The sequence below is a fragment of the Pedobacter antarcticus genome (assembly GCF_900112985.1).
Lineage (GTDB): Bacteria > Bacteroidota > Bacteroidia > Sphingobacteriales > Sphingobacteriaceae > Pedobacter > Pedobacter antarcticus.
Map to the genome: position 1 here is coordinate 57,672 of NZ_FONS01000010.1, position 57,671 is coordinate 115,342.

Below are 57,671 nucleotides of genomic sequence, written 5' to 3' on the forward strand. Positions count from 1 at the left end.
TCGTTCGCTGCCTGCAGGAACAATACAAGGCAATTAACCCTGGAGCTGAAACACTCCATCAAATAGAATTACTAGCTGATGACCGGACGTTTACTATAACAACAGGTCATCAGCTTAATATATTTACAGGCCCTCTTTATTTTATTTATAAGATCGTCACAGCCATAAATCTGGCTGCTGAACTGCAACAACGTTTTCCGGATTACCGGTTTATACCGGTTTACTGGATGGCTACAGAAGACCACGATTTTGAAGAGATCAACCACCTTAGCCTGGAGGACAAAAAATTAAGCTGGGATACCGCAGCGGCCGGAGCTACTGGCAGGCTTGATACCAGTAGTCTTGCTGAGACTTTACTCGCCTACAAAGGTTACCTGGGTATTAGTGAAAATGGCACTGAATTAGCCGAATTTGCAGAACAGGCATATAGCGGTTCCCAATCACTTTCTGCAGCAACCCGTAAACTCGTTCACGCTTTATTTGGAAAGAAAGGTTTGATCTGTGTAGATGCAGATGACAGCAGGCTAAAGGCTCAGTTTGCACCTGTCATTTACAAAGACATTACTGGTGAGCATAGTTTTAAAAATATCAGTGAGCGTAATAGCGAACTGGAAAACCTAGGGTACAAACCTCAGGTAAATCCAAGGGAGATAAACTTCTTCTATATGGATGATAAATTGCGCGAACGTATTATCCTGGAAAACGGGCAATACCAGGTCATGCACACCGACATCCGTTTTACGGAGGAAAGTCTGCTGGCCGAAATACAGGCACATCCGGAAAAGTTCAGCCCGAATGTGGTGATGCGCCCGCTTTATCAGGAAATAATCCTGCCTAATCTGGCTTATATTGGCGGCGGCGCTGAAGTGACCTACTGGTTACAGCTTAAATCTAATTTTGACTTTTTCCAGGTACCTTTCCCGGTGCTTGTGCTGAGAAACTCAGCATTAGTTATAGATAGCCGCGCCGCAAGAAAAATGCATATTCTGGGAATTGACCAGATTAGCCTGTTCCTGGATAATGAACAACTCAAAAACCAGTGGGTTAAAACCAATGTTGGTGATTCTTTATGTTTGGATGATGAACAACGTGCTATACGCGCAGTCTTCGACCAGATTAAATTGAATGCCTATAAAATAGATAAGACACTTTCTATGTCTGCTGATGGTGCAAAAACCAAAGCACTGAAACTGGTAACCAATCTAGAAAAGAAAATGCTGCGTGCAGAAAAACGCAGACATAATACTTCTCTGCTCCAAATTGACAAATTAAAGAACGATCTGTTTCCTTCCGGGGTATTGCAGGAAAGGGTTTTGAATATCGCACCTATGTATATCAACTATGGTGGTGATTTCATCGATAGTCTTTGTGCAACATTCAAGCCCCTGGATAAACAATTCACGATTCTATACGAATAATTCAAATATGGCTTTCCATACTTTCCCAGAACCGCATCTCCGTAATTTTACAAACCGGGTTTTTATAGCAATGGGTTGTCCGCCTGCTGATGCAGAGCTGGCTACCGATGTATTACTCCGCTCAGATCTGCGTGGTATCGACTCTCATGGTGTCGCGCGTTTAAGCGGTTATATCCGTTTATGGAAGAAGAACAGAATTAATGCTGTACCAAATATCCGGATTGTTCATGAAACACCGACCACGGCTACTGTAAATGGCGATGGAGGTCTCGGCCTTGTGGTAGCCCCTTTTGCGATGAAGATCGCCATAGAGAAAGCTAAAGTTTATGGTTCTGGCTGGGTTTCAGTAACTAATTCCAACCACTTCGGAATTGCAGGTTACCATGCACTACTGGCCGTAGAGCAGGATATGATTGGCATCAGTATGACTAATGCCAGCCCTCTGGTAGCACCTACCTATGCAAATGAACGTCTTTTAGGAACGAATCCAATGTGTTATGCTTTCCCTGCAGGAGATTACCCACCAGTTGTAATTGACATGGCGACAGCGGCAGCGGCCAATGGTAAATTAGAAATTGCACAGCGTGCACAACTACCCATTCCGGAAGGCTGGGCACAGGATAAAAATGGAGTTGGTTCTACGGACCCTAATGAATTAAAAGCTGGAGGGTCACTGTTGCCCCTGGGTAGCGATAAGGATCATGGCAGTCACAAAGGTTACGGACTGAGTGCTGCTGTAGATATTTTGAGTGCCGTTCTTTCGGGTGCGAACTATGGTCCCTGGGTACCGCCTTTTGTATCTTTCCTGGAACCTCCTGCTGACCCTGTCGGTGAAGGAATCGGTCATTTTCTGGGGGCAATGCGCATAGACGGTTTCCGTCCTGCAGCTGATTTTAAACATCATATGGATAACTGGATTACAAGGTTTAAAGCAGCAAAGACTATTGACCCGGATAAAAAAGTAATTATACCAGGCGAACCTGAATTCGCATTTGAACAGGAAAGAGCGGAACAAGGAATTCCTCTAATAGATGTAGTGGTTAATGATCTGAATGAACTGGCAGATCAGTTACAAATTCCACGCCTTTCTTAGAAATTCGTTATCCAGCATTATATATAACTTACAAAAAAGGCTCCTGTAAATTAATTTACAGGAGCCTTTTTTGTAAGTTGATTCCGTTTAGTGGATACTATGGAATAGTCTGTTCCATCTGATTTTGCTGAAGAAAGAACCATCTGTATCATAACTCATCCATACAAACAGTGCTTTTCCTACAATATGATCTTCCGGCACAAATCCCCAGTAACGTGAGTCCAATGAATTATGGCGGTTATCTCCCATCATCCAGTAATAATTCATTTTGAATGTATAACTATCCGCTTTCTGGCCATTGACTAACCATCCGTTTGCAGTTTTCTCAAGTTTATTACCTTCATAAACTGTAATCGCACGTTGATACATCGGAATAGTTGCACTGTCGAGCTTTACGGTCAGGCCTTCTTTTGGTATTAGTATAGGACCCCAGTTATCTGCATTCCAGTTCCTGTTGGGATCATGAGGAAATACGTTTTCTTCTTTAACACCTGGTTCTGCTGTTCTTACTTTCACTGAAGTTACAAAGTCAAGCTTTCCTACTTTCGCCATCATTTCCGGAGTTCCAAGGAAATTATAGGTATCATCTGAAAGCCCCATAATATCGCGTTGTATTTTGAAGCCCATTTCTTCGAAAACCTGGAAGTTAACATCGCTGGTTTTAAATTTAACCAAATAGTCAATCTGACCTGTATTTTCCATTGGTACCGGTTTTCCATTTACAGAAACCAATCCGTCTTTCATAGTGAGAACGTCACCTGCAATACCTATACAACGTTTAATATAGTTCTCCCGTTTATCTACAGGACGGCTGATAATAGTATATGCATTATGTACGGCTTCTCTTCCGTTGGCCCTAACCATATCATAATAATCTCTGTCTTGTGCTTCGACAGCTACAGTATCACCGTCAGGAAAATTAAATACGACTACGTCATTTCTTTTAATATCCTGAAGTCCGGGTAATCTTCTGTATTTCCATTGAATACCGTCATAATAGGCTTTGGTGCCCGTTACAGGCATAGTATGGTGCGCAAAAGGAAAAGCGACAGGCGTCATCGGAATTCTCGCGCCGTAATTCACTTTGCTTACGAAAAGGAAGTCACCGATTAGTAATGACCGCTCCATTGAACCGGTAGGTATGGTATAAGCTTCAATAAAGAATACTCTGATGACAGTAGCAGCGACTACAGCAAATATTACCGCGTCTGCCCACTCCCGGCTTTTAGTCTTTTTCTTCTTGCTTGCTGTTTCTTTATTTTTTTGCCAGAACTTCCAATTCATATCTTATTGTTATTTAAAATTAAATATATCGGCTATATTGAAAAAGCCTTGTTTATGCTGCAGCCACTCCGCAGCAACCACTGCGCCTAATGCAAACCCAGCCCGGTTATGCGCGGTATGTTTGATCTCAATCTCATCAACCTCCGAACTGTAGATAACCGTATGTGTTCCTGGTACATTTTCAATTCGCTCAGAGGCTATCAGTAGCTGATCTGCTTTAAGCACATCGCCACTAACTGAACCATCCAGCTCATTCAACCATTCATTTTTTCTGTCGAGTTGTTCAATAATTCCTTCTGCCAGCGTCATTGCTGTTCCACTTGGAGAATCCAGTTTTTGGGTATGATGAATTTCTTCTACCTGCACATCATATGCAGGATAGTTGTTCATCACTTTTGCAAGAACCTCATTAATATGAAAGAATAAATTAACACCTATACTGAAGTTTGACCCATAAAGTAAACTATTGTTACGGCTAAGGCACTCATTTTTTATTTCCTGTAACTGACCGTACCATCCTGTGGTACCAACTACTAATGGAACGTTCGCGTCGAAGCACATGTAAATGTTATTTATCGCTGCATCGGGCGTACTGAAATCGATCGCAACATCGGCCTTCTTCAGGTTAGCAGCAGTTAGGTCTTCCTGGTTGTCTACACTGATTTTCAGGACAATCTCATGTCCTCTTTCTATCGCAAAACGTTCAATAATCTGACCCATTTTACCATAACCGATTAATGCAATATTCATGTGTTGTTATTTTAAGATTTAGAAGCTTTATAGTCTGATCGCTAATTTAAATGCGGGTGCAAAGCTGTTGTTGTAGCCATACATAGAACCTGAACTGATTACTGTTGGAGAGATTTTCAAGGCCAGATTGTTACCAATATCAAAGTACTTCAGTCTTGCATCTACATAAGCTTCGATAATATTTACTGCGTAAAGCGCTCCAATTGAAAAGATGACCACCTCACGGTTTCGTCGGTAAATATCTTTAGCAGCAACCAGCCCCGTGGTAGTGTACCTTTGCAGCGAACCATCAGGATCCGGGGCATCATTGTTTTCCAGGCGATACTGGAGTTCTTTCAAGTAAACTTTATATTGTCTGTTATTGTCCATATAGGACATTACCAGAACAGCACCACCGGCATAGATTGCAGCGATTTTGATACCGCGGTAGACGTTCAGTCCATTTCCATACTGTCCCCATCCTGGTAACACTGCAGACCTGAAAATCGCTTTCCTTCCAGCCAGCTTACCTGGATTTACATACTTAGCTGTATCTGCCGGGGCCGGGGTACGTTTAAGCGTATCACCTTTAACAGTAAAACCCTCCTGCGCATAGCACGCATTGATTGCCAGCAAAAAGCTTATGGTTAATAATATATTTTTAAGCATTACCAGTCTAATAATTCCAGGATTCTGCTCAGATCGTCATCGGATACAAACGGTATTTCAATGGCACCTTTACCATTCTCCCCTACTTTGAGTTTCACTTTGGATGCGAAGCGCGATGCCAGATCTTTCTGCAGTTTCTGATATTCAAATGAAACTCCCGCAGCCTGTTTACCAGGCTTAGGCTTTATTTGTAAAGTATCGATACTTCGAACCAGTTCTTCAACCTTTCTTACCGACAAGCCCTTATCCAGAATTTCCTGATGAATAAATAATTGTTTTTCAGTATCCTCGACACTGATCAGTGCACGAGCATGTCCCATAGAGATCTTCTGATCACGGATAGAGATCTGAATTGCTGGAGGTAATTTCAAAAGGCGCAGGTAGTTGGTTACTGTAGACCTGTTCTTGCCTACGCGTTCTCCAAGTTGTTCCTGCTTAAGGTTACATTCTTCCAGCATACGCTGAAAACTTAAAGCTACTTCTATCGCATTGAGGTTTTCACGTTGTATATTTTCAATCAGCGCCATTTCCAGCATCTGCTGGTCGTCAGCTTTCCTGATATACGCAGGGATCTCTGTCAGTCCGGCTATTTTAGTAGCCCGCAGACGTCTTTCACCAGCGATAAGCTCATAGCCGCCCTGCTGAGTTTTACGCACTGTGATCGGCTGAATAAGACCTTGTATCCGAATAGAATCGGCAAGTTCATTTAATGCAACTTCGTCAAATGCTGTTCTTGGCTGATATGGATTGGTTGATATCTCCTTCAAAGGAATCATTCCGATAGGACCTGTCTGTGTCTTCTGTTCCGTTTCACTAACCTGATTGATCTCGTTTCTGGGTGGATGCGAAGCATCACTATCATCCAAAAGCGCACTTAATCCTCTTCCTAATCCTGTTTTTCGCTGAAAAGATGTCATTCAATAAAATTTAAATGTTTGCAGAACTCACATCCCGGATCTCTTTAACAAGTCCGTTCTTGCGGACAATTTCGCGGGCAAGGTTCAGATAATTGATCGCTCCCTTACAATTGGCATCATGCATAATTACTGACACGCCATAACTCGGGGCTTCACTTAAGCGGGTGTTTCTTTGTATGATGGTTTCAAATACCAGATCCTGAAAGTGCGTTCTGACTTCTTCCACAACCTGATTGGACAGACGCAGTCTGACGTCATACATCGTTAACAGAATACCTTCGATCTCCAGGGCAGTATTTAACCTGTTCTGTACAATCTTTATTGTATTTAATAATTTACCCAATCCTTCTAATGCAAAATACTCGCATTGAACAGGAATAATTACAGAATCGGCAGCAGTAAGCGCATTTATAGTAATCAGACCGAGTGAAGGGGAACAATCGATAATAATAAAATCGTACTGATCTTTAACTTTTTCCAGTACTGCTTTCATTTTATACTCCCGGTTGGTCAGATTGATCATCTCAATCTCAGCGCCGACTAGGTCGATATGAGCAGGTAACAGATCCAAATTAGGAGTTTCTGTTTTCTGAATAGCTTCAGCAGGTTCTATATCATTGATAATGCATTCATAGATGCTATTTTTAATACTTCTGGGATCGAATCCAATACCAGAGGTGGAGTTGGCCTGAGGATCGGCATCAACTAACAAAGTTCTGTACTCTAAAACGGCGAGGCTGGCAGCTAAATTGATGGATGACGTTGTTTTACCGACACCACCTTTCTGGTTGGCCAATGCAATAATTTTACTCATTTATCTTCTTAATAATTATCAATTATTTTCTGAGAATTTGTCTATTAGATTGTTCCTGTAAAAAACGCTATTATTGCCTATATTTAGGCGCTTTTTAACAATTAGCTAAGATACAAACTAAATAACAATATTAGTGTTAAACCAATAAGTGTTTTGAACATCTTATTAACAATCCATACATGATTACTATCGTTTCCGGCACTAACAGACCTGGTAGCAATACGCTCAAAGTCGCAAAATATTATCAGCAGGCAATGGCAGACAGAGGAATAAGCAGCAATTTACTCAGTCTGGATTTACTCCCCGACAATATCATCCAAACAGACCTTTACGGAAAACGTTCTCCTGCATTTAAATCGACCCTGGAGCTCGTTAATCAAACTGAAAAATTCGTATTTATTATTCCTGAATATAATGGTAGTTTCCCTGGCGTACTTAAGGTTTTTATTGACGCCTGTGAATTTCCTGCCAGCTTTTACGATAAAAAATGCTGTCTCGTTGGCATCTCATCGGGCAAATATGGAAACATACGTGGTATAGATCATTTTGGTGGCGTTTGCAGTTATCTGCACCTGAATGTAATGCCGCTCCGTCTGCATATTCCAGCAATAAAAACGGAACTGAATGAGCACAATACCTTCTTTAGGGAAGATACCCTTAAATTTACAACCGAACAGATCGAGAAATTTATACTGTATTAGCCCTAGATTTTAAACTGCAAATGACATCCAGGTTTTCCCCTCGTTTCCGAAAATGAAATACCCTGGATAAAGGATTTCAGCTATATCTTCAAAAGCATCTACCAAGGACTGAGGATCGCTGAACGCAGCAGTGGCATCTTCCAAAAGATAAACTTTATTATATTCTACTGCCGGCCATTCTTTCTGCAGCAACTGCGGAACCTGGCCCATCATTTCAGGGATACCTGTATTTGGCTGATGATAAATAAGAATCCGGGCCTGCAGGGGATCGTCTTGCACTGAACAACCAGCTGCTTCCAGCAATTGCTTAAGTACAGAATCGGCCTGATTATCCAGATTCAAGCAAATTACCGGCACCGGCTCCATAAATTTAATCTTATGCAAGATGATATCTACCCTTTCCTGTAAATATTCCTGGATACTCTCATCTCCGACACTATTAATCACTGCAGTTAAAAAGGACATAATTTGCGTTTTCTTGCCGCAAAAGTAACGAAAGCGGGCCGAATAAAAAAAGGCTGCCTTTAAAAGGCAGCCTTCGTCAATCTGTATAGAAATATTTTATTGCTGGATACCACCGCCCATACCGCCGCCGGTCTCTCCTTGCTTAAGGTCATCATTATTTATCCCTTTTTTCTTTTTAGTTGATGGGTTGAAATTCATTTTACCGAATTTATAACTGAAGTTCACCCCAAAAGAACGCAGTGGGTAATAGACGTTTGTGCTTTGAAGGAACTGCGGACCGCTGTTTTCAGTACGGATATGTAGATCTCTGGAGAATACATTCAGCACGTTGATACCAACAGTGGCTTTCTTTTTCATAATATCTTTCTTGAATGCACCACCGTAGAATACCATTGCTCCTGTTTCACCCTGGAAAGTTCTTTTTGCGGCATTATAAACCGCGAAGATCTCTGTATTCCAACCTCCTTTAAAGGATATTGCAGAACGACCAAACACTGTATAATTTACGAAAAGATCAGTACTCACTTTAGTTTGAGAATTGGTGAGCTTATAAGTATTCATACTGAAATTACCCATCAGCGTCCATTTTGGCAACGGATTATAAGAGGCAAAGACGTTAGCCCCAAAAGATTCGTTTGTACCGATATTATAGTATGAAGTCAATTTTTGATTCGGATCGAAAAGACTCTCAATTACACCCCTTGTATTCCGGTAAAATACAGAAGCATTAATTACAGATCCTTTGATAAATGTAGAATAACCTAATTCAATCAGATCACTAATCTCAGGCGTCAGGTCGGGATTACCCTGACTTCTGTTTTCCGGATCGGCCTGGTTAAGGAACGGATTCAGGTAAAACAGACTCGGGCGCTGCATCCTTTTGTTATAGCTCAGCTTCAAAGTACTGTTTCCTTTCAGTGTTTTCGAAAGGATCGCACTTGGAAACAGGTTAAAATAGTTATTAGACGAATTAATTGCATTTCCGGATACACTGCTGATATCTGTGTATTCAGCGCGCAGGCCTCCTTTCAGATCGAGAGTTTTAGCTAGTTTAATATTCAGCACACCGTAAGCGGCACCAACATTCTGATTATAATCAAAGTCCTGGTTTGTATCTTCATATTTACTTCTGATGTTTCTGAAAATACCTTTCATTCCTGTCTCCAGTTTCAGATCTTTACTAAATGGATAAATGTAATCTGACTGAATCGTATATTCATTATTTTTACCGGTATTATTATCATCTTGTCTTTCTGAAATAGTTCCATCTGACGCCTCTCTGAAAGTATTATATCTGGCCGTATTCCTACCGAAACTTGCCTGTCCGGAAACAGTGAACTCCTCACCTTCTTTTTTTGATGTTCTTCTGTAATCGGCACTCCAGTCAATGTTACTGGAACCATTTTCATTATCTGTCGGACGACGATAAGTATCGGATGTAGCAGCTAATCTTTCCAGCACATCCATCACACCATTCGTTTTCATTGAAAACTCATTGTATTTAATATTGGTGGATAAACTGTTGTATCCGTTAATATCATAATCCAGTCCGGCGCTGCCGCTAAATCCGTAGCGTTTGGCCTTTGTCGTTCCTATCTGTGAGATCGACCTGTCAGTTGCATAATTATCATTTTGAATGATGACCCTTGTATCTTGCGGAATTGCATACTGGCCCCCGAAATTACTGTTAAATCCTAAACGTCCTTTTTTAGCATTTAAACCAAAATTTGCATTATTCTGTCTGGTGCCTCCTGCTATACTTGCATTTCCATTGATACCCTGAGCCGTCTTTTTCTTGGTGATAATGTTAATAATACCACCCGAGCCTTCTGCATCGTATTTTGCCGAAGGGCTGGTAATGACCTCAACGCTTTTAATTTCTTCGGCAGGAATCATCTTAAGCGCATCTGCTACACTATTAGACATCGTGCCGGAGGGCTTACCATTAATCAGGACTCTAACTGCAGAGCTTCCACGAAGTGATGGGTTTCCTTCTATATCAACGGTTACCATAGGAACTTTACGCATAACGTCCCCCGCATTTCCACCTGCAGTAGTTACGTCCTGCTCCGCGTTATATACAACCTTATCAATTTTATTCTCAATTAACGGCGTTGTCCCTACAATGGCAACTTCTTTTAAATTACTTTGAGTACCAGAAATAGCGATAGTTCCTGCATTAAGGTCTGGTTTACCGGCTGTAGTCTCGACATCAATCGTTTTACTTTTGTAGCCCATAAAGCCAATGCTCAGCTGATATTTATCTGGTGAGATATTTTGCAGAACAACTTTTCCCTTAGCATCCGTGATAGCACCATTCACGGATTTTTTGTCTTTAATACGAATTAGTGATACAGTGGCATAATCTATTGGTGTCTGTGTTAAGGAGTCGACAATAACTGCAGTAATTTTACCGGTGATAGTCGATTTTTGAGCACCTCCGAGGCCAAACTGAGCACTGGCTGTCTGCTGCATAACACCGAACATTAATAATAGGAGTAGAAATTTTTTCATGAATTGTTTTATAGTAGTTTTAGTTCTTATGGGTGATTAGTCTCTGCAAATCTATTTTTGTTACAGCTTCGGCGGAATATTTTCTATATAAATAACATTTATACGCCGGTAAACCGTCGTTTAAGACCGGTGAAAAAAAATGCCCCGGATATTTTCCAGGGCATTTTTTATAAAACGTGTACCGGTCAGGGTCTACTCCCGTCTCAGATAACGATGTTGACGATTCTTCCCTTTACAATAATTACCTTCTTAGGGGTCTTACCTTCAAGGTATTTTTGAACAGTTTCATCTGCCAATACCAGTTCCTCTATTTCAGCGGACTCCAGGGCGAGGCTCAAATTGAGATTTGTCCTGGTCTTTCCGTTAACAGAAACGGGATAACTAAATTCATCTTCCACCAGATACTCAGGTTTAAATTCTGGGTAAACTGCTCCGGAAAGGCTTTCGTTATTTCCTAAAAGAGACCAGAGCTCTTCTGTGATATGCGGCGCATAAGGACTTAACACTAATACTAATTCCTGTAAAATCGCTTTCTTATTACATTTAAGATCTGTCAGTTCATTTACTGCAATCATAAAGCTCGAAACAGAAGTATTGAAAGAAAAACGTTCGATATCTTCCTGTACTTTTTTAATGATTTTATGCAATGCTTTCCATTCTGCTTTTGTCGGTTCGGCATCACTGACACTAAACTCCCACTGATCATTATGGAACAGGCGCCAGAATTTTCTCAGGAATTTAAATACACCTTCTATTCCATTTGTGTTCCATGGTTTACTTTGCTCCAACGGTCCTAGGAACATTTCATACATCCGCAACGTGTCTGCTCCATAGCCGGCGATCAGCACGTCAGGATTAACAACATTGAATTTAGACTTAGACATCTTCTCGACTTCTACACCACAGATGTATTTTCCATTTTCCAGTATAAATTCGGCTTCTGCAAATTCAGGTCTGAATTCTTTAAACTTCGCAATATTCAGCACTTCATTTTCGACAATATTCACATCGACATGCAAAGCTGCTGTCTTATACTGATCTTTCAATCCATGGGAAACCAGCGTCTGCGTACCTCGTCCGTCTTCTGCGACTACACGGTAAACAAAATTACTTCTGCCCTGGATCATGCCCTGGTTAATTAACTTTTTGAAAGGTTCTTCTTCATTCACATGCCCAAGATCTTTCAGGAATTTATTCCAGAACCTGCTATATAATAAGTGTCCGGTTGCATGTTCAGCGCCGCCGATATATAAATCTACATCTTTCCAGTAAGCGATTGCATCTTCGGATGCGAAAGCATTTTCGTTCTGGTTATCCATATACCTGTACCAGTACCAGCTCGAACCTGCCCAGCCTGGCATTGTACTTAATTCATACTGATATTGCTTTTCGTAAGTCCATTCATGTGCACGGCCCAACGGTGGCTCACCACTTTCTGTAGGCAGATATTTATCTACATCAGGAAGCAATAAAGGCAATTCGTCTTCCTTAATTAAATAAGGCAAGCCGTCTTTAAAGTAAACAGGAATAGGCTCACCCCAATATCTCTGTCTGCCAAAAATGGCATCGCGCATTCTATAGTTTATTTTTGCTTTACCAACCTGCATTTTCTCCAGCCATTCATTCAAGGTTGCCGTTGCTTCCTGATAATGCATGCCATTGATAAATCCAGAATTAACATACTTACCTTCTTTGGTTAAATCTGCCTGCAAGGTAATGTCCTGCTGCGCATCCAGAATCTGTATTACTGGCAGGTTAAAGTGCCTGGCGAATAACCAGTCCCGCTGATCACCACTTGGCACACCCATTACGGCTCCTGTTCCATAACCAGCAAGTACATAATCGGCGATCCACAGCTGCACTCTTTCTCCGCTAACAGGATTAATTACGTATGTACCTGTGAAGGCTCCCGAAACCGTTTTGGTATCAGCCATCCTGTCCAGTTCAGATTTTTTCTTGGTCTGCGCAATATATTGCTGTATTGCAGCTTCCTGTTCTGGTGTAGTTAATGCAGAAACGAGTTCGTGTTCGGGCGCAAGAACCAGATAAGAAACGCCAAAGATAGTATCCACTCTTGTCGTAAAAACTTCAATCTGATCAGTAGGAAGTCCTGCTGGTGGGTTTTCTATTTTAAACCTTACACTGGCGCCAACGCTTTTGCCGATCCAGTTCCGCTGCATTTCTTTAATCGGTTCCGGCCAGTCAATCGTATTCAACCCTTGTAACAAACGTTCAGCATAAGCAGAGATACGCATGCTCCACTGCATCATTTTCTTCTGTTCAACCGGATGCCCGCCCCTTTCAGAAAAACCTTCTTTAACTTCGTCATTAGCCAGCACCGTACCCAGTGCCGGACACCAGTTAACTGTAGATTCACGCAAATAAGTTAACCTGTATTTCAGGAGCTCTTTTTCCTGCTCTGTTTCACTTAACTTAGCCCAGTCGCCCGGTGCCAGATCCAAAATATCTTCGTCGGCCACAGCTTTAAGGCCAGCCGACCCTGCAGTACTGATTTTCTCAATCAATAAACTGATCGGCTCAGCTTTATCCGTTTCCAGATTATACCAGGAATTAAACAACTGCATAAAAATCCACTGTGTCCAGCGGTAATAGTCAGGCTCACTGGTTCTCACTTCACGGCTCCAGTCGAAAGAAAAACCGATCTGATCCAGTTGCCTGCGGTAAGTATTAATATTTGTTTCGGTTGTCAGGGCGGGATGTTTACCTGTTTGAATGGCATATTGTTCTGCCGGCAGACCGAATGAGTCATAACCCATTGGGTGCAGGACATTAAAGCCTTTCAGCCTTTTGTATCTTGCAAAGATATCTGAAGCAATATAGCCTAGTGGATGACCAACGTGCAAACCCGCCCCGGATGGGTAAGGAAACATGTCTAGTACATAATATTTAGGCTTAGCAGAATCCTGCTCTGCTTTAAACGTTTGATGCGCAGCCCAGAAGCCTTGCCATTTCTGTTCTATTTCTTTAAATTGGTAATCCATTGCAGCTAATTCCTTTGTATTGGGCGAAAATAACAAATAAAGGCTAGATATACCAATACGGGTATTTTCCCCGTTTAAAAGTATATAATTTATTATTTTGCTTATATTTCCTATTTTCGCAAAACATATCCCTGAAAACCGGGACCAGTCTGCGAATGGCGGCAGGTATTTCAGGTTTAAAAACAGCTGTAAAATCATCAAACAATCGACACATGGAAGAATTTGAAGTTAGCGATGCTTCTAAGAAAACTAAAACCATATACATTTCTACGATCTTTAGTATCACGCTGGTACTGCTGATGTTAGGCGTTTTGGGACTGATCCTGGTTCACGCAAAAAACTTGTCTAATTATGTGAAGGAAAATATAGTACTGAATATAATTGTCGATGAAGGTGCTAAAGAAGCCGATGTCTTACAATTTCAGAAGGAGCTAAATGCAAATCCAGCGGTAAAACAAACGCAGTATGTAAACAAAGAGCTGGCGGCAAGGAACCTGACACAGGATCTGGGAGAAGATTTCGTAAATTTTCTTGGATATAATCCGCTACTTTCGACAGTAGATGTATATCTGAAAGCTGAGTATGCAAATATTCAGGGCATCGACACGCTGAAAGCCCAAATCGGAAAGAACCCGGTGGTAAAGGAAGTAATTTATCAGAGCTCATTAATTGAAATGGTAAATAAGAATATTAACACCATTGGTTTAATTATTCTGGCTTTTGCAGCTATCCTGCTGGTTATTTCTATCGCTTTAATTAACAATACCATCCGCCTGGCTATTTACTCACAGCGTTTTCTGATTAAAAGTATGCAGCTGGTTGGTGCTACTAAAAACTTTATCCGCAAGCCATTTATTTTGCTCGCAATGCTGCACGGCTTAATTGCTTCTATTATTGCAGTGACTTTGCTGATGGGTCTGTTATTCTATGCACAGCGTGAAATTCCGGAAATCGTAATTTTGAGAAATTATACTGAATTTGGTATAGTACTGCTATTCCTGGTCGGAATAGGTATATTTATTACGGCTTTCAGCACTTCTTTTGCTGTCAGCAGATATTTACGATTAAAAACTTACGATCTTTACAGATAATGACAGAAAAAAGAACCGCTCCTGCAAGTCAGGATAGCAAAAACGAAATGGTTTTCACCAAAAAAAATTACCAACTACTGTTAATCAGTATTGCCATCGTTGTTGTGGGTTTCCTGCTGATGATCGGAACTACTGATATCTATGACGTTAGAAAAACGCTGATTGCACCAATGGTCGTTCTTTTCGGGTTCGGTTTTGGTATTTATGCCATCTTGAAAAAATAAGCTTACATGAACTTTCTTCAGACTATCATTCTCGCCGTTATCGAAGGCCTGACTGAGTTTTTACCGGTTTCATCTACCGGCCACATGATCATTGCCTCCTCTTTTATGGGTATCGCATCAGATCCTTTTGTAAAATTATTCACTATCGTGATTCAGCTTGGTGCTATTCTCTCTGTAGTGGTGCTTTATTTTAAGCGTTTCTTCAAAAGTCTTGATTTCTATTTTAAATTACTTGTTGCTTTTATACCAGCTGCCGTTTTCGGACTGCTGCTGAGTGATAAAATTGATGAACTGCTGGAAAGCCCTTTGACAGTAGCTGTTTCACTAGTTGTCGGTGGTGTTATTTTGCTTTTTGTCGACAAATGGTTTAATAACCCTGTGATTGAACGCGAAGAGGACATAAATTACCTCACCGCTTTTAAAATCGGCTTCTTTCAATGCCTGGCTATGATTCCGGGTGTATCCAGGTCCGGTGCAAGTATTGTAGGCGGTATGTCCCTAAAGCTAAGCAGAAAAGCGGCAGCTGAATTCTCATTCTTTCTGGCTGTCCCAACGATGTTCGCAGCCACGGCAAAGAAACTTTTCGATTTTTACAAGGAAGGTCATACAATCACCACTCAGGAAATCCAACTGCTTGCAGTAGGAAATATTGTTGCATTCATAGTTGCCCTGCTAGCTATTAAAAGCTTTATCGGCTACCTGAATAAAAACGGATTCCGCATGTTTGGCTGGTACAGAATTATTGCAGGCCTGATTATTATTGCGCTTATTTACAGCGGACATAACCTGCAAATTATTTAATCCGTAAATTGCGGCTTTAATTACCATACCGTTTTGAGCGTACAAAAATTACAGGAGAGAACCTTCAATTTTGCAGAAGGTGAATTATTACTCATCAACAAGCCCTATAAATGGACTAGTTTTGATGTGGTCGGCAAAATCAGGAATTCTCTGAAACCGCTTAAACTAAAAGTTGGTCATGCGGGTACGCTAGACCCATTGGCTACCGGCCTGCTGATCTTATGCACCGGTAAACTGACTAAACAGATTGATACCTTTCAGTCGGAAGACAAGGAATATACCGGAACCATGGTTCTTGGTGCCACAACTCCTTCATTTGACATGGAAACAGAAGTCGACGCGGAATTTCCATTGGACGCATTGACTGAAGAGGCTATCTACGCTGCTGCTACTCCATTCACAGGTGATATACAACAATACCCCCCCGCCCACTCTGCTGTTAAAATAAACGGAGAAAGGCTATATGTAAAGGCGAGACGTGGTGAGGAACAGGAACTGCGATTGCGCAATGTAACTGTACATGTATTTGAAATTACACGGATTGCACTGCCTGAGGTAGATTTCAGAATTGCCTGCAGTAAGGGAACTTATATCCGTTCTCTTGTTTCGGATTTTGGAAGATTACTGAATAATGGCGCTTATCTATCTAAACTCACACGTACCCGCAGCGGAAGTTTCCTTCTTGAAGATGCCATAGAAGTTACTGATATGGTTTCTTACCTGAAGTTACAACGTGAACTCCATACCTTAAATTCTGCGGTTGCTAATAGCTAGTTTATGCACAACCACCTGAAAAACAAATCACTCCGGCATCTTAAGGACTTTTTTCTTGTTGCATGCGGAATCATTTCTGCTTGTTTCGGATTAAAGAGTTTCCTGATGCCAAATGGTTTTATTGACGGTGGGGTAACTGGAATCTCCCTTTTGATCAGCACACTAACCGGGCTTAAGCTTTCTTACCTGATTATCCTCATCAATATTCCTTTTGTTATCCTTGGCTATCACCAGATTGGTAAAGCATTTGCAGTTAAGACAGCTTTTGCAATCGCCATACTGGCTACAATGCTCTTCCTGGTTCCTTTCCCGTCTATAACTCATGATAAATTGCTCATTGCATTTTTCGGCGGACTTTTTCTGGGTGGCGGTATAGGACTCGCCATGCGTGGTGGCTGTGTAATTGACGGAACAGAGGTTCTAGCGCTTTACATCAGTAAAAATAGCATGCTGACGGTTGGCAATATTATTCTCATCCTGAATATTCTCATTTTCGGTGTAGCCGCACTCTTTCTCGGTATAGAAACCGCGATGTATGCGATCCTTACTTATCTTTCTGCTTCAAAGACAGTAGATTTTGTTGTTAACGGCCTGGAACAATACATCGGCGTTACGATTATCTCAGAGAAAGCAGTAGAGATCAAACAGTTTCTGATCAATGATATGAAACGCGGCGTTACTGTTTACAAAGGTGAAGGTGGCTACGGTGAGCATAAAGAAATAGATATTCTGTATACTGTAATGACCAAACTGGAAATGGGTAAATTATCTTCGGAGATCCGCCAGATGGATCCGGATGCATTCATTGTCCAGCAACAAATTGCAGATATTAAAGGCGGAGTGGTCAAACGCCAGGCTTTGCATTAAATAATAAGATTGTGAAAATATATAATAACCTTGCTGAATTTAAGAGACTGGACCATGCAGTCGTAACTATTGGTACTTATGACGGTGTGCATTTTGGACACCGCAAAATTATCAGCAGGCTCTGTGATCTTGCCAAATCTAATGGTGGAGAAAGCGTAATCCTTACTTTCTTTCCACACCCAAGGCTTATTATCGATCCTGAAAATCAGGATCTCAAAATGATTAATACTATTGAGGAGAAAGCAGAAATGCTGGAAAAACTTGGTGTGGATCATTTGATTATTACCCCTTTCACGCGTGATTTCTCCAATCTCAGCCCAGATGAATATATCAGGGAGATTCTTGTGGATACTATAGGCTTAAAAAATCTGATTGTAGGTTATGACCACCGTTTTGGTAAAAACAGGAGCGGAGGTATGAAGGAATTGCTGGAAAGTGCGTCCAAACTTGGCTTTGAAGTGGAACAGATAGATGAACAGGATATCAACGATGTTGCAGTTAGTTCTACAAAAATCAGAGAGTCTCTGTTAAATGGAAATGTTGCACTTGCTGCGACTTATCTCGGCTATCCGTTTTCGCTGTACGGCCCTGTGATTAAAGGCGATAAAATAGGTCGCACAATTGGATTTCCAACTGCAAATATATTTATTGAACAGGCTTATAAACTAATTCCTTCGGATGGCATTTATGCGGTAACGATTTCTATGGAAAACCAAAATTACCGGGGTATGGCGTATATCGGTCAGCGTCCGACGATCAATGGAATGACGCGTAATATAGAAGTCAATATATTTGATTTCGACAGGGAGATCTATGGTCAGTATATCAAAATGAACTTTATGGAATTCCTGAGGCACGACGTCAAGTTCACTGGTCTTGAAGCACTTAAGATCCAATTACAAAAAGACAAGGAAGACACCATATCTTATTTTGAAAAGATAGATAATTCCATATAACTATCTGTTTCCCGTTCAAAAACCACCTTATTTTTGTATATTTACAACAATGAGATCGATTTTAACGGTTTTTTTTCTGCTGCTCATATTCAATTCCTGCTATGCCAGGGAGCTTGAATCGGATGCTGCTGTTTCGGTCTCTCAACACCATATAACGCCAAAGATAATCTCAAAATTCAGAATGGATTCTAATTCTGAAAGCAAACACCTTTTTCGTCTAAACAACACTGAGCACAGGACTCTTAACCGGATCCAGTTCAGCCAGTTCTCACCTGCCAGCATGCGCCTTTTTGATGCGGGTGCTATTAAGTATCTACGGGCATTTAGCAGCCGTATATATATTGGCGATCCAGCATTAAATTATAAATTCATATTTCATCTGCTCTACCCCAAACACGTCTTTTGGTAGCTTCCGTGATGCTTATCTTAAATTTCACACACAAATATGATCCTTTTATATGCTGCATTTACCTGTTTTAATTACCGATCTGGGCTTGATTCTCGCTGCTGCAGGAATCACAACTTTACTTTTTAAAAAAATCAAACAACCATTAGTTCTTGGCTACATTCTGGCCGGACTGCTGGTAGGACCACATATTAACTTTATCCCTACTGTCACTGACAATGAAAGTATCCATATCTGGGCAGAAATAGGTGTAATCTTCCTATTGTTCAGTCTGGGACTAGAGTTCAGTTTCAAGAAACTGGTTAAAGTCGGAGGCTCCGCTTCCATCACAGCGGTTGTGGAAGTCTTCTTCATGCTGCTGATTGGATTTGTGGCCGGAAAGGCCATGGGATGGACCACAATGGACAGTATTTTCCTCGGCGGTATTCTTTCGGTCTCTTCGACAACAATTATTATCCGGGCTTTTGAAGAGCTGGGGGTAAAACATAAGAAATTTGCAGGTCTGGTATTCGGCGTACTGATTGTAGAAGATCTGGTTGCGATTTTACTGCTGGTTCTGCTATCTACACTAGCTGTGAGTCAGCAATTCGCAGGAACGGAAATGTTCCTGTCGATTCTTAAATTATGTTTCTTTCTAATCCTCTGGTTTATTGGCGGTATTTTTCTGGTGCCTACTTTCCTGAAAGCAACTAAGAAATTGATGAACGATGAGACCATGCTCATTGTGTCTATTGCCCTCTGCCTGATTATGGTTATGCTGGCGGTAAAGGTCGGCTTCTCTCCCGCCCTGGGCGCATTTATTATGGGTTCCATCCTTGCTGAAACTACGCAAGCTGAAAAAATCGAACATCTGACTAAATCTGTTAAGGATCTATTCGCTGCAATTTTCTTCGTGTCTGTAGGGATGATGATAGACCCTGGAATTTTACTGGATTATGCGGTTCCAATTCTGGTTATTACCCTGGCTACTATTCTTGGTAAATTCATGAGCTCCGGACTTGGTGCGCTGGTATCAGGACAGCCGCTGAAAACGTCGGTACAAACGGGTATGAGTCTTGCCCAAATCGGAGAATTCTCGTTTATCATCGCCACATTAGGAGTAACGCTTAAAGTTACCAGTGATTTTCTTTATCCGATCGCTGTTGCAGTATCTGCAATTACCACATTCACAACTCCCTATCTGATTAAGGCATCAGAGCCATTCTATCTTTTTTTGGAAAGAATAATGCCTAAGAAATGGCTTGATGCGCTCAACCGTTACAGTTCAAGTACGGCAGGTATTACTACCATGAGTGACTGGAGAGTCCTTCTCCGTGCTTATACTTTTAACACGATCATTCACCTGGTTATTCTAGTTGCAATTATTTTTATCGGCTCAAGGTATCTGCAGCCATTCATCACTGAAAATATTATTAACGGAAATAACGGCACAATGATCAGCCTGATTTTAACATTTATCCTTACTGCGCCATTTTTATGGGCTCTGGCCTTACGCAGAATTGAGCGTAAAGCACATTCTCATCTCTGGTTGAATAAAAAATACACGAGAGGTCCGCTGGTTGCACTGGAAGTGCTGCGTATTGCATTAGCAATCTTTGCTGTGGGCTTTCTGATCTTCCAGTTCTATAATACCCTGGTTGCCCTGGGAATCGCATTTGGCCTGATTGTTCTGGGCATGTATTTCTTTTCCAGGAAGCTGCAGCAGTTCTACGACAGGCTCGAAAATCGTTTCCTGCACAACCTGAATGCACGTGAGGAACTGCAAAAACAACCTGAAATCCTGCCATGGGACACTCACTTAACAGAATTGAGTATCTCCCCTGATTCTCCGTTAGTAGGAAAATCTCTGATAGAGCTTGCCGTGAGAGAGAAATACGGTGTTAATATCGCCATGATTGAAAGGGGTCACAGAATGATTCCTACTCCTGGCAGGGATGAAAGGCTTTACCCAAATGACAAAGTCATGCTGATTGGTACTGATGATCAGCTAGCGGCGATTACCGAATTGTTCAAAGGTGTCACAGATGAAAATCAGGAAACCAGTTTCCCGAAGAAGGATATGACGCTGCAGAAAGTCGTAATTACGAGTTCTTCGCCGGTTTATAACCAAAGTATCCGTGAATCTGGTATAAGGGAGAAGACACAGGGGCTTGTTGTCGGTATTGAAAGAAATGGTGTACGGATCCTCAACCCGGATTCCAATCTCGTCTTTGAAAATGAGGACATTGTCTGGATTGTAGGTAATACAAAGAAAATACCCGATCTGCTCAAAAAAACATAATGAACTGATCATTGTTTATCCGATGAAACAACTAGCTTCGTTTTGGAAGCCGTCTTTTCGGCTTCCAGTTTTTTTAATATGAAAATCGATCAGGACAAAAGTGATTTTTTAGATGAGATGCTGGACATGTGGCAGCATGAAAATTTATTGTCCGAAGCTGATGCGCAAAAACTGAAAGGTAGCTATGAAGCCAAATCCTTTGACTGGAGACGGCTTGCCCAATACTCTTTCTGGATTGCTATGGCTTGCGGAGTCGTCTCTCTCGGCGCCTTGCTAATCGACAACAAGGTTCTCGATTATCTTTATAAACTATATGATACGCCTGACAGTCTCATCTGTCTTATTTCTGCAGCTGCAGCAGCATACCTGTATTATATCAGCTTTAAAAGAAAAAAATCCAGGGCGATGGAAGTATTCAGTAATGATGCCCTGATCTTCACCGCTGTAATGTTAACAGCAAATGCAATCGCCTATCTTGGTAAAGCGCTGGGAAAAGGCGAGAGTCATTTTTCTCTGCTTATACTTTTTTCAGTACTGATTTATGGTATTCTTGCATTTATATTTAAATCCCGATTAATCTGGATCTTTACTATGATCTCTTTTGGCGCATGGTTTGGAACTGAAACTGGTTATCTTTCCCGTGACAACCTTTATTTTCTGGGAATGAATTTCCCGCTCAGATTCGTATGCTTCGGTCTTCTGCTTACATCAGCGGCTTTAATGCTGCGCAAGATTAAAGCATTCAGTTTCTTCTACGAAACTACCTATATCGGTGGTATGATTTACCTGTTCGTCTCTTTATGGCTGATCTCCGTCTTTGGGAATTTCGGTACGCTGGATCAATGGTATGGGATAAGACAGATAAGTTTGTTTTATTGGGCATTGATTTCGATGAGTGCCTGTGGTATCAGTATTTTCGCAGGTTTGAAATTCAGGGATGATATAGCTAGAGAATTCGGAATCACATTTCTTTTTATAAACCTGTATACCCGCTATTTTGAGTATTTCTGGGATACCTGGCACAAGGCTCTTTTTTTCAGTGTCCTGGCAGCGTCATTCTGGTTTATAGGACGCAGGGCCGAGAAGATATGGAACCTGGAATTTCTCAAAAAATAAAAGCAACATTTTTTAGAAGCGACTAAAAGCTATTTAGCGTTGGAGAACTTCCGCCAATTGTTATTTAATAAAATGAATGTAGATCAGTTTGAAGATATGATAGGCCGAAAGAGCGAAGAACAGACCGGCAATCGCTTTATTTACGACGTAAGTTGTCAGTGTAAATTTTGTCTGTATATATTGGGCAAAACGGGCAAAGCCGTAAAGTGCTAATCCCGCGCCTATTCCCGACCCGATACTAAATACACTAAGCGACACATAACCGATATCAATCCACTCATGTGAGATCAGGTAGGTACCGACAAACAGCCAAAAAGGGATCTGCATAGGATTTAAAACCCCTAGTAGCATGCCATACCGGATGCTGTCTTTATTGGAATAGTCTGTTTTAGGCATTTCTTTCCTCGATCGCCAGGTGGTTATTCCCAATACTAGAAAAAGGGCAATCATCACGCCATCTATATAATTCCCGAACTCAATTTCACTCGATAACCATTGCACAAAACGCATGACACCAAATGTAAAAAGAACCTCAATAACGGAGAATGCAGCTATGAAATATAGTGCTTGCTTAATACCCCTGGTAATAGTAAGCTGAACAACCGTAAGGTTGATATTTCCGGGTGGTATGTATCCCAGAGAGTTCAGAATAACGCCCAGGAAAAAGGTTAGAAAAAGCATCCGCTAATATAAATAAAATTTAGTGAGCGGATGCTGAATAACTTTGAATGCTGTTTTTGAATAAAATTAGCTTAAAATAGCTGACATTTTTCAAGCCTTCAAATGATCTTTTAAATATTTACCTGTATAAGAACCTTTTACTTTCGCCAGATCTTCAGGTGTACCTTCAAAAACTATATTGCCGCCGGCATCTCCTCCCTCTGGACCGATATCTATAACCCAGTCTGCCGATTTGATCATGTCCATGTTGTGTTCAATAACCAGAATCGTATTCCCTTGTTCAATTAACGTATTCAAGGCAATTAACAGTTTTTTAATATCATGGAAATGCAGTCCGGTTGTCGGCTCATCAAAAATAAAAAGTGTTTTGCTAGCATGATTCCCTTTGATCAGGAATGACGCCAGCTTGATCCTTTGCGCCTCACCACCAGACAGTGTATTAGAGGATTGTCCCAGGTGAACATAACCCAGGCCAACATCAACCAACGGCTGCAGCTTATTGAGAATCTTCGGCTCTTTAGCGAAAAACCCAACTGCTTGTTCTATAGTGAGATCTAGTATATCGGATACATTTTTATCTTCATAAGTGATATCCAGTACCTGCTGTTTAAATCTTCTTCCATTACACGCTTCACAGGGTAAATAGATGTCTGCCATAAACTGCATCTCAATCTTCACTTCACCTTCTCCCTGACAAACGTCACAACGTCCACCCTCAACATTAAAAGAAAATGCTGCTGGTTTTAAGCCTGCTGCTTTCGATGCTGGTAAAGCTGCAAACAAAGCCCTGACATCATCCCAGGCTTTAACATAGGTTACAGGATTAGACCGGGACGATCTCCCAATGGGGTTCTGATCGACCATTTCAACCTGACTAACCTGTTCATAATCGCCAAAGATACCGTCGTATAAACCTGTTTGCTCACCTGCATAATTCCCTATTGCTTTTTGTAAAGCAGGGAACAAAATCTTTTTAATCAGACTTGTTTTTCCAGAGCCCGAAACGCCGCTGACTACGGTAAAAACACCGAGAGGAAACTTCACCGCTATGTTTTTTAAGTTATTCTCTCTGGCTCCTTTAATCAGAATATGACTTGCCCACTTTCTCCTCATGGCCGGAATAGCGATCTTTTCCTTTCCTGATAAATAAGCCCCGGTAAGACTTTTTTTATCTTTAATAATCTGATCATAAGTACCGCTAAATACCAGATTACCACCATGTGTGCCTGCCTCAGGACCAATATCAATTATATGGTCTGCGGCACGCATCATTTCTTCTTCATGTTCCACAACGATTACCGTATTCCCAACATTACGCAGAGAAACGAGGACTTCGATTAATTTGTTGGTATCCCTTGGGTGCAACCCAATACTTGGTTCGTCCAATACATAAATTGAACCGACCAGACTGCTGCCTAGCGAAGTTGCTAAATTAATACGCTGTGACTCACCGCCCGAAAGCGTATTCGACAACCGGTTCAGGGTAAGATATCCCAAACCAACATTATTCAGATAAAGCACCCTGCTGGTAACTTCAGCCAATAATCTCTTAGAGATCTTGACATCTGAAGGACTTAGGTCCAGATTATCAAAAAATTCCTGAATACGGGACAGGGGCATTAAAACAACGTCAATAATTGACTTCCCTGCTATTTTTACATAGGATGCATCTTTTCTAAGTCTTGAGCCTTTACAATCCGGGCAGACTGTTTTACCTCTATATCGTGATAACATTACACGATACTGAATCTTAAATGTCTGAGTTTCCAGATCTTTAAAGAATGCATCAAGGCCTTCGAAATATTTGTTTCCGGTCCAGAGTAATCGCTGCTCTTTCTCAGTAAGTTCGCTGTAAGAACGGTGTATAGGAAAATCAAATTTGGAAGCCGTAGCAATCAGTCTGTTCAGCCATTCCCGCATTTTCTCCCCACGCCATGGTGCTATGGCATTGTCATAAACACTTTTGCTCTTGTCTGGAATAACCAGATCTTCGTCAATACCAATGACATTTCCATAACCTTCACATCGTTTACACGCGCCATAAGGATTATTGAAACTAAAAAAGTTCGGTGTAGGCTCTTCAAAGCGCATGCCGTCGAGTTCAAAACGATCACAGAAATGACTGATCTTACCCTCATGTTCGACATAGCAGTCTCCCTTACCTTCAAAAAATGCTGTTTGAATAGAATCTGCAAGCCGGCTAAGCGTCTCCTCGTCATTATGAAAGACAATTCTGTCGATTAATATTTTAACAGTCCCGGAATCTTTTAGCTCTTTGTCTTCGAAGCTTTCGTCTTCAAGTATAGTCTCAATTTTAAATATTTTATCATCCAGATAGATTCGCAAAAAACCTTTCTGAAGCAATACCGCAAGTTCTTCCTTAATTGACCTGTTGTTATGAGGATGAAGGGGACAGAAAATTGTAGATACATTTTCTTCTCCCAAACCACTGATAAAATCGACTACAGTGCTGACCGTATCTTTTTTGACTATTTCTCCGGATTCCGGTGAATAGGTTTTACCTATTCTCGAAAATAATAGTTTCAGATAGTCATAAATCTCTGTTGAGGTACCTACAGTTGATCTTGGATTTGACGTAATTACTTTCTGCTCAATGGCTATAGCGGGCGCGATACCTTTAATATAATCTACGTCCGGCTTGTTCATCCGGCCCATAAATTGTCTTGCATAAGAAGACAGGCTCTCTACGTAGCGCCTCTGCCCTTCTGCATATAAGGTATCGAATGCAAGTGATGATTTACCTGAACCCGACATCCCTGTAATCACAACCAATCTGTTCTTAGGGATGGCTACATCTATGTTTTTCAGATTATGGACCCTCGCCCCTTTAATGATGATATTCTGATGTGGATCTTTCTCCGTTTCCTTGCTCATTTACTTCCTTCTGGGATTTGCTAATATAAACCAAAAAACATTATGTTGGTTTTCAGGCTGACAGCAAAAATACAGCACTTTAGCTAATTAATTTTTTTTTAGTATTTTTATTGTTGAATTCTAACAAAAAAATGCTTCTTTTGGAGTTGTAACAGAAATTTGAAACTCACAATCAAAAACCACATAGGAGAATAGCTATAGAAAAAAACATCTACTCAGTATTTTTTTAGCAAAAAGCAAGGGAATTAAGTACGGATAATCCTATGAAGTTACAAACCTATAGTGACCAGAATCTGGTTAAATTATATCTGACGGGCGATGAATCAGTCCTGGAAGAGTTATTAAGAAGACATAAGTCAAAAATATATACCTCTATTTATCTATTGGTGAAAGACCAGTACCTTGCAGAAGACATCTTTCAGGATGCTTTTATTAAGGTGATTAATACACTGCGCTCTGGCAGGTATAATGAAGAAGGTAAATTTCTGCCATGGGTGATGCGTATCGCGCATAATCTGGTTATTGACTATTTCAGAAAAGAAAAGCGCGCACCTGTTATTACCAGTGCAGATGGTAGCGATGTACTAAATCTTCTTCAAATCCATGAAGAAAATGCAGAAGACAAATTACTACGTGAACAAACACACACTGATTTAAGAATGCTGATTCAGCTTTTGCCTGATGAACAGAAGGAAGTTCTGATTATGCGCCATTATGCAGACCTGAGTTTTAAAGAAATTGCAGACCTCACTGATGTCAGTATTAATACGGCACTTGGACGGATGCGTTATGCACTAAGTAATCTGCGCAAAATGATGAAAGTAAAAGAAGTAACTTGAACTTACCGAAAATTTCAAAATAATTAATCCAAAAATTTTAAAATAAATTTAAAGTTGTGGCGTTTTATTAGCATATTCAATAAACAATAAATATGCGTATGATGATAAGCTCTACTCCTGTTACCAACCAGTGCTTTAACCAGCCAGCTGAGAATTCCAATACTGAGTTTTTCAACGAGTCTGATACAGCATTTTACGAAAACATTAAGCCTCAGCTGGACCAGCTTAAAAAGGATCCGCAAGAGGAAACCATCTCAAGGATTCTGGCCTACTCGAAAAGTCTTTAATTTGGTTTAAAAGAACAAGCTGCCCTCTGAGGCAGCTTTTTTTGTTTTATCTTTGCCCTTATGCTAAAAAAAGAACGGTATCAGCGTTTCGTCGAACATTTTTCGGCAAAACAACCGGATGCAGAAACAGAATTGCATTATAATAATCCTTTTCAGCTTCTGATTGCAGTAATATTGTCTGCACAGTGTACCGATAAACGGATTAATCAAATCACCCCAGCACTTTTTCAACGTTTTCCAACTCCCCGGTCGCTCGCAGAGGTCACACCAGACATTGTATTCGACTATATCAGAAGTGTCAGTTATCCAAATAATAAAGCTAAACATCTGGTGGGTATGGCCAGCATCCTGATGAATGAATTTAATAATGAAGTGCCATCTGATATAGATCAGCTGCAGAAAATGCCAGGTGTAGGTCGTAAGACTGCAAACGTCATTGCATCCGTTATTTACAACGCTCCGGCGATGGCTGTCGACACCCATGTATTTAGGGTATCGAACAGAATAGGATTAACGATAGGCAAAACACCACTGGCTGTTGAGAAAGACCTGGTCAAAAATCTTCCAAAAGAAACCATTCATATCGCTCACCATTGGTTGATTCTCCATGGGAGGTACGTATGTGTAGCAAGGTCACCTAAGTGCAAAATTTGTGAGATCACATCTTTCTGCAAATATTTTGAAAAACAAAATAAACAGACAAAAAGTCTCGGAGAACTTTCAAACAAATAGTAATATTTTTAGAAAAAACACATTAGATTGAAATATATTACTTATTTTTGCTAAAATAATTAGCAGATAAACTACCATCATAAATAATTAATACTTTATATTTACGAGTACAAAGAACAACGATGAATCCAAACGCAGATAAACTAAAAGCTCTTCAACTTACTTTAGATAAGTTAGAAAAATCTTACGGTAAAGGTGCCGTGATGAAACTAGGTGATACACCTACTGAATCTATTGAGTCAATTTCAACGGGCTCTATCAGTTTGGATATTGCTTTAGGCATTGGCGGTGTACCAAAAGGCCGTGTCATTGAAATATATGGCCCTGAGTCTTCAGGTAAAACAACTTTAGCGACTCATATTATTGCTGAAGCACAGAAAAAAGGCGGTGTTGCCGCATTTATAGATGCAGAGCATGCATTTGATAAGTTTTATGCTAAAAAATTAGGTGTTGATGTAGACAATCTATTGATTGCACAACCAGATAATGGAGAGCAGGCATTGGAGATTGCTGATAACCTGATCAGATCCGGAGCTATTGATGTTATTGTTATTGACTCTGTTGCTGCTTTGGTTCCAAAAGCGGAAATCGAAGGTGAAATGGGAGATTCCAAAATGGGACTTCAAGCGCGTTTAATGTCTCAGGCGCTGAGGAAATTAACCGGTACAATTGCCAAAACGGGTTGTTGCTGTATCTTTATTAACCAGCTGCGTGAGAAAATTGGTGTTATGTTTGGTAATCCTGAGACCACAACAGGTGGTAATGCCTTAAAATTTTATGCATCTGTACGTCTGGATATTCGCAGAACTTCCCAGATCAAAGATTCTGATGAAGTCTCAGGTAACCGTGTAAAAGTAAAGATCGTTAAAAATAAAGTTGCTCCACCTTTCCGTATTGCTGAATTCGATATTATGTTTGGACAAGGTATTTCAAAAGTTGGTGAGATTATCGATCTGGGTGTTGACTTTAACATTATTAAAAAAGCAGGATCATGGTTCTCTTACGGCGAAACCAAACTTGGACAGGGAAGAGATGCTGTAAAACAGTTGCTACTGGATAACCCTGAGTTATCTGACGAGATCGAAGCTAAGATCAGAGCAGAAGTTACAGGCGAGAAACTGGAAGAATTATTATAATCGAACAAATTCCGGAAACAAATAAAAAGGCGTTATGCATTGCATAACGCCTTTTTTATTTGCTGAAAAAGTATGGAAATCTGCATTCACATCCGGGTATTATTAAAGGTTAAAACGGTGTTGATAGGGTGTTGATACGGTGTTGAGTCGCTGTTGATATACCCAATTACCGACTGAACACCCTATTAACACCGGCTCAATAGCCTTTTAGCATAAAGTGAGCTAACCGGTATACTTATTTAAGGAATTAACAACATGATTAAGGTTAGGGCACAGAAAAGGATTCACTTCAGCAGCAGGACATTGAAAAATGTTCCTTACCAAAGTAGGTAGAATTTGTCATGAGTTGCTCAACTTGAGCAAGGGATTAGACACCGAAAAAAAGCGGTGCTTTGATGTTGAACCGGTCTTCGCAAATATTAAGCAAAACCACGGGTTCCGCCGCTTCGCGCTCCGGGGGGTAAAGCAAAAGTTGAAATAGAATGGGGGTTATCAGATAAATCTGTAAGATTATTTGCTATTGCGGACTCATGAATTTCAGATCCACATTAATGGCAACATAGGCTGCAATAATTATTGCAATCGCCAATACGACCAAACCAATATAATTTTTATTTTTATCCTGTCTGACCAACCAAATCAGAAACAAGACAAAAGGGATCAGCATCAGGCCGAAGAAGAAGAAGCTCATTGCATTCATAACACGCTTATTTTACAGGATTAAATTCCATTCTGGATGCAGGAGCCACATCCTGCCCGACAAATTCCTGTCGCATAAATTTATGGTGACCGGCAATAGCAATCATCGCCGCATTATCTGTACAATATTCAAAAGCAGGAATATACACATTCCAACCGAGATCAGTTGCTAGCTGCCCCAATGCATTCCTCAAACCCGAATTAGCCGAAACACCTCCGGCTATTGCTATTTCTTTAATTCCATACTGTTTAGCGGCCTTTTTCAGCTTGTTAAGCAATATCTGAACGATACTATGCTGTACGGAAGCACAGATATCATCAAGATTTTCGACAATGAAATCTGGGTTCTGCTTCTCCTGGGCCCTTATAAAATACAAAATAGAGGTCTTGAAGCCGCTAAAGCTATAATTCAAATCTTTGATTTGAGGCACTGCAAATTTATAGGCCAAAGGATTCCCCTTAGCTGCATGTTTATCTATCAAAGGTCCTCCCGGATAGGGAAGGCCTAGAATCTTTGCGGTCTTATCAAACGCCTCACCCGCTGCATCATCAAGCGATTCTCCAATTATTTCCATATCAAAATAGTCTTTTACAAGAACAATTTGTGTATGTCCTCCGGACACTGTCAGACAAAGAAAAGGAAATTCAGGTTTTGGTTCATCTATATAATGGGCGAGTATATGCGCATGCATATGGTTTACCGCAATCAGCGGAAGGTTCAGTGCCAGTGCAAAAGATTTAGCAAATGACACACCTACCAATAATGAGCCTAATAATCCTGGCCCCCTGGTAAATGCAATTGCATTAATATCCTTTTTACTAACTTTAGCATCTGCTAATGCCTGATGAATTACAGGAATAATATTTTGTTGGTGCACTCTGGACGCAAGCTCAGGAATTACACCGCCATAATTTTGATGAATAGTTTGGTTTGCAATAACATTGGCAGTAATTTTGCCGTTGTTACAAATAGCAACAGAAGTTTCATCACAAGAAGATTCGATAGCAAGTATTACTGACACGTTGATTATTATTAAGCTACAAAAATATCAAAAAACTATTAAAAATACTTCTTTGGATTATTGCATCAATTCTGCTGTTGCTGGCTGTGGTCCTATTTTCGCTGCAGTTCCGGCCAGTCCAAACTTTCGTTGCAAAAAAAGCAGCTGCATATCTATCTAAAGAGTTACAGACAACCATCTCTCTTAAAAGCATTTACGTTAAACCATTCACTTCATTGGTGCTTGAAGAATTAGTTGTACTAGACCTGCAGAAAGATACTCTACTGCATACCCAAAAGTTCATAGTAAACCTTAATCAACTATCTTTTGACAAAAGAATTATTGATATTAATACTGTACAGCTTAATGACGGGCTATTCTTCCTGAAATCTTACAAGGGAAAAGACAGCGGAACAAATCTCGATTTTATCATTAATTATTTTGATTCAGGTTCACCTACCGACACAACGAAAAAGAAAAAACCATACGATCTTACCTTCAATAGAGTTATTTTAAATAATCTTAGCTTGAAGTATAAGGATTACAATGTCGACTCCGTAGTTAATGGGGTAAATTTTGACGATGTCGAGCTCCGTAATATGAACGGTATTTTTGAGGAGTTAAATACCAAAGATCATTTATTTCAGGCTAACATAAAGAACTTGACGTTTAAAGAAAAAAGCGGCTTTTTCCTAAAAAACCTGACTGCTGAAACGACAGTAGATACCAATCGGATAGAATTGAAAAAACTACGCCTCATTACCAACAATAGTAATCTCTCTGATTATTATGAAATGAGATTTAGCAAATTTGCAGATTTTAACGACTATATCAGAAAAGTCAGGATGAAGGCCAGCTTCAAAAACAGTCATCTTGATGCTCGCGACGTAGCCTATTTCACTCCCGCCCTTGGTCAAATGAAACTGGCATTGGATATAAACGGACAAATTACTGGTCTCGTAAATAATCTAAAAGCAAAAAAACTAGCCGTGAAGGCAGGAAAGGCAACATATATTCAAGGAGATTTCAATATTAAAGGACTTCCTCTACTTAAGGAAACTTTCATGGAATTTAAAGTAGATATGGCCTCTTCCAACAAAAAAGATCTTGATGAGGTTGTAAAACAGGTTACTGGAAACAGGAAAAATGTAATTCCAGTAATCATGGAGAAATTTGGTGATATCTATTTCAAAGGAAACTTTACAGGATTTCAAAATGACTTTATAGCATTTGGTGAATTTAAGACAAAACTAGGGCGCGTTGTATCCGATGTAAATATGAAAATCAATAAAGATGGTGTTCCATCTTATACAGGAAACGTCAAAACATTTGATTTTGGCATCGGGTCCTTGCTGAATGAAGAAACATTAGGAAAAATATCTGCTTCAGTCTACATTAAAGGACGGGGAACAGAAATAGATGACCTAACTGAAAAGATCAACGGAGATATAAGCTATATCGATTTCAACGGCTATCGCTATTCCAATGTTAAAATTGACGGAACGTTTGATAAAAAATATTTCGATGGAACCTTAAATATCAGAGACAAAAATGTCTTTCTTGATTTTGACGGCGGAGTGAATCTTAATCCCAAACTACCTGAATTTAATTTTAAGGCTCAAATAAAAAAAGCGAAACTCAAAGCCCTCAATCTCATGCAGGACTCTTTGATGGTAGACGCAAATTTGAGCACCAATTTTAGTGGAACAAACCTCAATAATATTCAAGGTACATTATTGGTTCAGGCAATCGAACTAAACAATGTTAAGGGTATTTACCATATTGATTCACTACAATTACAAGCTCAAGGTATTGGCGCTGACAGGACTCTGAAGATTTCTTCAGATGTAGTGGACGCAAGTATCCGTGGGCAGTACGATTTGAATACACTTCCATCCTACTATAAGGCACTGGCTAAGACCTATATCCCCTCTCTTCAAGTTGATATAGTGAGGTCCGGCAAACAAGCTTTCCAGTTTAATCTGGATGTTAAACGTTTCGAACCTGTTGCGGAATTGCTGGTTCCTGGCCTATCAATTGAAGGGCAAGCACAACTGTTTGGAAATTTTGATTCAGAAAAAAATATCGCAACGCTAAATGGCTTCGTGAAAAAGCTAACTTATAAAGGTGTTGTTGCTAATAATATAATTATCGATGAAAATACGACAACAAATGCGTTGCAGACTATTATAACGTCAGACCGGGTAGACCTCAACGACAGCCTTTTTATCAAAAACGTGAATATCTCAAATATTTTGCGAAACGACAGTCTTTCTCTCAACGTAAAACTATCAAACGCAGAAGATGACAACCAACTGGATTTAAACGGCCTGGTGGAATTCGGCAAAGATACCACGGCAAAGATCAGCATTCTGCCTTCTCTGTTAAAGATTAATAACGAAGACTGGGCTATCCAGGAGAAGGTCCGTATTAATTTCCAACAAGGAAAAACAAGGATAAGTAATTTCGATCTAACCAATGGTAGACAAATGCTTACTATAGACGGAATTATTTCGGAAGATCAGCTTGATGAACTGATTGTTGGTTTCAAAGATTTCAGTCTAACGACAATCAATCCATTCCTTAAATCGCAAGGTATCAGCTTGGGTGGAAGACTAAATGGTGAGACTAAAATATATGGTATACTTAAAGCACCTCAGATCGGCGATAATATCAAAATAGACTCGCTCTTATTTAACGAAACCCTTATAGGCACATTAACAGATACTTCCTCTTATAATCAGTTCACCAATATGGCGAATATATACACGCGTATAAATACCAATGGGAAAGAAACGTTTAAGATTGATGGTGACTTAGATCTTAAAGAAAAGAAACTGGATCTGACAGTGAAAATGGACGACAGCGAGTTGGCCATTCTCACGCCGTTTGTTAGTGAGCTTGTCTCTAATCTGAAGGGACGCATATCGGCTGACATCGAAGTTAAAGGAGATTTTTCTGCGCCTGAAATTGGCGGAGATCTGAAGCTGGATCAAGCAGAACTGATGGTTAACTATCTTAAAACAACTTATATAATTTCGGATGAGGTTAAAGTGAGGAACAGTATTATCCAAATTAACAATCTAAATCTAAAAGACACAGGTGGCAATATTGCTACAGCTAACGGAACTGTAGATCTGAATAAAATCAGTACTCCTACACTCGACATTTCAATCAAAGCCAAAAATTTCATGGCTTTAAATACGACAGCGAAAGATAGTGAACTTTATTATGGACAAGCATTTGCGACCGGTACATTTGTATTCCGGGGTCCGACCAATAAAATGTTTATTGGTATTGATGCAAAGACCGAAAAAGGAACCGTTTTTAATCTCCCTCTTAACAGTTCTGAAACGGTTAGTAGTAAAGATTTTATAACTTTCATTAGCAAAGACACTACCGAAACCGGTAAAAATGCCGCTAGTTTTGATGGATTGACTATGAGTTTTAAGCTACAGGTCGACCCTAGCAGTACCGCAAACATATTCACGAATTTGGGGAACCTGAGTGGAAAAGGAAATGCGGATTTAAACCTGGAAATTAATAGTCTGGGCGATTTCGAAATGTCTGGTGACTATATTATTGAGTCTGGTAGCTTCGACTTCACTGCGCAAGAGATTATAAATAAAAAATTCAACATACGCCAGGGTGGGACGATTCGCTGGACTGGTAATCCAACCCAGGCTCAGATACAATTAAAAGCTATCTACGAACTCCGGGCAGGACTCAAGGACCTGTACCTTGCAGCTAACAGAAGTAAATCTGCAAATGAGGTAGACACGAGAGTTCCGGTGGAAGTGGAAATGGGGTTGAGCGGATTACTCTTAAAACCAGATATTAAGCTTGACATATTCTTCCCATCCAATCCTGTTGTAAAAGAAGAGTTACAAGCTTATTTTAATGATGCGAACAATCTGAATATGCAGGCATTCAGTTTAATTATCAGAAGAAGCTTCGCTCCGGGAAATGGAAATGAAGATTTAGGCAGACAGGTTACATCAGGGGTAACAAGTACTGCTACCGAACTCCTCTTCAATCAGTTTAACAATGTGCTCTCATCCTTAAACCTGGACTTCGTTGATATTAATATCCGCTCATTAAGTGAGGCTAGTGCTTCCTTCAAGTTTTTCAACGACCGTATTGTAGTGAATGCGGGTGTGGTAGACAGACGAAGTACTAATGACCTTTCTCCTATAGGTTTCAATAGTGCCAATGTCGGTGGTGAGGTGGAAATCCTTGCATTGATCCGCAAGGATGGAACCTTGATAGGTAAGCTGGCTAATAAGCCGCCTACCCAACAAAGTATATTTTCAAATGCAGGAATTACACAGAACGTTAATGTAACCTCACTCGGACTGATCTACAATCAGCAATTTGATAATTTCAGAGAATTCCTTCAGCGGTTATCCGGTAAAATCCGCAGGGAACAGAAGCGGAAAGAGCAAAACAATCAACAAGACAGAAAGATGAATCAATCCGTCAACAAAGAGGCCATCATTAACGAAGAAAAACGACTGCAACAACAAAAATAGTGGCTATCCTTTCATAATCGTATGCCCCATTTTATCACGCTTGGTTTTAAGATAAATCTCATTATGGGAATTGCTGGTAATTTCAATCGGAATATTTTCGACAACTTCTAAACCATAGCCGATAAGCCCGGCTCTTTTTGTAGGATTGTTAGACATCAGCTTCATTTTGCTCACACCCTGGGCGCGCAAAATTTGTGCACCCACACCATAATCTCTTTCATCACCTTTAAAGCCTAATTTGATATTAGCCTCAACAGTATCGAATCCAGCATCCTGCAGGTTATATGCAAGTAATTTATTTACAAGCCCTATTCCACGGCCTTCCTGATTCATGTATACAATAATGCCCTTGCCTTCCTTATCGATCATTTCCATTGCTTTATGCAATTGTGGTCCACAATCGCATCTGCAGGATCCGAAAATATCACCCGTTACACAAGAACTATGTACACGGACAAGGATAGGCTCCTCTGCTGACCACTCCCCTTTACTGAGTGCAAGATGAGTTGCGTTATTTTCAAGCTGGGTATAAGCAGTCATTTTAAAATCCCCCCATTCTGTAGGGAGACTGATACTCACCTCTTCCCTTATCAGACTTTCCTTGTTCAGGCGATAAGCGATGAGGTCTTTGATAGACACAATTTTGAGTTGATGTTGCGCTGCGATTTTAATCAAATCCGGGAGTCTGGCCATTTCACCATCTTCCTTCATGATCTCAACCAAAACTCCAGCGGGCTCCATGCCTGCAAGAACAGCTAAATCGACTGCAGCTTCTGTATGACCTGCACGACGGATTACGCCTCCGTCTTTTGCCCTTAATGGAAAAATATGTCCGGGTCTCCCAAGTTCTTCTGGTTTCGTTTCAGGATTTATCAATGCTTTGATCGTTTTTGAACGGTCAGAAGCAGAGATGCCGGTGGTACAACCATGGCCGATTAAATCTACAGAAACAGTGAAATTTGTCTCATATGCTGCTGTATTTTTACCAACCATCAGCTCAAGTTCCAACTCATCACAACGTTGCTCAGTGATTGCGGCGCAAATCAAACCCCGGCCGTAAGTAGCCATGAAATTAATAACTTCCGGAGTTGCATTTCCGGCAGCGGTTAGAAAATCGCCTTCATTTTCACGATCTTCATCATCCACAACGATAACTACTTTACCTTCTTTTATAGCGGCGATAGCTTCATCTATCGTATTTAATTTAATTTCCATTTTATACGTTATTCAGTCTGGGAGGTAACACCAAAAACCACCTTATTCAGCAACCAGATATACAAAGTTACAACCTTAAAGCAGATAATAAAGTCTGTAAAATCTCATCATTAACAGATTTGAACAAATCTATTTGATTATGATTCCTCCTTCTTTTTCTTACTGAATAAGTTTGTTATCAAAGCTTTGTAAGAAGAAATATCGAATAAGGCAGAATCCACTGTTGCTTTATAGGTTAGAAATACCCCGATCGGGGTGAGCACAATAATTGACATCCATATTCCCAGCATCGGGTTAATATTTCCCTGATTAGCAGATTTCTCAGCAACTGTAGAAATAATATGATAAGCCAGAAAGAAAACAATTGCCATAACTACCGGAAGACCAAGCCCCCCTTTTCTGATAATTGCGCCTAATGGGGCCCCTATAAAAAACAGTAAAACACAAGATACGGCCAGCGTAAATTTCCGCTGATATTCAATTTTGATTCTTATCAAAGCCGTTCTGCGGTCTTTGTGATCCTGCACTTTCATTTCCAATGATTGTTTGGCTGAAGCAGCCTGGTTCAATGCTTCCTGAACAGCTGAGGCTCTTTTATCTATAGGAATGGCCTCAAGAACCCCCTTATTAAAGGTTATTGGCTTAATTTTGATCTTACTATATCCTTTGGTGTAACCATTCTGCTTGAGATAAGTTCCCATACTTATTTTAGCAAAACGATCTATACTATCCAATTCTTTAGTCAATGAATCTTGTTTATGCGTCAAGCCTTTTAGGTTAAGCATCTGATTATTGGAACGGAAACTATTTTCATCGGTCCTGTTCATTTTAAAACTAGACAGATCAAATTTCTGTTCGGTTTCCCCAAAACGCATTCTGGTCAGCTGCTGCCTCGGATTGTAATTTCCACCCTGCCCGCTTGCTTCTTCATACCGAATACCATCTTTAAGCTTCAGGATCATAAACTGCTGGTCGCTGGTGGTATTCATAGTACCACTTTTGGCCATGATAATCTTAGCGACACCATTATTCCCTGTATGATCATAAATCATAACCCCTTCCAGCGAACTACCATCTCCCACTTTTTTGTCTACCCGGATTGAATATTGAGGAATACTATTGTTGAAGACCCCCTCTTTAATCATAAAACTTAGTTTTTTATTACGGACATCCCATAACAGAGAACCAAATTTCAAATTTGCTTTAGGCAGCATATATTCTGAAAAAAGGAAGGACGCAAAAGCAATACACATAATAAGTACAAGCAAAGGCCGCATAGCTTTCTGCAGGGAAACCCCTGCAGATTTGATAGCAACCAGTTCATAGTTCTCACCGAGTGTACCGAAAGTCATTATTGAAGATAGAAGAATGGCCAGTGGCAGGGCCATAGATACATTCGCAGCTGATGCGTAGAACATCAATTCCAAAATAGTATACCACTCAAACCCTTTCCCTATCAGATCATCGACATATTTAAATAGGAAAAGCATTAGCAAAATAAACATCACAATAAAAAAAGTGACGATAAAAGGCCTTATGAATGCTTTAAGAAGGAGTATGTGAATCTTTTTCAATACACAAAGGTAGGTAATGTACCTGAAAATCTATGCACCAATTACACTCAGCAAATAGGTTATCTGGTTATCCCATATCTGGGTTCTTTCTTTTAAGGTTTCATCAGTTGCAAAATCAGTAATTGCGAGCGCCACATCATTGGTTAGTTCGTCCTGAACGATTTCCATCTCAAAATAACAATGAGGCTCATCGTCGATCCATTTAAACTTAACCATCTTATTCTCTTTAAAGCTCAGCATTTTTGCTTTCTGCACCTCATCATCCCAGGTGAAAGTATATATCTGGTCTCTAAAAACCACATCATCAGCAAACCACTGAGAAAGGCCATTTGGTTCACTGATAAAACTAAACAAAATACGTGGAGACGATTTCAATTCATATTCCAGGGTAAACTTTTTCTTTTCTGACATCTTAAATCGCTTATATCTTGCTATTTGTAAACTATTTTAACTTTTTTTTCTAAAGAAAAGTATTTTATTCTATATTTGCAACTCTAAAAAATACCATCCCCTTGGCGGGGTAGCTCAGATGGTTAGAGCGCAGGATTCATAACCCTGAGGTCGGCAGTTCGATTCTGCTCCCCGCTACCAAAGCTCATCGAAAGATGGGCTTTTTTTATGCCCTTAAATGGCTATTACGTGATTTTTCGGAAACATGTGCTTATTTCAAATATAGCATAATACCCATCAAAACCTATTTAATTCGGAGAGATTTGGCGCATCCTTTGGCGCACGCCAAAATCGTTTAGCATATCACTAATGATATTCTCGCCCAAATAGAATATCCAAGAATAGATTACCCACCTTAAATAGAAGGAATAGAATTTATTTTGGATATTGTCAGACTTCAACAAGCCAAACTATGTCAGATTTTAAAGTTAATGTAGACTTCGATAGATTAAACGAATATTTCCTTAATTATACTGTTGAGCAGGTGGCCCTCTTAAAGAGTCAGGGAGGAGTACTCCACATTTGTAAGCGGTGCATTAGGAATGCCAGATATGCCTTCATTCATCTATGATAAGTTTATCCTGGATTCACTCAGTTTAGAATATATCATGTCATACATGAATGCTTTCCGCAAACGTCATTGCTCCGTGATAGCTTCCTTCCCCTTCACAATCTCCTTCGTTACTCTCAGTCACTTTAAATACCTCAGCCATCATTTAGTATATGCTCACCTACACGTCGGCTAAAACTGCGACTTCGTCTTGTGTAAAGACATACTAAGCAGCCACCCTTCGGATTACCCTCTAACTCATGATAGAGTTTTCTTTCAATCAGCTCTTAGTTATATTAAAGTTACTCATGCAGCTGAGCTAAAGAAAAAAGGTGAGTAAAATAAAACGATACTAGATGACGCATACTTGGATCATTGGAAGATTTTTGAACTATATGAAGCAACTCAAATTGATGGTAAAAGAATTCCATCAATAACCACACACAAATCATACTTGCAAAAAGCTTTATATTATTTTAATGATGTTGAGAATATTGATTATAATGCTTGTGGTAATAATTTAAGATCTGCTTTAGAAGAGGTTCTTAAAGGGATTATACCATCTAAATTTCTTCGGCAAGAGGATGGGCGACCTATATCCATAACTTCTCAAACTTTAGGCACATTAATTGTAAAGTGTACGGATTTTTTTAACCACCTAGGATTTAATGTTATACTTTTAAAAAAGTTAGATAGATATCGGGAAAGAGCTTTGAATCAAACATCTCATTATAACCCAAAATCAAATTACTTCAAAAAGGAACTGCAAGATACTTTTGAGATAATCAATGAATTGAAAAAATATAGATTTGATACAGTTGTAGAAAGAAATTCCTTTATTCAATTTTCAATTCACTCCGATTCGGGAGAAGAATACATATACACCTTTAAAGCGTTAGATGATATTTGTTTATATCTTGAAGCAAGAATTAATGCAGAATCTTTTTATTGTGTTACCGATAGAAGAACATATGCAGTTATTGGTATGTCACATAATGACAAATCTGATATTTTTCAGCCACAGCCAATCTGTAAGAATAAAACTTTAAACGAGCTATATGAAGAAACAATAACCGCTTTAGAAGCTCGGGTTGGAGCACAATGTTTGAGAGAAGCAGACATGTCTACCGTTTTTAAAAATATTTCTGGTAGAAGTTTAGAAGAGCTTAAAACATATTAAATTAATAAACTAGTCTGATAGAACTCAGCTATTATAATTAGTATCTTTACCCTGTAAACAAATAACATTTTTATATTTAAATTATCCAACAGCGGTTTTTGAAAAACATATTCAGGAATTTTAAATAGCGATAATTTATTGAAATACAGTTAGATATAAAATAAAAACACAATTAAACCAAGTGTAAAAATGTTTATGATTTTACGCAAGAGGTTTATGTTTAAAAAATATTAATCAATGACTTATGTAGATTTCTTTTCTAATTTAGGGTTTGACTTCGATGTTGATTTGAAGCCAAAAGCTATTGATATTGAGTCAGAAACTACTTTATCTTAAAAACTCGGTTTTTTTCTATAAAAGCCCAAATAATACCAATACTTCTTTTTACCTTCTTACTTCGTCTTTAGAAGAAGAAGAACTTGAGCACTTTAGAAAATATGTTTGGAATAAGAACGATGCGGACATAATTTTCTATTATTCTGCTCAAGCTGACAAAGTAAAAATATTATATGCCAAATATTCTCCTAAAGTTTCAAATAGCGATAGTGTTTTAGAGGTCTTTTCAACCACCTCAAAAGATTTGAATAAGATTGATGAAATAAAGAAATGGCAATTTGACAGTGGTGCATTTTGGTTAAATTATAAAGAGTTTCTAGCTAAATCCAAATACAAAGGAATAGATAAAGAATTAGTTGCAACATTGAGCGAATTAAAAGAGCAATTAAGCAATCTTTTAATCCAATCAATTTCTGATGATAGTGATAGAAATGTAATAGTACAGGCATTAATTGACCGAACACTTTACATTAAGTATTTAGAGGATAAACACATTATTAACTCTTATTTTTATGGATATTATTTTCAAGACAAAACACTTAATTACAGGGTTTTATTAGAAAATGAATCAAAAAAGGAAATTAATGAATTATACAGTCACATTCACGAAATATTCAATAATTCGCTTTTTGATACGCCAAAAATAAATGAGAAATATTTAACAACGGATGTTTGTAATCTTATTTCCAGCTCTTTCCAGTCAAACCTAAAGAGTGGTCAGTTAAGATTATTTGATTTTAAGTTTGATGTTTTACCAATTGAGTTTATAAGTTATACATATGAAGTTTTTCTGTCTGAAAAGCAGAGAGACAACGGTATATTTTATACTCCCAAAAAGTTAGCGCAACTAATCGTAGATGATGTAATCAAGCAAGATAAAATAGGCTCTATTTTAGACCCTTCAAGTGGTTCTGGAATGTTTCTGATTACAGGATATCAAAAGCTTTTGGAAATAGCTCGAAAACAGAATTTAGAGCCTGAAGATAATATTGATAAAATTAGGTTTAGGACAAAACTATTGTCTGACAACATATTTGGTATAGAAAAAGAACCAACAGCACAAAGATTTACTATTTTTTCTCTTTCATTACAGATTTTTGAAGGAATTAATCCTTCAGACATTAAGGAGTTTATCACTAACGAATTAGAACAAAAAAATGAAATTAACTTATTTAATGAATTTAATTTTTATCAAAACATCATTTGTCAGAATACTTTAGATATAGAAAAAAAAGCATTCGAATCTAAGAAATTCAAATACATTATAGGAAATCCTCCATTTGTAAGAAAAGAGGTAAGTGAAGATGCCAAATACTTCACAAATAACTATGAATTGAATGCTTCAGGAAAAAAAATAATTGCCAAAGATGTTATTGACGGTTATCAGATTTCCCAATGCTTTCTATTGAAAATTAAAGAATGGAGTGATGAAAGCACAAGATTAGGATTTATATCAAATAGTTCTAATTTTTACAATGAAGCAACTAAATTCCAAGATTTCTTTTATTCCGCTTATGGAATTGAAAAAATATATGAGTTATCAAGAGTAAAAAAGATATTGTTTGAAAAAGCACAAGAAAGTGTTATAGCAATTGTTTTCACAAATATCTTCCAAAACAATATTATTGATTACTATCCTGTGGATTTAGGATTGTTTTCTGAAAAACCGTTTGAGCTATTAATTATCCAAGAAGATAAAGTCATTGAAATTGCTCAAAGTGAGTTTATACAGAGAGAGATTAGGCTAAGAGACTTTCTTGTCGGAAATGAATATGACAATATTTTAGTATCAAATTTGGGGGCTAATTTAAAATTGAAGGATTTTTATTGTTCAATAGGAAGAGGTTTTCAAATTTGGGGTGAAACGGCTAGAAAGAAAGAATATGGTATAACAAAAAAGGTCTGGAGCAAACTTAAAGTAGTAGAAAAAGAAACTTATTTACAAAAATTCATTAACAAATGCTTTAGTGATTATTCAACGACTATCTATGACAAGCCGTATATTAAACCCTCTAACCTAAAACCTTTTATTAAATTACCTAGTAAAAAGTTTATTAGTGACCTAAGTAATTTTGAAAGGCCTATTAAAAACAGCGATGTTTATTTAGGAAAGAAATTAATGTTTACTCGAATCGGAAGTAAATTGAATTGTGTTTATTCTGAGGGAAATGACTATTTTGATTTTTCTGTCTATACAATAAAATTGAAAAATGAACAGAGCTATTACTTATTTCAAGCGATTTTAAACTCTCATATCGTACAGTATTATTTAGATTTCTACTTTAGAAAGAGGATTCTTGATTCGTATTCAAGAATAGGTAATGATGATATTTTAAATATTCCAATACCAAAAGAATTGAACTCAAAGTTAGAGTCTGAAATTTCTGATTTAAGCAAGCATTTGTCTGAAGGTAAGTTTGAATATTCAGATAAGGAACTAAAACTAAATGAACTAATTTTCGACTTATACGAACTGTCATATTGGGAAAAGCAGAGGGTTAAAGATTACTTTTTACCTAAGGCGAAGATTGGAAGGAAGAAAAAGGCTTTAGATAGTTATAAAAACATATTAAAAAAGATAATAGGATTTTATTTTGAATGCGCTGTAAATATAGATGAAGCTCTTGTAGGGTTCAATTTGATTGTTGTAAAAATCTCATTTGGTAATAGTTCCATTAGTCCGCAAGCTGACAAAACTAAAAAGTTTTTACTAAACGAGATTTTTGAGCAAAATCCTAACGCCAATTTTTTAGCAAATCAAGAAAAGATCTTTGGGAAAGATTGTGTATATATTATTAAAGATGACAGAAATATAAACTGGACGGAAACAAAAGCTTTTGAAGATGGGCAAGATATTTTAAAACACCTAATACCAAATGAGAATGGAGAGAGAATACATTAGGACTGAGAAGCCTGCTCCATTACCATTTGATACTCGTCAACTAAAGACTTTAGATGATGTGTTTTGGAAAAAATGGATATTTTATCATTTGTTATCTTTCTACAAGAATTATGATAATGAAGAATTAAAAGAAAAGATAGAAGCTGAGAGGAAGAATAAACCTGCAAGAATAGAACGAGAAATTGCAAAATTTATTCGCCTGAAATTAAAAGCAAACTGGGAATTTGGACTAAATTTTTCTGTAAAGGGAGAAGAAACGAATGATGAGAATGTAGAAGGAAACTATGATATTACCATTCATAACACATATTGGAAAAACAAAGATTTTTTCTTTGAGTGTAAAAACTTAGACGGTAGTCAGGATTTGGTAAATAAATATGTATGCTGTAATACATACAAAAAGGATAGTAATGGTGAGAATATTTTTGACGGCGGGGTTTTAAGATACTTCAATGGAAAATACGCCCAAAATTCAAATTTTGGGGGAATGATTGGCTTCATATTGACAGGAGATATTCCTCCCATTAAGAATAACCTTGTCACAAGGCTGAAAGAAAAACTACATACTACTCCCGAAGGCGATTTAATAAAAGTTACAGATAACTCTATCGAAGAAAATAGTTTTACATTTGATAGCTTACATAAACGATTTGATAAGGAATTTATCATACATCATCTTTTATTTGACTTTTCAAAATAAAGGGATATTGAACGGAATTGTTTAATCGCTTTCAATATTTGCCAACCTCTCCAAATCCTCCAAAAAGTGGTTCGAGATTTGTTCCGTTTGGGCTACCATAGTGGGCAAATCAGATTTTTGTTTGGTTCGCCCCTTTTTTGCCCTCAAAAACTGCCTTTAAAGTGCCTAGAACGCGTACAGCCTCATTCATTCGAACAGTTCGATGTTGTGTTCCGTCAAAAGTGAGTTTTTGGGGATAGATCGAACTAATTAATCGTCTTTTTCCTTCAGAATCTGCCTCTATATATGTTTCATGAAGGTTTTTGAGCAACCCAATCGCTTTTCCGATTAATTCGCCAATATTCTCTTTTCCCCTGGATAAATCGATGAGTCTATTTTCAAGAATAAGGATTTTTCTTTTTCACAGTCTGATTTTATTTTCCTGTACTCAAAATCAAGAATTACATCATTGAGCATCTTGTCCCTAGCCTTAGAAATTCTATTATTAAACTCCTCCAGCTGTTTTTTACATTTGATAATTCATTATTATCTTCACTTGAAAAAGCTTGATAAACCTGTTTCAAAATCATAACATACGCCTCATGCAACAGTGGATCTATAGTATATTTTTTTTAATTTCTCCACAAAAAGCTTATTGACTTTTTTAGCGTTATATCTTACACCACATTTCGAAAAGCAATGGTAATAGTGATAGTGCTTGCTGTAACCTTTTGAAGCACTACCTGAGAGCATTTAGCCGCACCTTGGACATATCAGAAAGCCACGCAAGGGAAGCGCATCAGGAGAAGATATAGTCGTCTTTTTTGGTTTGTTTCTGCCGTTCAAAACATCCATGGCTTTATAATAGATTCTTTCCGAAACTATCGCTTTATGTTGCCCCATAACAGTATGAGCTTCTTCCTCTTTATATTTTGCAATTGGTATCCTACCGCAGTAAATAGGATTTCTAATAATCTGCCAAAAATTTTTTCTACCTGTCTTCAGCCCTTTATCCGATGCTGCCTTCCAGATTTGATCAATGAACCACTTTCCCGTGGACAATTCGTCATATACCCACTTCATTATTGACGCTTGGGGCTCTACAGGACAAATATACTTTCCGCCCGTCTTCGGTTACTTTGTTAGTATAGCCTATGGGCGCAGGCCCCATCCATCGCCCTTCTTTCCTTGCTCTTCTCATTCCATGAAAAGTATTGAGCGCTCTTCTATCGTTCTCAACCTCTGGAGCTGCGAGATAGAAAGCCAACATCATTTTATTTTCAGGAATAGAGATATCAAGAGGCTGCTCAATGGGCTGAGGCTCTATACCGAGATCAGCCAATAATTTTTGCCATGCGGGCCGCACAAAGCTTTTCAAAAAAATCTTAACTTTAATACCGTTACGTATAATACCGTTACGTACAATCAAGTCAAAATTTACATCATGAACATAAAGTATGCGCATACCAACATTATAACAAAGGATTGGAAGGAACTTGCACGTTTCTATGAAATCGTGTTTAATTGCATAGCGATTCCACCTATACGAAACTATCAAGGGGAGTGGCTTGAAAAAGGCACCGGCGTCTTTAACGCGAATTTACAAGGGGTACAATTACGGCTACCTGGCTATGGGGATAATGGACCCACATTAGAAATCTATCAGTATTCAGAAATGATTAATGCTGAAAGACACCTAGCCAATCAAAAAGGATTTGGACATATCGCATTTAAGGTAGAGGATATTGCGGGGGTTTTAGCAATAGCATTAAAGAATGGAGCATCGAAAATTGGAGAGCTAAGCGAACATCATTTTGATAATATCGGTGTATTTAGGTTTATTTACATCTCAGACCCGGACGGGAATATAATAGAACTCCTAAACTGGAGTTGATATTAATTTCGTAGTAGATATATATGTAAAGTACAATAAATAAATTTGAAAAATTGTCTTTCAGAAAAGTGGTATACTTACCAATTTTTGATCTATTTACAATTTATGGTAGTTACCTGATCAAACACCGATTACTTACCGCCAATAAACCAAGAATTATATCTAATTCAAAATGAGTAAATTTATAACTGAAAGATCACACCATACATACAAAGCAACCAATACTGCCTTTAATATAGAGTAATACTCATTATCACCCAAAATTCGTATAAATAAAAAGGCTGTACCATATTGTTGTGAACCGATTTTTTGTCAAAATTTGGGTTCACTTCATTTCTGGTACAGCCTCTTCATTAACTAAATTCTGAGTATTAATGGATCGGCACTTTTACACGTCTACGCAGATTATTCTGTTTTAAATATTTGATTAAGGCTTCGGGGTGGTCAGTCTGGACGCCCTGAACTCCTTTATTTATAGCAGTGTTCCAGCTTACCAGATCTTCTTCAGATGCCTGCACATCCAAAAATACGGATAGCCCGTTCTCTCTCATAGCAAAAAGAAGAGACTGATACGGAAGATTGTCAGTAGCTGCTAAAGGCATTTCGGCAAGATAGGAAGCAAGCTCTCCTTCTGTGCGTATATACTTTGGCAATCCAGACATCAACGGCATTTTTGGAGCTGCTCTCCGCCAGGATTTATACTGTTCTGCCGTATTGATATAAACAAGTACCTGAGCCTCCATTCCCGCAGCTCTGATTTCCCGGTATGCCTGCACTGCATCAGCATCCTTAAAATCCAGGTAAACATTAACACGGTTTTTACAAATGCGCAAAGCATCCTCAAAAAGCGGTAACTTATGAATATGGCCGTCTTTAGCAATCAAGGTTAGTCTCTTTACTTCATCCAGGTTCAAATCCTGAATCCGCCCCTTACCACTTGTCGTCCGATCTACCATCTCATTATGAATTAAAACAAGGTGGCCATCACGGGTTGTACGAAGATCCATTTCAACATAATCCACTCCGAGTTCAATAGCTTCCTGAATTGCCGCTATACTATTTTCGGGTTTTACAAGATGGCTTCCTCTGTGGGCTATCACGATAAAGTTGTTCTTACTTTTGGGAAGTGTCATAGTTTTGTGCTGCCCGGACGTTGCAAATACAGAACAACAGCATATTAACGTAAGCAGGTTTACCTTATACTTCATTAGTCTATTATTATTGCTTTGCAGCAGGGTTCATATCAGTAAATTCCGCTGCAGTTTCCCTGCTCGATTTTTTTAGGGAAAAGGCATCAAATAAGTCTCCCGAAGTTTTATAAGCTTCAAACTTCAGGTTTTTGCCGTCAATATGAATAACCTGAAAAAGCTGTGTGTTTTCCAAGGAAACATTCATCCATTTAGCACCATCTACTTTATACATTTTAGGACCGGCGACTGAAACCAGATATACCGGTCCGCTGGCTTCTCTGCCCGATAGTCCGCGGGGCAGATTTTGGCCTCTGCTGTAGGTATGGTCATGCCCTTGCAAAACCAGATCTATATGATATTTATCAAATAATGGTTTAAACCGCTCTCTGAATTCTTTGTTGTCCCTACTTTTGGCAGTGGAAAAGATAGGGTGGTGAAAAGTTATAACTGTCCACAGTTTTGTGTTTTCCTTCAAAACCTTTTCTAGCCACTCATACTGAACCTTTGCAGAAGCCTCGTCAAGGATTATCATTTGAGAATCCAATGAGATCACACGTAGATTCTGATAGTCTATATAATACACAGATTCCTCTAAACCTGCCGGTCCGTTTCCAGGCAACGTATATTGTACGCCCCAGTGAGGGTCCAGAATCAATTTCCTTTTGTCATCACGCACATATTCGTGATTCCCTGGAGAGGGCATACTTGGAACCATTCCATTGATAAATCCACCACCATAATGCCATTCACCCCACTCCTTATCATTATTAGATCGGTTGATCAGATCACCTGTATGGATTATAAACCGCGCATTTGGCTCGTGGGAGAATGCTCTTCGGATTACGCGCGACCATTTTGAGCGGATATCATTCTGTGCATCACCTAGATAAATAAAAGAAAAGGGTTTGTCCCGGTCTGACGCTGTTGTAAACTGAAACCATTCACTCCAATAATCACCGGTGCCCACGCGGTAAGCGTACACCGTTCCAGGCTTAAGATTGTCAAAAGTAACATGGTGATACTTGGCAACAGCATAGTTTTCGCCACCAGATAATAAACGTGAACTAGCATCATAAGTAGTAATAGCATCCTCCAAAGCCGGACTGGAATCTTCAGCTTTAATCTGTGCTTTAGAACCCAGAATTGTAGTATCGGTGCGCCAGGTTACCGTCTGACTAAGGGAAGTACTGCCTTTCCAGGTTAAAATAACACGGTCCGGAAAAGGTTTTGGAGCGAAGTCCTGCGCCTGTATGTTAGTAAAAGCTGCAACGATAATTAGCGCAGTACTATATATATATTTATTTAAAATATTCATCTTATAAGGTTTAAAATTATTTCAGGTACCACATTAAAGTAGATTCGTTATCAGGGCCAAAGACAGATACCGCTTTCTGATAACTTACTTTATTCTTCGCGCTTTCAGAATCTGGAAAAACATAACGTTTTGGAATCCCTCTGCCAGCAGCCAGAGGACCCGTCACAAAAGCAGGATAACCAGTCCGCCGTTGGTCAAACCAGCCTTCTGAACCTTTAAATAACATGGCAATCCATTTTTGTGTGATCAGTTGTTCAAGTGTGCCGTCATATTTAACAATGGACTGATCAAAGTAATTTGAAGAAACGACTACTCCGTAATTGTTCATAGACTCCTTGATTCCTTTGTAATACATCGACTCTGCAGTCTCTCCCGGAACAGTGATTTTACCTTTTTGAATCGATTCTGCCAGAATAAAGCATTGTTCAGTATAAGTCATCAGACTTGCTTTCAATAAAGGATTTGCAGACCCACCATTCTTTCTGAAAAACGCTGACGAAAAAACAGACACATGATCCTCTCCTCCATTATATGCTGCAGGCGCATCAATTGCATTGGGCACACCTACGAATTTATTAGGGTCTACCGTCGAACCCGTGGTACTTTTAACCGGTTCGACCCAAACCCCGAGCCTGGGGTCGTTTCTTTGAATGAGTTTGTCTACCAGTTCCTTACTCACTTTTGTTTTTTGATAATCAAAATCAATCATAGCAAGGGGGCCTCCAGGCCAGCTATACGCAGCCAAATTTCCCAAGTATGGAATTTCTGCGTTATCGGCACTACCTTCAAACACAGGAAATGCGGCCTTATCATTAATAATCGCCTGCATTTCTGCGAACGCTGGAGCATACGCTTTAGAAATACGTAACAGCATTCTTAAGCGCAATGAGTTTGCAAACTTACGCCACTGCAATGCCCTGCCGCTAAACATCACATCACCCTTGGCATTAATTTCTTCCGCGTTTGCTTTTAGAAGATCATTAGCCTCCCGCAGCTCTCTCAATAAATCAGGATAGATAACCTGCTGCTGATCATATTCAGGGTAAATGACATTACTTTCTTTCGACTTTAGTGCCTGCGTATAAGGGATATCTCCATACAGATCGGTCAGGTAGGCAAAATTAAATGCTTTCATGATTTTACTGATTGCGATATACTGACTTTCCGAACGCTTTTGAGCAGTCTCCAATAGTGTATTATTTACAGACAACCGGGCATAAATATCGTCCCAATCCACCGGCCCCCAGTCTAATAAGTCATAACCAGTATTACGTACCAGTGTAAGATATCTTGCAGCGGACGCAGGTCTTCTGTTCACGGAATTCTCCTGATAAGCATATGCAGTAGATAAAACTACCTCAGACATCAGGAACTCGGTATTAGTATTTTCCGGAGAGTTTGGATTCGTATTAATGGTATCAAAATCTTTGGTACAGGCACCCAGTACCGCTATAAATAATACCAGGATCGTTTTATATCTTAATTTCATTTTTATACTGATTAAAAGTTACAACTCAATTTAAAGCCAAAAGAACGTGTACCGGGTAATGTCCAGTGTCCTACCCCCTGCTTAAACCCTTCAGTGACACTCATGGTCGTTTCAGGATCGTAGCCCAGTCCATTGGCAGTCCAGGTGTATAGGTTTCTGCCGATCAACGAAACCGAGAGATTGCTTATCGGAAGCTTTCCTAACACGTTTTTGCCGAACACATAGGTTATAGATGCTTCCCTCAGCTTGAGAAAAGAAGCAGAATAAGTTAGACGCTCGTAATATTTGTTGTAAGTGTTATTGTAAAAATCTGAGGCTGCAATAACTAACTTATTTTCACTGTATGTCCCGTCTGCATTGGCAATATAGCCGGGAATGATCATCCCGTCATTCTTTTGCTTCCCTTGCGAATCTACCCAGGGCAGACCCCCGGTTTCTGCGTCTCTGCCCACAAGTGTATTATCTGTCAGGCCCGCATTGATTAAACTTTTAACCACGTATGAATAGAAGTTTCCACCTTTGCGCCAATCCAAAAGGAAGTTGAGTGTCAGATTTTTATAGCTGAAGGTATTATTGAGACCTATGGTAAAATCAGGATTATAATTTCCAACTTTTATATACTCCGAATTATTGCGGATATAATGTCCGGTTTTATCCAGTAAAGCTGCTCCGGCATACTGCCCGCTTGGTACCTTTGTGTAACTCGGTGTATAGAAATCTCCTATTTTGGTTCCCTCTTTAATTAAGTAGCGAATGTTATCCCCGTCTGCACTACCCATAGAATACTCGGGCAAACCCTCCAGTAAGGAGATCACTTTATTTTCATTTCTTGTGAAGTTTGCGTTCACTTCCCATTTGAATGTACCCTGAACCGGAACAGCATTCAACCCGATTTCCCAGCCACTGTTCTGAATATTCCCGGCATTGATTAAACGATTTGATGCTCCGGAAGCGATCGTAGTTGGAATATTGATAATCTGGTTTCTTTTATTGGTCTTATACCAGGTCACATCCAGACCTAACCTGTTTTTAAAAAAGCGAAGATCTCCACCAAACTCATAGGAAGTAGCTATTTCCGGCTTCAGGAAATTGTTTTTCAAATTAAACTCTATAGTAGCTCTTTTCACATCACCCCAATCCTGGTTGAAAGGAATAGTATTATATAGCTGATAAGGATCCGTATCACTTCCTACCTGTGCCCAGTTAGCCCTGATTTTAACAAATGACAACAAGTCGGACTTCATCTTCAGCAAATCAGTTAAAACAGTGCTTAATGACACCGAAGGGTAGAAGTAAGAATTATTTTGCTCGGGTAATGTACTTGACCAGTCATTTCTGCCAGTCACATCAAGAAATACCATATCCTTGAATGATGCCTGACCCATTCCATATAAACTATTAATTCGTTTACGGGAATTATACTGCGCATTCGTTATAGTTCCTGCCCGCGCATTGTTGATATTATAAATTCCGGGAATACTCAAGCTTTCAGTACGCTGTGCAGTACTTCTGCTAGTCTGATCCATTTGGTTACCTCCTACCGACAAGCCAAAAGACCAGTCCTGATTCAGGGTCTTTTTATAATTAATCAGGAAATCAGAATTCTGCTCCTTGAAGTAAGAGTTATCGACACCGTAACCTCCAAATTTAAATCGTTTAGAGCTAAAGGGACGCTTGGTTTCGTGCTCTTCATTATACATATCAAGACCGGTACGCACCATCACACTAAGCTCTTTGGTCACATCAATTACGGCCTGTATATTCCCGGTCAAACGGTTTCTGTCATAACCATTAGTATGTTCATAAGCTACGAAGTAAGGGTTATCGGAATCATCCGGAGAAAACTGTTCAATATTCTCCCTGCCGGGTTTCCAGTAATTTTTCAAATCTTTAATACTCATATTGGAAGGCATAGAATAAACCATTTGAGTAACACTTTCCCTGTAAGCAGATGGACGGTTATCACTTTTATTATTTACATACCCGATATTAGTACTGATTTTTACCCGCGGATGCAATACGTACGTTGCAGCAAGATTCAAAGTATTCCTGCTCAGATCTGTGTTCGGCACAATACCTTTATTGACCATGTTAGTATAGGAAAGCCTATAATTACCATCGGCGTTTTTACCACTGATGGCAATATTATTCGTGTAGGTAGAACCTGTTTTATAAAAATCTCTTGCATTATCAGGGTGGGATACCCAGTCTGTGGGCACAGGCTTTCCACTCGCATCAAGTGGGCTATTCCACTGCAGGTGTTTAGTTCCCGCATCGAGGCGCGGGCCCCAGGCAGAGGAAGTGTTAGAAGCAGGATCGTCAGTAAAATCTCCCGCCCCGAACTGATTCTGAAAATGAGGGAACATCCAGGCCTGATCGTACATGGCATTTGAATTGAAGCTTATCCCGAGACCTTTTTTATTTGCCGATCCGCTCTTTGTAGTAATCAGTACAACACCACTTCCCGCTCTGCTGCCATATAAAGCCGCGGCACTGGCACCTTTCAGTATGGTAATGCTTTCAATATCATCAGGACTGATATCGGCGACGGGGCTTCCGTAGTCAATAGAAGAACGGCCCACCTCTGAAGTCGGCCGCAGCGAATGTGCCACCGGAACGCCATCCACCACAAAAAGCGGTTGGTTATCCGTCGCAATTGAAGATTGCCCGCGAATGGTAATCAGTGCAGTCGAACCTGGATCAGATCCTGCGCTTACCACATTTACACCAGCAACCTTTCCGGCCAGTGAATTTACTACGTTTACTTCTTTTACGGTATTCACGTCACTACCTTTTATTGTGGCTATAGAATAACCGAGTGCTTTTTCGGCACGCTTAATCCCGAGTGCGGTAACAACTACTTCAGATAAAGCAGTCTCATCCGGAACCAAACTTACATTAATCTTCGTTTCTCCGTTCAGAGCCAGTTCTTTAGTTTGATACCCCATCATTCTAAATAGAATTGTAGCTGATGCATCCCTTACATTCAGACTATATTCGCCATTTAAACTGGTAGTGGTAGTGTTATCGCGGTCTTTTTCAATGACGCTCACGCCGGGTATGGGCAAGCCTTTTTCGTCCGTTACCTTCCCTTTAATCCGCACAACATTTTTAATAATAATCTGATTATTTCGGACTATATAAGTTAATTGAGCGGGGGCAAGTACGCGGCTAAGCAAACTGCTGACCATTTCATTCTCTGCTTTCACAGATTCAATTCTTTTGTTTAATGCAGCATCCTTATTCGTATAAACAAAAGATAGATTGGTTTTCTTTTCAATGCTTTTCAGCAATTCATTTAAGGTTCCATTTTTGAAATTGAAACTGATTCTACTGTTAACGTCCTGCGCCTTTAAAGGTGATGCCTGTCCGGTAAAGAACATAACAGAGAGCAGAAAATAAATGATACTAACAAAACGCATTGCTTTAAAAATTAATTGATTAGTCACTGCGGACTTTTTCATAACTTTGTGTGTTTTAATCGTGATGGGTTAAAATAAAATTGAAAATCATAGCCGGGGCATGCGTCAACATGCTTCGGCTTTTTCTTTATAGTTAGTTGTCTAATTACATTTACCTCCTTTTATATAAATTGTCTTTTTATTTATTGTGTAATGAAGATCCAGACTCAGCTGAATGGTTTTCAACACCTCATTTAAGTTGACATTATCAAATTGCGCGGTGAGTTTACATCCTTTAAAAGATTGATCAGTGATAATTTTCATGTCGTATTTCCTCTCTATTACCTCGAAAACATCTCGTAAGTCTGTCTGATCAAAAGTCATCTTCCCTTCTGTCCAGTCTGCAGCAGTTTGAGCATTGCCAATATTTTCAAGAGAAAGATTAGTGGAATGCACATCATATGCTGCTTTTTGGTTGGGCAGCAAATGAATAGCGGCTGACTGGCCTCCTGCAGAGTCTCTGGAAACTGCTACCTTGCCCGTTAATACCGTCACTTCAGACCGGTGCCCTTCCCATGCTCGGATATTAAAACTAGTCCCAAGCACCTGGGTTCTGAGATTTAAACTATGTACTACGAATGGATGCCGGGGGTCTCGTTTTACTTTAAAAAAAGCTTCTCCTTTAAGTTTCACGGTTCTCAAAGCTGCTTGTTGCAGATTTTTGGGAAAACTAATAGAGCTGCCGGAGTTTAGCCAGATCTCCGTACTATCGGGCAATATTATATTAATAACTTTTCCAGCGCCTGCAGACTTTGTGACCCAGTCAATTCCGGTATTTTGCAAAACTGGTTGCTGCAATCTATAGAAGAAGGTCGATAAAGCTACCGCAGTAAAAACTGCAGCGGCGGCTATCCAAAATCTAAACTTAACAGTCTTTGGAGAAACTTCTTTAGACAAGGAAGTTTGAATAGTATTAAAACTCTCTTTCCAATCATCATCTTCGGGTGGCACAGCACTAATTTGCCATAACCATAAAGCATGTTCAAGATCCTGTTGATTTTTAGGATCTTTACTCAGCCATTCCTGTATTTTTTTCTCTTCCTGCTTTATTTGCTGAACGTTGCCATGTGCATTTTCCTTTGCGGATAAATAATCAAGTACAAATTTCCAGTTTTCTTGGTCCATCCTCATGCTTTTATACAGACAAGACAAGAAACCTGGCATCTATTACGGGCCGCAAAACGTTAACATTGCGTTAACAAACGGTTAAGAGTTTATCTACCGGAATTCCGTTTCATTTTTCAGCACTATGTCCTGCAAAAACTGAAAGCCTTTGACAAGGTGATCCTCGACCGTACGGACGGAAATATCTAACAGTGCTGCAATTTCTTTATAGCTGAAACCATCGATCCGGTACATATAGAAAACCAAACGCCTGCGCTCGGGCATTTGATCAATCAGATTGTAGAGTATCCGGTTTCTGTCCTTATCAAGGTAAATCTGAGATGGGTCTGCCGCTTTATCCCAAACTTCCAGACTCTCCTGTTCGTCTATATGCAAAAAGTTTGTTTTGGAAATTTTATGATAATTGGAGGAGGCATTTTTTACCGCCCGGAACAGATATGCCTTTTCGTTTGAAATGCGGATATTATTTTTCCAGATGGCTATAAACACATCATTTAAAATAAGTTGCGCATCCTCAACGTCCCTCACCAGATAGACAGCGTATTTTTTAAGCGTAGGGTACATACGACGATAAAGATCCTCAAATGCTTTTCCATCGAAATTATGTACAAGGTCTCCGTCAAATACGGTAGTATTGTTTTCGCCCATAAAATATGAAGCGAAATTAGAGCTGCTAAATGACGGACATATTAACAAACTGTTAAATGAAGCAGAGATCAGCATTCAAAACCAATTGATATCTCTTATTTCCCATTTACAGAATCAGTTTAACGCTATTCATAATATGTTTATGGTCGATATACGATTCTCCGGACTGTCACCGTTCGCAACAATACTGTGCAGAAACATGCCTATGCCTAGCAATAACCGGGTTCTCTGCTATTCTTTTATCCATTATATTTGAATTCATGAACACAGTACTTAAACCGGAAGACCAGATTTTCGCTGAACGATACAGCTGGATATTTAAGATTAATTCAGATTATGCGGATAGTGATTCTGTGCTATACATGACAGAAATTGCTACACCTCTAGGCCCGATGCTGGCAGGAGCTACACTGCAAGGTCTTTGTCTACTGGAATTCGCGAACCGGATCAGGCTGGAGAAAGAAATCGCCGATCTTCGTAATTTGCTGAAAGCAAGAATTATTCCAGGGAGAAATCAATATTCCGAACAGGCTGAGACAGAACTTGGCGAATACTTTCAGGGATTACGTAAAACTTTTTCTGTATCGCTTCATACGCCTGGAAACGATTTTGCACAGGCAGTCTGGCAAAGTCTCCTGCAAATCCCTTATGGACAGACCTGTACTTACAAAGAGCAGGCAGAGAGAATGAATAATCCTAAAGCAATCCGCGCAATCGCTTCAACCAACGGCAGAAACAGACTGGCAATCATCATACCCTGTCACCGGGTAATCGGAAGCAATGGAACAATGACCGGTTATGCAGCGGGAACGGATAAGAAAAAATGGCTGCTAATGTTTGAAAGAAGTAATAGCATCTCAAAGGAAAACCTGCTGTTTTAGCCTCCCGGCAGTCAATGGCAACAAGCATAATTCTTAGCCATTTTGAATTCCAACATCGCGCTTCTACATTGAAATTCTGACTATTAGACCTCACCAAAAGTTGAGCTTTTTTCTGCGTACCCTCCAAAAAGTCTTTGCTAAATCGCTTTTTTTATCAAAAAGTATATTCAATTAATCAAATTGAACAGGTGGTTTCCCTGCTTAAGCCTTTATATTTGGATTTCGCTTTTAGCAATCCAAATATAATTATTCCTTCATGACAGGTACATTCAACTTATTCCAGAAACTGGTGTTTTCTATTGCTCTCATTTCTATGAGTGTAGCCGCTTCATCGGATCTGCAGGCGCAGTCAGATAAATCCGGCACAAAGACAAAAAAAGCAGTTCAAACCAGAAATAAAAGTTATCAGACTAAGATTCAAAATTTTAATAAGGCCGGCGAACAGGTGACGCGGTTCAGCACTATGGGGGAAGCCATCGATGCACATGACGGAGAGATAGCTTTTTTCGAGGGCGTATACTATTTATACGGGACAAGCTATGGCTGCGGTTTTGAGTGGGGTAAAAAAGAAGCTCCGTTCTGTGGATTTAAAACCTATTCATCGACAGATCTTGTTCACTGGACAGATCGGGGGATGCTATTTGATCCAACAACACCAGTTTGGCAGTCTCGATGCGACGGAAGTACTTATGGTTGCTTCAGACCACATGTAATCTTCAATAAAAAAACGTCAAATTATGTACTGTGGATCAATGTATATGATAATGTTTCCGGCTTTCGGGTATTTACCAGTAAAAGCCCTGTCGGCCCATTTGTAGAAGTAGCCGAACCGAAATTGGCGGTTAATGCTGATGCTCCTGCAGCAGGACTTAATAACGGGGACCATGATACATTCGTAGATCTTGACGGCACGGGTTACATAGCCTACACCGACTGGAGAACGAAGGGCACTATCGTTATTGAAAAATTAAGCGATGATTACCTGACAGGTACCGGGGAAGTCACAAAAAATATCACGCCCGGGAAGACAGAAGCGCCGTCAGTTTTCGAGCGCAACGGAATTTACTATCTTACATATTCCGACCCGAATTGTGGTTACTGCGCAGGAACCGGAACTTCCTATCGTACTGCCAAAACGCCCTTAGGGCCTTGGTCGGAAGGAATTCAGATCAGCAGCAACTCCTGCGGTGGACAACCGTCTTTCGTCTCACCAATTCAGCTAACCTCAGGAACAGTTTACATTTATGGCAGTGACCTTTGGAATGATGCTGCAAAGAACGAAGCGCTCGCTAATTTTTACTGGGCACCTTTAACGTTTGCCGAAGACGGATCTATTCTCCCTATGTCTTGCCAGAATGAGGCCGAACTCTCCCTGGCTGAGGGCGGCGCGGGTAAACAGAAAGAGATCAAAAATCTGGATAATGATGCCGGTGTCAGGAACTTCAAAACTTATGAAGATATCAGTCACAATGTTCAGCGCGGACAAGGCTTTACTACTACACGCAAAGGGATACTGAATGGAATTTCAGTTACGACTTTCCAAAACGGCTATCCTGATGCCGACCTCGTGATTTTGCTTTATGCAGCAGATGAAAACTATCTACCCATAGGTAAACCTTTATATAGTACGAATATTCCCAGAGACCGCGTGAGCTGGTCACCTTCAAATATCACTGTTAATCCAAATATCTCAGTAAACAAGGGAAGCAAGTATACCATCGTCCTTAAGTCTTCAGCAACCAAGGGGATATATGGCTTTATGTATCACGATGAAAACACTGAACCGAATTCAGGTGCTTCGTACAGTTCAGACCAGGGCAAAAACTACGTAATTGAAAAAAACCGGATAATCAAATTT

Annotated in this window: 45 protein-coding genes, 1 tRNA gene and 1 pseudogene (2 of these 47 cut by a window edge); 24 read left to right on the plus strand and 23 right to left on the minus strand. The window is 39.5% G+C overall.

Translation table 11 applies throughout. The features are described from left to right. Both bshC and BM192_RS16915 read left to right on the plus strand, forming a co-directional pair. On the plus strand, positions 1–1,418 hold the 3' portion of the coding sequence (gene bshC / locus BM192_RS16910) for a bacillithiol biosynthesis cysteine-adding enzyme BshC (protein ID WP_037437632.1). Its footprint begins 169 nt before the window's first position; only the last 1,418 of its 1,587 coding nucleotides appear in the window; the start codon falls outside the window, past its left edge; its stop codon occupies positions 1,416–1,418. Positions 1,419–1,425: 7 nt separating this feature from the next. Then, entirely contained in the window at positions 1,426–2,511 is a 1,086-nt protein-coding gene (locus tag BM192_RS16915) for an Ldh family oxidoreductase (protein ID WP_037437630.1), read from the plus strand. 87 nt (positions 2,512–2,598) lie between these two features. Here the strand turns inward: BM192_RS16915 and lepB are convergent, their stop codons facing one another. From lepB to BM192_RS16940, 5 genes are read right to left on the minus strand one after another with little or no spacing between them, the layout of a single operon-like run. Beyond that, positions 2,599–3,795, minus strand: coding sequence for a signal peptidase I (gene lepB / locus BM192_RS16920; RefSeq protein ID WP_037437860.1), 1,197 nt, complete (start codon positions 3,793–3,795; stop codon positions 2,599–2,601). 9 nt (positions 3,796–3,804) lie between these two features. Then, positions 3,805–4,545 carry a 4-hydroxy-tetrahydrodipicolinate reductase gene (dapB, locus tag BM192_RS16925; protein WP_037437861.1) on the minus strand — a complete coding sequence of 247 codons (741 nt, stop codon included), beginning with the start codon at positions 4,543–4,545 and terminating at the stop codon, positions 3,805–3,807. A 27-nt stretch (positions 4,546–4,572) separates the two neighbouring features. After that, entirely contained in the window at positions 4,573–5,193 is a 621-nt protein-coding gene (locus BM192_RS16930; protein ID WP_037437862.1) for a DUF5683 domain-containing protein, read from the minus strand. Next, entirely contained in the window at positions 5,193–6,110 is a 918-nt protein-coding gene (locus tag BM192_RS16935) for a ParB/RepB/Spo0J family partition protein (protein WP_037437863.1), read from the minus strand. Before BM192_RS16935 ends, BM192_RS16930 begins: the two co-directional genes overlap by 1 nt. Positions 6,111–6,120: 10 nt before the next feature. Then, positions 6,121–6,924: a ParA family protein gene (locus tag BM192_RS16940; protein WP_037437864.1), complete on the minus strand. Its 804-nt coding sequence runs from the start codon at positions 6,922–6,924 to the stop codon at positions 6,121–6,123. A gap of 179 nt (positions 6,925–7,103) precedes the next feature. Here BM192_RS16940 and BM192_RS16945 point away from each other — a divergent pair, with 179 nt between their 5' ends. Further along, the gene (locus BM192_RS16945) at positions 7,104–7,625 is read left to right on the plus strand and encodes an NADPH-dependent FMN reductase (RefSeq protein ID WP_037437865.1); all 522 of its coding nucleotides are present in this window, start codon (positions 7,104–7,106) and stop codon (positions 7,623–7,625) included. Positions 7,626–7,634: 9 nt separating this feature from the next. On the opposite strand, the gene BM192_RS16950 is transcribed toward BM192_RS16945, so the two are convergent. The 3 genes from BM192_RS16950 to leuS form a co-directional block, all read right to left on the minus strand. Further along, complete coding sequence (locus tag BM192_RS16950; protein WP_037437866.1) at positions 7,635–8,090, minus strand: hypothetical protein; 456 nt, start codon at positions 8,088–8,090, stop codon at positions 7,635–7,637. A gap of 96 nt (positions 8,091–8,186) precedes the next feature. After that, positions 8,187–10,604: a TonB-dependent receptor gene (locus tag BM192_RS16955; protein WP_074591298.1), complete on the minus strand. Its 2,418-nt coding sequence runs from the start codon at positions 10,602–10,604 to the stop codon at positions 8,187–8,189. 203 nt (positions 10,605–10,807) lie between these two features. Then, positions 10,808–13,606, minus strand: coding sequence for a leucine--tRNA ligase (leuS, locus tag BM192_RS16960; protein WP_037437899.1), 2,799 nt, complete (start codon positions 13,604–13,606; stop codon positions 10,808–10,810). Between the two features lie 212 nt (positions 13,607–13,818). On the opposite strand from leuS, the gene BM192_RS16965 reads away from it, so the two are divergent. The 8 genes from BM192_RS16965 (at position 13,819) to BM192_RS17005 (ending at position 22,122) form a co-directional block, all read left to right on the plus strand. Beyond that, positions 13,819–14,697 (plus strand): cell division protein FtsX, encoded by an 879-nt coding sequence (locus BM192_RS16965; RefSeq protein ID WP_037437868.1) that lies wholly within the window; start codon positions 13,819–13,821, stop codon positions 14,695–14,697. After that, on the plus strand, positions 14,697–14,921 hold the full coding sequence (locus tag BM192_RS16970; protein WP_037437869.1) for a DUF3098 domain-containing protein: 225 nt from the start codon (positions 14,697–14,699) through the stop codon (positions 14,919–14,921). The genes BM192_RS16965 and BM192_RS16970 overlap by 1 nt, the downstream gene beginning before the upstream one ends. A gap of 6 nt (positions 14,922–14,927) precedes the next feature. Next, a complete protein-coding gene (locus BM192_RS16975) occupies positions 14,928–15,722 on the plus strand; it encodes an undecaprenyl-diphosphate phosphatase (protein ID WP_037437870.1) in 795 nt (264 codons plus the stop codon). A 33-nt stretch (positions 15,723–15,755) separates the two neighbouring features. Beyond that, positions 15,756–16,496 carry a tRNA pseudouridine(55) synthase TruB gene (gene truB / locus BM192_RS16980; protein WP_037437872.1) on the plus strand — a complete coding sequence of 247 codons (741 nt, stop codon included), beginning with the start codon at positions 15,756–15,758 and terminating at the stop codon, positions 16,494–16,496. Positions 16,497–16,499: 3 nt separating this feature from the next. Further along, complete coding sequence (locus BM192_RS16985) at positions 16,500–17,363, plus strand: YitT family protein (protein WP_037437873.1); 864 nt, start codon at positions 16,500–16,502, stop codon at positions 17,361–17,363. Between the two features lie 11 nt (positions 17,364–17,374). Next, positions 17,375–18,319, plus strand: coding sequence for a bifunctional riboflavin kinase/FAD synthetase (locus tag BM192_RS16990; protein ID WP_037437874.1), 945 nt, complete (start codon positions 17,375–17,377; stop codon positions 18,317–18,319). 458 nt (positions 18,320–18,777) lie between these two features. Then, positions 18,778–21,006: a monovalent cation:proton antiporter family protein gene (locus tag BM192_RS17000; RefSeq protein ID WP_037437877.1), complete on the plus strand. Its 2,229-nt coding sequence runs from the start codon at positions 18,778–18,780 to the stop codon at positions 21,004–21,006. 78 nt (positions 21,007–21,084) lie between these two features. Next, positions 21,085–22,122 carry a hypothetical protein gene (locus BM192_RS17005; RefSeq protein ID WP_037437878.1) on the plus strand — a complete coding sequence of 346 codons (1,038 nt, stop codon included), beginning with the start codon at positions 21,085–21,087 and terminating at the stop codon, positions 22,120–22,122. 60 nt (positions 22,123–22,182) lie between these two features. On the opposite strand, the gene BM192_RS17010 is transcribed toward BM192_RS17005, so the two are convergent. Continuing rightward, positions 22,183–22,803: a lysine transporter LysE gene (locus tag BM192_RS17010; RefSeq protein ID WP_037437879.1), complete on the minus strand. Its 621-nt coding sequence runs from the start codon at positions 22,801–22,803 to the stop codon at positions 22,183–22,185. A gap of 90 nt (positions 22,804–22,893) precedes the next feature. Continuing rightward, positions 22,894–25,698: an excinuclease ABC subunit UvrA gene (uvrA, locus tag BM192_RS17015; RefSeq protein WP_037437881.1), complete on the minus strand. Its 2,805-nt coding sequence runs from the start codon at positions 25,696–25,698 to the stop codon at positions 22,894–22,896. A 263-nt stretch (positions 25,699–25,961) separates the two neighbouring features. Here uvrA and BM192_RS17020 point away from each other — a divergent pair, with 263 nt between their 5' ends. From BM192_RS17020 to BM192_RS21415, 5 genes and pseudogenes are all read left to right on the plus strand, one after another. Further along, positions 25,962–26,537, plus strand: a complete 576-nt coding sequence (locus BM192_RS17020) for an RNA polymerase sigma factor (RefSeq protein ID WP_037437883.1) — start codon at positions 25,962–25,964, stop codon at positions 26,535–26,537. A 92-nt stretch (positions 26,538–26,629) separates the two neighbouring features. Next, positions 26,630–26,824 carry a hypothetical protein gene (locus BM192_RS17025; RefSeq protein ID WP_037437884.1) on the plus strand — a complete coding sequence of 65 codons (195 nt, stop codon included), beginning with the start codon at positions 26,630–26,632 and terminating at the stop codon, positions 26,822–26,824. Positions 26,825–26,884: 60 nt separating this feature from the next. Beyond that, positions 26,885–27,556, plus strand: coding sequence for an endonuclease III (gene nth / locus BM192_RS17030; RefSeq protein ID WP_074591283.1), 672 nt, complete (start codon positions 26,885–26,887; stop codon positions 27,554–27,556). Between the two features lie 122 nt (positions 27,557–27,678). Then, positions 27,679–28,692 (plus strand): recombinase RecA, encoded by a 1,014-nt coding sequence (gene recA, locus BM192_RS17035; protein WP_037437888.1) that lies wholly within the window; start codon positions 27,679–27,681, stop codon positions 28,690–28,692. A gap of 373 nt (positions 28,693–29,065) precedes the next feature. Continuing rightward, a pseudogene (locus BM192_RS21415) lies at positions 29,066–29,226 on the plus strand (transposase); the annotation flags it as partial. Here the strand turns inward: BM192_RS21415 and BM192_RS17045 are convergent. Then, complete coding sequence (locus BM192_RS17045) at positions 29,210–29,392, minus strand: hypothetical protein (protein WP_037437889.1); 183 nt, start codon at positions 29,390–29,392, stop codon at positions 29,210–29,212. The pseudogene BM192_RS21415 and the gene BM192_RS17045 overlap by 17 nt on opposite strands. A 7-nt stretch (positions 29,393–29,399) precedes the next feature. Further along, positions 29,400–30,413: a tRNA (adenosine(37)-N6)-threonylcarbamoyltransferase complex transferase subunit TsaD gene (gene tsaD / locus BM192_RS17050; protein WP_037437890.1), complete on the minus strand. Its 1,014-nt coding sequence runs from the start codon at positions 30,411–30,413 to the stop codon at positions 29,400–29,402. Positions 30,414–30,499: 86 nt separating this feature from the next. Here tsaD and BM192_RS17055 point away from each other — a divergent pair, with 86 nt between their 5' ends. Continuing rightward, entirely contained in the window at positions 30,500–34,924 is a 4,425-nt protein-coding gene (locus BM192_RS17055; RefSeq protein WP_234797586.1) for a translocation/assembly module TamB domain-containing protein, read from the plus strand. 3 nt (positions 34,925–34,927) lie between these two features. Here the strand turns inward: BM192_RS17055 and BM192_RS17060 are convergent, their stop codons facing one another. From BM192_RS17060 to BM192_RS17070, 3 genes are all read right to left on the minus strand, one after another. Continuing rightward, positions 34,928–36,139 carry a bifunctional 3,4-dihydroxy-2-butanone-4-phosphate synthase/GTP cyclohydrolase II gene (locus BM192_RS17060; RefSeq protein WP_037437892.1) on the minus strand — a complete coding sequence of 404 codons (1,212 nt, stop codon included), beginning with the start codon at positions 36,137–36,139 and terminating at the stop codon, positions 34,928–34,930. 137 nt (positions 36,140–36,276) lie between these two features. Continuing rightward, complete coding sequence (locus tag BM192_RS17065) at positions 36,277–37,713, minus strand: LptF/LptG family permease (protein ID WP_037437893.1); 1,437 nt, start codon at positions 37,711–37,713, stop codon at positions 36,277–36,279. Positions 37,714–37,743: 30 nt separating this feature from the next. Next, on the minus strand, positions 37,744–38,124 hold the full coding sequence (locus tag BM192_RS17070) for an START-like domain-containing protein (protein ID WP_037437895.1): 381 nt from the start codon (positions 38,122–38,124) through the stop codon (positions 37,744–37,746). 103 nt (positions 38,125–38,227) lie between these two features. Here BM192_RS17070 and BM192_RS17075 point away from each other — a divergent pair. The 4 genes from BM192_RS17075 (at position 38,228) to BM192_RS17090 (ending at position 43,831) form a co-directional block, all read left to right on the plus strand. Beyond that, positions 38,228–38,304 (plus strand) — tRNA-Met (locus BM192_RS17075). 776 nt (positions 38,305–39,080) lie between these two features. Then, entirely contained in the window at positions 39,081–39,893 is an 813-nt protein-coding gene (locus BM192_RS17080; protein ID WP_037437896.1) for a hypothetical protein, read from the plus strand. 310 nt (positions 39,894–40,203) lie between these two features. After that, positions 40,204–43,131 carry an Eco57I restriction-modification methylase domain-containing protein gene (locus tag BM192_RS17085; RefSeq protein WP_037437897.1) on the plus strand — a complete coding sequence of 976 codons (2,928 nt, stop codon included), beginning with the start codon at positions 40,204–40,206 and terminating at the stop codon, positions 43,129–43,131. Next, positions 43,112–43,831: a hypothetical protein gene (locus tag BM192_RS17090; protein WP_074964059.1), complete on the plus strand. Its 720-nt coding sequence runs from the start codon at positions 43,112–43,114 to the stop codon at positions 43,829–43,831. The genes BM192_RS17085 and BM192_RS17090 overlap by 20 nt, the downstream gene beginning before the upstream one ends. Positions 43,832–44,563: 732 nt before the next feature. Here the strand turns inward: BM192_RS17090 and BM192_RS17100 are convergent. Together BM192_RS17100 and BM192_RS17105 are read right to left on the minus strand one after the other, a co-directional pair. Then, the gene (locus BM192_RS17100) at positions 44,564–44,893 is read right to left on the minus strand and encodes a recombinase family protein (RefSeq protein WP_051759487.1); all 330 of its coding nucleotides are present in this window, start codon (positions 44,891–44,893) and stop codon (positions 44,564–44,566) included. Further along, on the minus strand, positions 44,877–45,152 hold the full coding sequence (locus tag BM192_RS17105) for a recombinase family protein (protein ID WP_083401140.1): 276 nt from the start codon (positions 45,150–45,152) through the stop codon (positions 44,877–44,879). Before BM192_RS17105 ends, BM192_RS17100 begins: the two co-directional genes overlap by 17 nt. Before the next feature lie 102 nt (positions 45,153–45,254). Here BM192_RS17105 and BM192_RS17110 point away from each other — a divergent pair, with 102 nt between their 5' ends. Then, a complete protein-coding gene (locus BM192_RS17110; protein WP_074591267.1) occupies positions 45,255–45,704 on the plus strand; it encodes a VOC family protein in 450 nt (149 codons plus the stop codon). 371 nt (positions 45,705–46,075) lie between these two features. On the opposite strand, the gene BM192_RS17115 is transcribed toward BM192_RS17110, so the two are convergent. The 6 genes from BM192_RS17115 to BM192_RS17140 all read right to left on the minus strand — a co-directional run bounded on the left by BM192_RS17115 (position 46,076) and on the right by BM192_RS17140 (position 54,932). Beyond that, positions 46,076–46,912: a glycerophosphodiester phosphodiesterase family protein gene (locus tag BM192_RS17115; RefSeq protein WP_070808215.1), complete on the minus strand. Its 837-nt coding sequence runs from the start codon at positions 46,910–46,912 to the stop codon at positions 46,076–46,078. Positions 46,913–46,922: 10 nt separating this feature from the next. Then, on the minus strand, positions 46,923–48,209 hold the full coding sequence (locus tag BM192_RS17120; protein ID WP_074964061.1) for a purple acid phosphatase family protein: 1,287 nt from the start codon (positions 48,207–48,209) through the stop codon (positions 46,923–46,925). A gap of 16 nt (positions 48,210–48,225) precedes the next feature. Further along, on the minus strand, positions 48,226–49,698 hold the full coding sequence (locus BM192_RS17125) for a SusD/RagB family nutrient-binding outer membrane lipoprotein (protein WP_051760047.1): 1,473 nt from the start codon (positions 49,696–49,698) through the stop codon (positions 48,226–48,228). An 11-nt stretch (positions 49,699–49,709) separates the two neighbouring features. Then, entirely contained in the window at positions 49,710–53,162 is a 3,453-nt protein-coding gene (locus BM192_RS17130) for a SusC/RagA family TonB-linked outer membrane protein (protein ID WP_051760048.1), read from the minus strand. 99 nt (positions 53,163–53,261) lie between these two features. Beyond that, entirely contained in the window at positions 53,262–54,284 is a 1,023-nt protein-coding gene (locus BM192_RS17135) for a FecR family protein (protein WP_074964063.1), read from the minus strand. A gap of 93 nt (positions 54,285–54,377) precedes the next feature. Continuing rightward, complete coding sequence (locus BM192_RS17140; protein ID WP_037442449.1) at positions 54,378–54,932, minus strand: RNA polymerase sigma-70 factor; 555 nt, start codon at positions 54,930–54,932, stop codon at positions 54,378–54,380. Between the two features lie 260 nt (positions 54,933–55,192). Here BM192_RS17140 and BM192_RS17145 point away from each other — a divergent pair, with 260 nt between their 5' ends. Next, positions 55,193–55,813: a methylated-DNA--[protein]-cysteine S-methyltransferase gene (locus BM192_RS17145; RefSeq protein ID WP_201771394.1), complete on the plus strand. Its 621-nt coding sequence runs from the start codon at positions 55,193–55,195 to the stop codon at positions 55,811–55,813. A 256-nt stretch (positions 55,814–56,069) separates the two neighbouring features. Next, positions 56,070–57,671: the 5' portion of a family 43 glycosylhydrolase gene (locus tag BM192_RS17150; protein ID WP_074591252.1), read on the plus strand. It continues 27 nt past the right edge of the window; the window shows 1,602 of its 1,629 coding nt (coding positions 1–1,602); its start codon is at positions 56,070–56,072; its stop codon lies beyond the right edge, outside the window.

What these genes read in the sequence shown, in the direction of transcription:
- BM192_RS16970 (WP_037437869.1), top strand. Translation starts at nt 14,697, where the DNA reads ATGACAGAAAAAAGAACCGCTCCTGCAAGTCAGGATAGCAAAAACGAA.
- BM192_RS16935 (WP_037437863.1), bottom strand. Translation starts at nt 6,110, where the DNA reads ATGACATCTTTTCAGCGAAAAACAGGATTAGGAAGAGGATTAAGTGCG.
- BM192_RS17100 (WP_051759487.1), bottom strand. Translation starts at nt 44,893, where the DNA reads ATGAAGTGGGTATATGACGAATTGTCCACGGGAAAGTGGTTCATTGAT.
- BM192_RS16955 (WP_074591298.1), bottom strand. Translation starts at nt 10,604, where the DNA reads ATGAAAAAATTTCTACTCCTATTATTAATGTTCGGTGTTATGCAGCAG.
- BM192_RS16965 (WP_037437868.1), top strand. Translation starts at nt 13,819, where the DNA reads ATGGAAGAATTTGAAGTTAGCGATGCTTCTAAGAAAACTAAAACCATA.
- BM192_RS17020 (WP_037437883.1), top strand. Translation starts at nt 25,962, where the DNA reads ATGAAGTTACAAACCTATAGTGACCAGAATCTGGTTAAATTATATCTG.
- BM192_RS16975 (WP_037437870.1), top strand. Translation starts at nt 14,928, where the DNA reads ATGAACTTTCTTCAGACTATCATTCTCGCCGTTATCGAAGGCCTGACT.
- BM192_RS16915 (WP_037437630.1), top strand. Translation starts at nt 1,426, where the DNA reads ATGGCTTTCCATACTTTCCCAGAACCGCATCTCCGTAATTTTACAAAC.
- BM192_RS16940 (WP_037437864.1), bottom strand. Translation starts at nt 6,924, where the DNA reads ATGAGTAAAATTATTGCATTGGCCAACCAGAAAGGTGGTGTCGGTAAA.
- BM192_RS16930 (WP_037437862.1), bottom strand. Translation starts at nt 5,193, where the DNA reads ATGCTTAAAAATATATTATTAACCATAAGCTTTTTGCTGGCAATCAAT.
- BM192_RS17010 (WP_037437879.1), bottom strand. Translation starts at nt 22,803, where the DNA reads ATGCTTTTTCTAACCTTTTTCCTGGGCGTTATTCTGAACTCTCTGGGA.
- BM192_RS17140 (WP_037442449.1), bottom strand. Translation starts at nt 54,932, where the DNA reads ATGGGCGAAAACAATACTACCGTATTTGACGGAGACCTTGTACATAAT.
- BM192_RS17115 (WP_070808215.1), bottom strand. Translation starts at nt 46,912, where the DNA reads ATGAAGTATAAGGTAAACCTGCTTACGTTAATATGCTGTTGTTCTGTA.
- BM192_RS16985 (WP_037437873.1), top strand. Translation starts at nt 16,500, where the DNA reads ATGCACAACCACCTGAAAAACAAATCACTCCGGCATCTTAAGGACTTT.
- BM192_RS16950 (WP_037437866.1), bottom strand. Translation starts at nt 8,090, where the DNA reads ATGTCCTTTTTAACTGCAGTGATTAATAGTGTCGGAGATGAGAGTATC.
- leuS (WP_037437899.1), bottom strand. Translation starts at nt 13,606, where the DNA reads ATGGATTACCAATTTAAAGAAATAGAACAGAAATGGCAAGGCTTCTGG.
- BM192_RS17145 (WP_201771394.1), top strand. Translation starts at nt 55,193, where the DNA reads ATGAACACAGTACTTAAACCGGAAGACCAGATTTTCGCTGAACGATAC.
- BM192_RS17000 (WP_037437877.1), top strand. Translation starts at nt 18,778, where the DNA reads ATGCTGCATTTACCTGTTTTAATTACCGATCTGGGCTTGATTCTCGCT.
- recA (WP_037437888.1), top strand. Translation starts at nt 27,679, where the DNA reads ATGAATCCAAACGCAGATAAACTAAAAGCTCTTCAACTTACTTTAGAT.
- BM192_RS17090 (WP_074964059.1), top strand. Translation starts at nt 43,112, where the DNA reads ATGGAGAGAGAATACATTAGGACTGAGAAGCCTGCTCCATTACCATTT.
- BM192_RS17025 (WP_037437884.1), top strand. Translation starts at nt 26,630, where the DNA reads ATGCGTATGATGATAAGCTCTACTCCTGTTACCAACCAGTGCTTTAAC.
- BM192_RS16945 (WP_037437865.1), top strand. Translation starts at nt 7,104, where the DNA reads ATGATTACTATCGTTTCCGGCACTAACAGACCTGGTAGCAATACGCTC.
- BM192_RS17135 (WP_074964063.1), bottom strand. Translation starts at nt 54,284, where the DNA reads ATGGACCAAGAAAACTGGAAATTTGTACTTGATTATTTATCCGCAAAG.
- lepB (WP_037437860.1), bottom strand. Translation starts at nt 3,795, where the DNA reads ATGAATTGGAAGTTCTGGCAAAAAAATAAAGAAACAGCAAGCAAGAAG.
- BM192_RS17060 (WP_037437892.1), bottom strand. Translation starts at nt 36,139, where the DNA reads ATGGAAATTAAATTAAATACGATAGATGAAGCTATCGCCGCTATAAAA.
- BM192_RS17045 (WP_037437889.1), bottom strand. Translation starts at nt 29,392, where the DNA reads ATGAATGCAATGAGCTTCTTCTTCTTCGGCCTGATGCTGATCCCTTTT.
- BM192_RS17070 (WP_037437895.1), bottom strand. Translation starts at nt 38,124, where the DNA reads ATGTCAGAAAAGAAAAAGTTTACCCTGGAATATGAATTGAAATCGTCT.
- BM192_RS17005 (WP_037437878.1), top strand. Translation starts at nt 21,085, where the DNA reads ATGAAAATCGATCAGGACAAAAGTGATTTTTTAGATGAGATGCTGGAC.
- BM192_RS17130 (WP_051760048.1), bottom strand. Translation starts at nt 53,162, where the DNA reads ATGAAAAAGTCCGCAGTGACTAATCAATTAATTTTTAAAGCAATGCGT.
- dapB (WP_037437861.1), bottom strand. Translation starts at nt 4,545, where the DNA reads ATGAATATTGCATTAATCGGTTATGGTAAAATGGGTCAGATTATTGAA.
- nth (WP_074591283.1), top strand. Translation starts at nt 26,885, where the DNA reads ATGCTAAAAAAAGAACGGTATCAGCGTTTCGTCGAACATTTTTCGGCA.
- uvrA (WP_037437881.1), bottom strand. Translation starts at nt 25,698, where the DNA reads ATGAGCAAGGAAACGGAGAAAGATCCACATCAGAATATCATCATTAAA.
- BM192_RS17110 (WP_074591267.1), top strand. Translation starts at nt 45,255, where the DNA reads ATGAACATAAAGTATGCGCATACCAACATTATAACAAAGGATTGGAAG.
- BM192_RS17120 (WP_074964061.1), bottom strand. Translation starts at nt 48,209, where the DNA reads ATGAATATTTTAAATAAATATATATATAGTACTGCGCTAATTATCGTT.
- BM192_RS17125 (WP_051760047.1), bottom strand. Translation starts at nt 49,698, where the DNA reads ATGAAATTAAGATATAAAACGATCCTGGTATTATTTATAGCGGTACTG.